This window comes from Blastococcus sp. SYSU D00695, from assembly GCF_054050555.1.
Genome location: NZ_JBJGZP010000014.1, coordinates 1 through 56,847 on the forward strand (window position 1 = coordinate 1; position 56,847 = coordinate 56,847).

General features: G+C 76.2%; 52 protein-coding genes, 2 tRNA genes and 1 other RNA gene (1 of these 55 only partly in view). 37 read left to right on the plus strand and 18 right to left on the minus strand.

Going from position 1 to position 56,847, the window contains the following annotated elements:
* Positions 1-312 precede the first annotated feature (312 nt).
* The 9 genes from ACI781_RS11045 (at position 313) to ACI781_RS11085 (ending at position 9,701) form a co-directional block, all read left to right on the plus strand.
* The gene (locus tag ACI781_RS11045; RefSeq protein ID WP_456566146.1) at positions 313-1,242 is read left to right on the plus strand and encodes a hypothetical protein; all 930 of its coding nucleotides are present in this window, start codon (positions 313-315) and stop codon (positions 1,240-1,242) included.
* 25 nt (positions 1,243-1,267) lie between these two features.
* Complete coding sequence (locus tag ACI781_RS11050; protein WP_456566147.1) at positions 1,268-1,762, plus strand: MarR family winged helix-turn-helix transcriptional regulator; 495 nt, start codon at positions 1,268-1,270, stop codon at positions 1,760-1,762.
* Between the two features lie 154 nt (positions 1,763-1,916).
* Positions 1,917-3,422 (plus strand): HAD-IIIA family hydrolase, encoded by a 1,506-nt coding sequence (locus ACI781_RS11055; protein ID WP_456566148.1) that lies wholly within the window; start codon positions 1,917-1,919, stop codon positions 3,420-3,422.
* Complete coding sequence (locus tag ACI781_RS11060; protein ID WP_456566149.1) at positions 3,419-4,420, plus strand: glycosyltransferase family 9 protein; 1,002 nt, start codon at positions 3,419-3,421, stop codon at positions 4,418-4,420. The genes ACI781_RS11055 and ACI781_RS11060 overlap by 4 nt, the downstream gene beginning before the upstream one ends.
* A complete protein-coding gene (locus ACI781_RS11065) occupies positions 4,417-5,409 on the plus strand; it encodes a glycosyltransferase (RefSeq protein ID WP_456566150.1) in 993 nt (330 codons plus the stop codon). Before ACI781_RS11060 ends, ACI781_RS11065 begins: the two co-directional genes overlap by 4 nt.
* Positions 5,406-6,626, plus strand: a complete 1,221-nt coding sequence (locus ACI781_RS11070) for a glycosyltransferase (RefSeq protein WP_456566151.1) — start codon at positions 5,406-5,408, stop codon at positions 6,624-6,626. The genes ACI781_RS11065 and ACI781_RS11070 overlap by 4 nt, the downstream gene beginning before the upstream one ends.
* Entirely contained in the window at positions 6,623-7,288 is a 666-nt protein-coding gene (locus ACI781_RS11075; RefSeq protein ID WP_456566152.1) for a D-sedoheptulose-7-phosphate isomerase, read from the plus strand. The genes ACI781_RS11070 and ACI781_RS11075 overlap by 4 nt, the downstream gene beginning before the upstream one ends.
* On the plus strand, positions 7,285-8,676 hold the full coding sequence (gene rfaE2 / locus ACI781_RS11080; RefSeq protein ID WP_456566153.1) for a D-glycero-beta-D-manno-heptose 1-phosphate adenylyltransferase: 1,392 nt from the start codon (positions 7,285-7,287) through the stop codon (positions 8,674-8,676). The genes ACI781_RS11075 and rfaE2 overlap by 4 nt, the downstream gene beginning before the upstream one ends.
* 89 nt (positions 8,677-8,765) lie before the next feature.
* Complete coding sequence (locus ACI781_RS11085) at positions 8,766-9,701, plus strand: glycosyltransferase family 9 protein (protein WP_456566154.1); 936 nt, start codon at positions 8,766-8,768, stop codon at positions 9,699-9,701.
* A gap of 19 nt (positions 9,702-9,720) precedes the next feature.
* Here ACI781_RS11085 and ACI781_RS11090 read toward each other — a convergent pair whose 3' ends face one another.
* The 7 genes from ACI781_RS11090 to ACI781_RS11120 form a co-directional block, all read right to left on the minus strand.
* A complete protein-coding gene (locus tag ACI781_RS11090) occupies positions 9,721-11,379 on the minus strand; it encodes a VWA domain-containing protein (RefSeq protein WP_456566155.1) in 1,659 nt (552 codons plus the stop codon).
* A gap of 99 nt (positions 11,380-11,478) precedes the next feature.
* Positions 11,479-12,456, minus strand: a complete 978-nt coding sequence (locus tag ACI781_RS11095) for a UDP-glucuronic acid decarboxylase family protein (protein WP_456566156.1) — start codon at positions 12,454-12,456, stop codon at positions 11,479-11,481.
* 168 nt (positions 12,457-12,624) lie between these two features.
* Positions 12,625-13,989, minus strand: a complete 1,365-nt coding sequence (locus ACI781_RS11100) for an ABC transporter substrate-binding protein (RefSeq protein ID WP_456566157.1) — start codon at positions 13,987-13,989, stop codon at positions 12,625-12,627.
* A gap of 118 nt (positions 13,990-14,107) precedes the next feature.
* Positions 14,108-15,286 (minus strand): branched-chain amino acid ABC transporter permease, encoded by a 1,179-nt coding sequence (locus ACI781_RS11105; RefSeq protein ID WP_456566158.1) that lies wholly within the window; start codon positions 15,284-15,286, stop codon positions 14,108-14,110.
* A gap of 2 nt (positions 15,287-15,288) precedes the next feature.
* Positions 15,289-16,176 carry a branched-chain amino acid ABC transporter permease gene (locus ACI781_RS11110; RefSeq protein WP_456566159.1) on the minus strand — a complete coding sequence of 296 codons (888 nt, stop codon included), beginning with the start codon at positions 16,174-16,176 and terminating at the stop codon, positions 15,289-15,291.
* A gap of 27 nt (positions 16,177-16,203) precedes the next feature.
* Positions 16,204-16,983, minus strand: coding sequence for an ABC transporter ATP-binding protein (locus ACI781_RS11115; RefSeq protein WP_456566160.1), 780 nt, complete (start codon positions 16,981-16,983; stop codon positions 16,204-16,206).
* Positions 16,976-17,794 carry an ABC transporter ATP-binding protein gene (locus tag ACI781_RS11120; protein ID WP_456566161.1) on the minus strand — a complete coding sequence of 273 codons (819 nt, stop codon included), beginning with the start codon at positions 17,792-17,794 and terminating at the stop codon, positions 16,976-16,978. Before ACI781_RS11120 ends, ACI781_RS11115 begins: the two co-directional genes overlap by 8 nt.
* Before the next feature lie 242 nt (positions 17,795-18,036).
* On the opposite strand from ACI781_RS11120, the gene ACI781_RS11125 reads away from it, so the two are divergent.
* Positions 18,037-19,248 carry a PucR family transcriptional regulator gene (locus ACI781_RS11125; protein WP_456566162.1) on the plus strand — a complete coding sequence of 404 codons (1,212 nt, stop codon included), beginning with the start codon at positions 18,037-18,039 and terminating at the stop codon, positions 19,246-19,248.
* 54 nt (positions 19,249-19,302) lie between these two features.
* Here ACI781_RS11125 and ACI781_RS11130 read toward each other — a convergent pair whose 3' ends face one another.
* On the minus strand, positions 19,303-19,536 hold the full coding sequence (locus tag ACI781_RS11130; RefSeq protein WP_456566163.1) for a DUF2630 family protein: 234 nt from the start codon (positions 19,534-19,536) through the stop codon (positions 19,303-19,305).
* A gap of 38 nt (positions 19,537-19,574) precedes the next feature.
* A complete protein-coding gene (locus ACI781_RS11135; RefSeq protein ID WP_456566164.1) occupies positions 19,575-20,501 on the minus strand; it encodes a prephenate dehydrogenase/arogenate dehydrogenase family protein in 927 nt (308 codons plus the stop codon).
* A 55-nt stretch (positions 20,502-20,556) separates the two neighbouring features.
* Between ACI781_RS11135 and ACI781_RS11140 the strand changes: the two genes are divergently transcribed.
* The 5 genes from ACI781_RS11140 (at position 20,557) to ACI781_RS11160 (ending at position 22,955) form a co-directional block, all read left to right on the plus strand.
* Positions 20,557-21,219 (plus strand): O-methyltransferase, encoded by a 663-nt coding sequence (locus ACI781_RS11140; protein ID WP_456566165.1) that lies wholly within the window; start codon positions 20,557-20,559, stop codon positions 21,217-21,219.
* Positions 21,216-21,716 (plus strand): tRNA adenosine deaminase-associated protein, encoded by a 501-nt coding sequence (locus tag ACI781_RS11145; protein ID WP_456566166.1) that lies wholly within the window; start codon positions 21,216-21,218, stop codon positions 21,714-21,716. The genes ACI781_RS11140 and ACI781_RS11145 overlap by 4 nt, the downstream gene beginning before the upstream one ends.
* Positions 21,713-22,369, plus strand: a complete 657-nt coding sequence (locus tag ACI781_RS11150) for an HAD-IA family hydrolase (RefSeq protein ID WP_456566167.1) — start codon at positions 21,713-21,715, stop codon at positions 22,367-22,369. The genes ACI781_RS11145 and ACI781_RS11150 overlap by 4 nt, the downstream gene beginning before the upstream one ends.
* A complete protein-coding gene (locus ACI781_RS11155; protein ID WP_456566168.1) occupies positions 22,366-22,857 on the plus strand; it encodes a nucleoside deaminase in 492 nt (163 codons plus the stop codon). Before ACI781_RS11150 ends, ACI781_RS11155 begins: the two co-directional genes overlap by 4 nt.
* A 10-nt stretch (positions 22,858-22,867) precedes the next feature.
* Positions 22,868-22,955: transfer RNA gene (locus ACI781_RS11160), tRNA-Ser, on the plus strand.
* Between the two features lie 67 nt (positions 22,956-23,022).
* Here the strand turns inward: ACI781_RS11160 and ACI781_RS11165 are convergent.
* The gene (locus ACI781_RS11165; protein WP_456566169.1) at positions 23,023-24,741 is read right to left on the minus strand and encodes a serine/threonine-protein kinase; all 1,719 of its coding nucleotides are present in this window, start codon (positions 24,739-24,741) and stop codon (positions 23,023-23,025) included.
* 37 nt (positions 24,742-24,778) lie between these two features.
* Positions 24,779-25,123, minus strand: coding sequence for a hypothetical protein (locus ACI781_RS11170; protein WP_456566170.1), 345 nt, complete (start codon positions 25,121-25,123; stop codon positions 24,779-24,781).
* Between the two features lie 196 nt (positions 25,124-25,319).
* Between ACI781_RS11170 and ACI781_RS11175 the strand changes: the two genes are divergently transcribed.
* From ACI781_RS11175 to ACI781_RS11215, 9 genes are all read left to right on the plus strand, one after another.
* A tRNA-Ser gene (locus ACI781_RS11175) sits at positions 25,320-25,404 on the plus strand.
* Positions 25,405-25,587: 183 nt separating this feature from the next.
* Positions 25,588-25,683: signal recognition particle sRNA small type (gene ffs, locus ACI781_RS11180), an RNA gene on the plus strand.
* A gap of 188 nt (positions 25,684-25,871) precedes the next feature.
* Positions 25,872-28,325 carry a DNA polymerase III subunit gamma and tau gene (locus tag ACI781_RS11185; RefSeq protein WP_456566171.1) on the plus strand — a complete coding sequence of 818 codons (2,454 nt, stop codon included), beginning with the start codon at positions 25,872-25,874 and terminating at the stop codon, positions 28,323-28,325.
* 83 nt (positions 28,326-28,408) lie between these two features.
* Complete coding sequence (locus tag ACI781_RS11190; protein ID WP_456566172.1) at positions 28,409-28,759, plus strand: YbaB/EbfC family nucleoid-associated protein; 351 nt, start codon at positions 28,409-28,411, stop codon at positions 28,757-28,759.
* A 36-nt stretch (positions 28,760-28,795) separates the two neighbouring features.
* Complete coding sequence (gene recR, locus ACI781_RS11195; protein ID WP_456566173.1) at positions 28,796-29,395, plus strand: recombination mediator RecR; 600 nt, start codon at positions 28,796-28,798, stop codon at positions 29,393-29,395.
* 179 nt (positions 29,396-29,574) lie between these two features.
* Positions 29,575-31,221 (plus strand): ABC transporter substrate-binding protein, encoded by a 1,647-nt coding sequence (locus tag ACI781_RS11200; RefSeq protein ID WP_456566174.1) that lies wholly within the window; start codon positions 29,575-29,577, stop codon positions 31,219-31,221.
* Between the two features lie 100 nt (positions 31,222-31,321).
* Entirely contained in the window at positions 31,322-32,428 is a 1,107-nt protein-coding gene (locus ACI781_RS11205; protein ID WP_456566175.1) for an ABC transporter permease, read from the plus strand.
* Positions 32,428-33,462, plus strand: a complete 1,035-nt coding sequence (locus ACI781_RS11210) for an ABC transporter permease (protein ID WP_456566176.1) — start codon at positions 32,428-32,430, stop codon at positions 33,460-33,462. The genes ACI781_RS11205 and ACI781_RS11210 overlap by 1 nt, the downstream gene beginning before the upstream one ends.
* Positions 33,459-35,159, plus strand: a complete 1,701-nt coding sequence (locus tag ACI781_RS11215) for an ABC transporter ATP-binding protein (RefSeq protein ID WP_456566177.1) — start codon at positions 33,459-33,461, stop codon at positions 35,157-35,159. The genes ACI781_RS11210 and ACI781_RS11215 overlap by 4 nt, the downstream gene beginning before the upstream one ends.
* Positions 35,160-35,269: 110 nt before the next feature.
* On the opposite strand, the gene ACI781_RS11220 is transcribed toward ACI781_RS11215, so the two are convergent.
* Positions 35,270-35,629, minus strand: coding sequence for a Rieske (2Fe-2S) protein (locus ACI781_RS11220; protein ID WP_456566178.1), 360 nt, complete (start codon positions 35,627-35,629; stop codon positions 35,270-35,272).
* 93 nt (positions 35,630-35,722) lie between these two features.
* Here ACI781_RS11220 and ACI781_RS11225 point away from each other — a divergent pair, with 93 nt between their 5' ends.
* Entirely contained in the window at positions 35,723-37,744 is a 2,022-nt protein-coding gene (locus ACI781_RS11225) for a TPM domain-containing protein (RefSeq protein WP_456566179.1), read from the plus strand.
* Between the two features lie 363 nt (positions 37,745-38,107).
* Positions 38,108-38,869 (plus strand): VOC family protein, encoded by a 762-nt coding sequence (locus ACI781_RS11230; protein ID WP_456566180.1) that lies wholly within the window; start codon positions 38,108-38,110, stop codon positions 38,867-38,869.
* A 3-nt stretch (positions 38,870-38,872) separates the two neighbouring features.
* Here ACI781_RS11230 and ACI781_RS11235 read toward each other — a convergent pair whose 3' ends face one another.
* The 3 genes from ACI781_RS11235 to ACI781_RS11245 are packed head-to-tail and all read right to left on the minus strand — an operon-like array spanning position 38,873 to position 41,328.
* Positions 38,873-39,298, minus strand: a complete 426-nt coding sequence (locus ACI781_RS11235) for a PPOX class F420-dependent oxidoreductase (RefSeq protein WP_456566181.1) — start codon at positions 39,296-39,298, stop codon at positions 38,873-38,875.
* Between the two features lie 37 nt (positions 39,299-39,335).
* On the minus strand, positions 39,336-40,304 hold the full coding sequence (locus ACI781_RS11240) for a pirin family protein (RefSeq protein WP_456566182.1): 969 nt from the start codon (positions 40,302-40,304) through the stop codon (positions 39,336-39,338).
* Positions 40,305-40,314: 10 nt separating this feature from the next.
* Positions 40,315-41,328 (minus strand): pirin family protein, encoded by a 1,014-nt coding sequence (locus ACI781_RS11245; RefSeq protein WP_456566183.1) that lies wholly within the window; start codon positions 41,326-41,328, stop codon positions 40,315-40,317.
* Between the two features lie 120 nt (positions 41,329-41,448).
* Between ACI781_RS11245 and ACI781_RS11250 the strand changes: the two genes are divergently transcribed.
* Positions 41,449-42,480: a methylenetetrahydrofolate reductase C-terminal domain-containing protein gene (locus ACI781_RS11250; protein WP_456566184.1), complete on the plus strand. Its 1,032-nt coding sequence runs from the start codon at positions 41,449-41,451 to the stop codon at positions 42,478-42,480.
* A complete protein-coding gene (locus ACI781_RS11255; protein ID WP_456566185.1) occupies positions 42,473-43,237 on the plus strand; it encodes a class I SAM-dependent methyltransferase in 765 nt (254 codons plus the stop codon). The genes ACI781_RS11250 and ACI781_RS11255 overlap by 8 nt, the downstream gene beginning before the upstream one ends.
* Before the next feature lie 19 nt (positions 43,238-43,256).
* Here ACI781_RS11255 and ACI781_RS11260 read toward each other — a convergent pair whose 3' ends face one another.
* Positions 43,257-44,045, minus strand: a complete 789-nt coding sequence (locus ACI781_RS11260; RefSeq protein WP_456566186.1) for a hypothetical protein — start codon at positions 44,043-44,045, stop codon at positions 43,257-43,259.
* Positions 44,046-44,288: 243 nt separating this feature from the next.
* Between ACI781_RS11260 and ACI781_RS11265 the strand changes: the two genes are divergently transcribed.
* Positions 44,289-46,097, plus strand: a complete 1,809-nt coding sequence (locus ACI781_RS11265) for an ABC-F family ATP-binding cassette domain-containing protein (RefSeq protein ID WP_456566187.1) — start codon at positions 44,289-44,291, stop codon at positions 46,095-46,097.
* A 92-nt stretch (positions 46,098-46,189) separates the two neighbouring features.
* Here ACI781_RS11265 and ACI781_RS11270 read toward each other — a convergent pair whose 3' ends face one another.
* Positions 46,190-46,897 carry a hypothetical protein gene (locus ACI781_RS11270; protein ID WP_456566188.1) on the minus strand — a complete coding sequence of 236 codons (708 nt, stop codon included), beginning with the start codon at positions 46,895-46,897 and terminating at the stop codon, positions 46,190-46,192.
* A 146-nt stretch (positions 46,898-47,043) separates the two neighbouring features.
* Here ACI781_RS11270 and ACI781_RS11275 point away from each other — a divergent pair, with 146 nt between their 5' ends.
* The 8 genes from ACI781_RS11275 to mnhG all read left to right on the plus strand — a co-directional run bounded on the left by ACI781_RS11275 (position 47,044) and on the right by mnhG (position 55,442).
* The gene (locus ACI781_RS11275) at positions 47,044-48,225 is read left to right on the plus strand and encodes a sensor histidine kinase (protein WP_456566189.1); all 1,182 of its coding nucleotides are present in this window, start codon (positions 47,044-47,046) and stop codon (positions 48,223-48,225) included.
* Positions 48,222-48,881 (plus strand): response regulator, encoded by a 660-nt coding sequence (locus ACI781_RS11280; RefSeq protein ID WP_456566190.1) that lies wholly within the window; start codon positions 48,222-48,224, stop codon positions 48,879-48,881. The genes ACI781_RS11275 and ACI781_RS11280 overlap by 4 nt, the downstream gene beginning before the upstream one ends.
* A 146-nt stretch (positions 48,882-49,027) precedes the next feature.
* On the plus strand, positions 49,028-51,886 hold the full coding sequence (locus ACI781_RS11285; protein ID WP_456566191.1) for a Na+/H+ antiporter subunit A: 2,859 nt from the start codon (positions 49,028-49,030) through the stop codon (positions 51,884-51,886).
* Positions 51,883-52,410, plus strand: coding sequence for a Na(+)/H(+) antiporter subunit C (locus ACI781_RS11290; protein ID WP_456566192.1), 528 nt, complete (start codon positions 51,883-51,885; stop codon positions 52,408-52,410). The genes ACI781_RS11285 and ACI781_RS11290 overlap by 4 nt, the downstream gene beginning before the upstream one ends.
* Entirely contained in the window at positions 52,407-54,089 is a 1,683-nt protein-coding gene (locus ACI781_RS11295; RefSeq protein WP_456566193.1) for a Na+/H+ antiporter subunit D, read from the plus strand. Before ACI781_RS11290 ends, ACI781_RS11295 begins: the two co-directional genes overlap by 4 nt.
* Positions 54,086-54,643, plus strand: a complete 558-nt coding sequence (locus ACI781_RS11300) for a Na+/H+ antiporter subunit E (protein ID WP_456566194.1) — start codon at positions 54,086-54,088, stop codon at positions 54,641-54,643. Before ACI781_RS11295 ends, ACI781_RS11300 begins: the two co-directional genes overlap by 4 nt.
* A complete protein-coding gene (locus ACI781_RS11305; protein WP_456566195.1) occupies positions 54,640-54,969 on the plus strand; it encodes a monovalent cation/H+ antiporter complex subunit F in 330 nt (109 codons plus the stop codon). The genes ACI781_RS11300 and ACI781_RS11305 overlap by 4 nt, the downstream gene beginning before the upstream one ends.
* Positions 54,966-55,442, plus strand: coding sequence for a monovalent cation/H(+) antiporter subunit G (mnhG, locus tag ACI781_RS11310; protein ID WP_456566196.1), 477 nt, complete (start codon positions 54,966-54,968; stop codon positions 55,440-55,442). Before ACI781_RS11305 ends, mnhG begins: the two co-directional genes overlap by 4 nt.
* 1 nt (position 55,443) lies before the next feature.
* On the opposite strand, the gene leuA is transcribed toward mnhG, so the two are convergent.
* Positions 55,444-56,847, minus strand: the 3' portion of a protein-coding gene (gene leuA, locus ACI781_RS11315; RefSeq protein WP_456566197.1) for a 2-isopropylmalate synthase. 330 nt of this gene lie beyond the right edge of the window; only the last 1,404 of its 1,734 coding nucleotides appear in the window; the start codon falls outside the window, past its right edge — the gene reads right to left on this strand; the stop codon is at positions 55,444-55,446.

The following is a 56,847-nucleotide window of genomic DNA, read 5'->3' on the forward strand; positions in this document are numbered from 1 at the left end:
AGATCGGCGATCTCGGCGGTATGAGCCGCTGATGCCGCCGAGATCGCCGATCTCGGCACGGGTTGCGGGTGCCGGGTGCACGGGGACGGCCGCGCGGAGGGGGGACGGCGGGGTGGCGGGTGGAGAGGGGGTGGCGGGTGGAGAGGGGGCGGCGGGCGGATTTCTCGCGACACGCCGCGCCGACACGCCAGAAGCGTCAGTGACACACCGTCCGGGACGTGTCACAGCGTTCATCATGTGAGGGCCGAGACCGCGCATCCGCGGTCCCCGGCAGCACACTGCTCGAGGGGGAACTGCGTGCCGTCCGGTGCGTTGCCGCGAGTCGCCCGCTCGTCCGCCGTCCTCGGCGCACTCGCGGCCGGCCTCGCCTCGTGGGGGATCGCGGTCGCCGCCCCCGCCCAGGCCATCGACGACCCCACGCGCCCCGAGGCGCGGGTCACCCACGGCCCGAGCTGCCGGCCCGGCGGGGTCGCCGTCGAGGTGACCGCGGGCACGGTGGCCTACGAGGTCGTCCTGGCCTCCACCCGCCGCCCGGCCGGCGAGGACCAGGCGCGCCTGGACCCGGGGCAGACGGTCGAGCTGCGCACCGGCGACGTCGACTGGGGCGAGACCATCGACACGCGGCTGCTGTTCACCGCCCTCGACGACTCGGGCACCGCCTACGTCGACGAGCTGAGCGGCTTCGAGTTCACCCGCCCGGCACAAGAGGACTGCGCGGCGATCGCGCCCCCGACCGCCGAGGCGACGGTGCCGCCGATGTCCGGGTCGGCGGGCACCGACGACCTGCCGGCGGACGGCGGCCCCGTGCCGGCCGGGGACCTGCCGGGGCCCACGGCCGCGCTGACCGCCGCCAGCGGGCCGGCGTCGGTGGTCGCCGCGGGGGACGTCGTCACCCTCACCGCCTCCGGCTTCGCGGCGGGCGAGACGGTGGCGGTGCTCCTCGAGGACGGCACGCAGATCGCCACCTCGGTCGCCGACGTGACCGGGTTGGTGGCGGCCGACGTGCGGATCCCCGCCGCCGCCCCGACGGGCGCGACCACGCTCGTCGTGGTGGGGGGCGTCACCTCGACCACCGTCGCCGTCGACCTGCGGATCGCCGCGGCCGAGAGCCCGGCGGGGGCCGGCGACGGCGCCGTCTGGCCGCTGGTGCTGGCCGGCGCGGCGCTGTCGGTGGCGGCCGGCGGTCTCGGCGTGGCGGCCCTCCGCGGTCGCGCCGCGCGCCGCCCGTCCGGGAGCGCCTGAGGCGGAGTCAGGGGACCATGGACGGGTGCTCCCGGACCGCGCCGTGGCGTCCGCCGTCCCCGACGTCGCCGACCTCTCCGGGGCCGCGCCGCGGCCGGAGGAGACGTGGCTGCGCATCGTGCAGGTGCACGACCGCATCACCCGCCGCGTGGACTCCGCGCTCCACCGGCAGCACGGCATCTCGCTGACCGGCTTCGAGGCGCTGCGCCGGATCGCGGAGGCCCCGGGACAGCGGGCCAGCATGGGCGAGGTCGCCGAGGCGCTCGGCCTGTCCCGCGGCGGCGTCACCAGCACCGTCACCCGGCTGGTCACCGAGGGCCTCGTCGTCCGCGAGCGCGCCGCCGACGACCGCCGGCTGCTGCACGCCCGGCTCACCGACGCCGGCCGGGCCAAGCTCCGCGAGGCGGCCCCGACGCACGACGACCTGGTCGCGCACCTGCTCGCGCGCCTGGGCAACGACGTCGCGGTGGTGACCGACGCCCTCGCCCGGGTCTCCGCTGCCGCCCGGTCCCGTCGCTGACCGCCTGACCAGCACCGGAGCCGCCCCTCCCCGCCCGGCCGGACCCCAAAGACAGCCCCGCGTGCCGCCGACGGCACGGGCCGGTCACCCGCGGCCGGCAGAAACTTCAAGCCCGTAGTGTTTCGTTCCGGATCGGTCGGGCACGACGCATCTCGTGCCAGGGGTGCTCGCGCAGGTCACCGTCGTCGTGCCGACCATCGGCCGACCGTCGCTGGACGCCCTGCTCGACGCCCTCGCCGCGGCGCCCGGGGACCGGCCCGCCGAGCTCGTGCTCGTCGACGACCGCCCCACCGGCGAGCCGCTGCGCCCCGAGCGACCCGGGCTGCCCCCGGTGCGCGTCGTCCGCACCGGCGGGGGCGGCCCCGCGCGGGCGCGCAACCTCGGCTGGCGGGTCGCCCGCACGGGGTGGATCGCCTTCCTCGACGACGACGTCGTCCCCGACGCCGACTGGTACCGGCGGCTGGCCGCCGACCTCGCCGACCTCCCCGCCGACGTGGCCGGCAGCCAGGGCCGGGTGCGGGTGCCGCTGCCCGGGCACCGCCGCCCGACCGACTGGGAGCGCGGCACCGCGGGGCTCGCCACCAGCGCGTGGATCACCGCCGACCTCGCCTACCGCCGCGCCGCCCTGGCGGCGGTCGGCGGCTTCGACGAGCGCTTCCCCCGCGCGTTCCGCGAGGACTCCGACCTCGCGCTGCGGGTGCTGGACACCGGCGCCCGGCTGGTCCGCGGGGAGCGGTGGATCACCCACCCGGTGCGGCCGACCGACCGCTGGGTCAGCGTCCGGGTGCAGGCGGGCAACGCCGACGACGTCCTGATGCGCCGGCTGCACGGGCCCGGCTGGCGGGCGGCGGACCGCGCCGACGCCCCGCTGGGCCGCCGCCCCCGGCACCTGGCAGTCACCGCCGCCGCGGTCGCCGCGCTCGGTCTCGCCGCCGCCCGCCGCCCCCGCGCCGCCGCGGCCGCCGCCCTCGCCTGGGCCGCCGGCACCGCCGAGTTCGCCTGGGCGCGCATCGCCCCCGGTCCGCGCGACCGCGCCGAGGTGGCGACGATGCTGGCCACCAGCGCGGTCATCCCGCCGCTGGCCACCTGGCACTTCCTGCGCGGCGCCGTCGCGCACCGGCGGGTGACCCGCTGGCGGGGGCTGCCCGACCTGGTGCTGTTCGACCGCGACGGGACGCTCGTCCGCGACTACCCCTACAACGGCGACCCCGCGCTCGTGCGGCCCGTGCCCGGCGCCCGCGAGGCCGTCGACGCGCTGCGCGCCCGCGGCGTGCGGGTCGGCGTGGTGAGCAACCAGTCCGGCGTCGCCCGCGGCCTGATCACCACCGCCCAGGTCGACGCCTGCATGGCCCGGCTGGCGGAGCTGCTCGGCCCCTTCGACACGGTCCAGTACTGCCCGCACGGCCCCGACGACGGCTGCGCCTGCCGCAAGCCGGCCCCCGGCATGGTGAAGACCGCCTGCGCCGAGCTGGGCGTCGACCCCGCCCGCTGCGTGGTGATCGGCGACATCGCCGCCGACGTCGAGGCCGCCGCCGCGGCCGGCGCCACCGGGATCATGGTCCCGACGCCGGTCACCCGGCGGTCCGAGGTTGCGGCCGCGCCGCACGTCGCGCAGACCCTGACCGGCGCGGTGGACGACGTCCTGGCCGGTGCCTGGTGACCCGGACGGTCCTGGTGGCCCGGCTGGACAACGCCGGGGACGTGCTCCTGCAGGGCCCGCTGGTGCGCGCCGTCGCGCACGGCGCCGACCGGGTCGTGTTCCTCGCCGGGCCGGCCGGGGCGGCGGCCGCCGCGCTGCTGCCCGGCGTCGACGAGGTGTGGACCTGGGCCTGCCCGTGGATCCTCGGCGACCCGCCGCCGGTCGACGCCGCCGACCTGGCCGCGCTCACCGAGCGGGTCCGCGCGCTGGCGCCCGACGAGGCCGTCGTCTCCACGTCGTTCCACCAGTCGCCGCTGCCGCTGGCGCTGCTGCTCCGGGCGGCCGGCGTCGGGCGGATCTCGGCGACCAGCGTCGACTACCCGGGCTCGCTGCTCGACGTCCGGCACCGCGTCGAGGACGACCTGCCCGAGCCCGAGCGCGCCCTGTCGCTGGCCCGCGCGGCCGGCTTCGCGCTGCCCCCGGGCGACGACGGCCGGCTCGCCGTCCGCCGTCCCCTGCCGGCGACCGGGCGCGAGCCCGGCTACGTCGTGCTGCACCCGGGCGCGAGCGTGCCCGCCCGCGCCTGGCCGGCCGGCCGGTGCGCCGAGGCGGTCGAGGCCCTGGCCGACGCCGGCCACCGCGTGCTGGTCACCGGGGGGCCGGGGGAGCGGGCGCTCACCGCCGCGGTCGCCGGCACCCGCGGCGAGGACCTCGGCGGCGCCACCAGCCTGGCGGAGGTGGCCGCGCTGCTGGACGGCGCCGCGGCCGTCGTCGTCGGCAACACCGGCCCGGCGCACCTGGCCGCCGCCGTCGGCACCCCGGTCGTCTCGCTGTTCGCCCCGGTCGTGCCCGCCGCCCGCTGGGCGCCCTACGGCGTGCCGACCGTGCTGCTGGGCGACCAGGACGCCCCCTGCCGCGACACGCGGGCCCGCGTGTGCCCCGTGCCCGGCCACCCCTGCCTGACCTCGGTGACCGCCGCCGACGTCGTCGCCGCCGTCGAGAAGGTGATCGCCGCATGAGGGTGCTGGTCTGGCACGTGCACGGCTCCTGGACGACGGCGTTCGTCGAGGGCGCCCACGAGTACCTGGTCCCGGTCACGCCCGGCCGCGACGCCGACGGGCTGGGCCGCGCCCGCACCTGGGACTGGCCGGCCTCGGTCCGCGAGGTGACCCCGGAGGAGCTGCGGGCGCTCAGCGACGCCGGCGGCATCGACGTCGTCGTCCTCCAGCGCACCCGCGACCTGGAGCTGTGCCGGCAGTGGCTGGGCCGCGAACCCGGCCGCGACCTGCCCGCGGTCTTCCTCGAGCACAACGCGCCCGGCCTGGACGACGGAGCCGCACCGGTACCGCTCACGCGGCACCCGCTGGCCGACCGTGACGACGTCCCGATCGCGCACGTCACCCACTTCAACCGGCTCTTCTACGACAACGGCCGGGCGCCGACGACGGTGATCGAGCACGGGATCGTCGACCCGGGGGAGCGCTGGACCGGCGAGCTCGCCCGGGCCGCCGTGGTCAGCAACGAACCGGTCCGCCGCGGCCGCACCGTCGGCGCCGACCTGCTGCCGGGGCTGGCGGCGGTCGCGCCCGTCGACGTCTTCGGCATGGGCCTGGCCGGCCTGCACGAGCGGTACGGGCTGGACCCCGACCGGGTCACGCTGTTCGACGACCCGCCGCAGGCGGCGATGCACGCCGAGCTGGCCCGCCGCCGCGTCTACGTGCACCCGGTGCGCTGGACCTCGCTGGGCCTGTCGCTGCTGGAGGCCATGCACCTGGGCATGCCCGTGGTCGCGCTGGCCACCACCGAGGTGGTGGAGGCGGTCCCGGCCGAGGCGGGCGTCGTCTCGACCCGGCCCGAGCGGCTGTGGGCGGCCGTCCGGGGCCTCCTCGACGACCCCGACGCCGCCCGGCTCGCCGGCAAGGCCGCCCGCGCGGCCGCGCTCGAGCGGTACGGCCTGGCCCGCTTCCTGGCGGACTGGGACGAGCTCCTGGAGGAGGTCACCCGATGAGGATCTCGTTGGTGAGCGAGCACGCCTCGCCGCTGGCCGCGATCGGCGGCGTCGACGCCGGCGGGCAGAACGTGCACGTCGCGGCGCTGGCGGCCGGCCTGGCCGCCCGCGGCCACGACGTCACCGTGCACACCCGCCGCGACGACGTCGCCCTGCCCGACGAGGTGGTCACCCAGGACGGCTACCGGGTCCGGCACGTGACGGCCGGCCCCGAGCGGGCCCTGCCCAAGGACGACCTGCTGCGGCACATGCCCGAGTTCTCCCGCGGCCTGCGCCGCGAGTGGGCCGCCGACCGCCCCGACCTCGTGCACGCCCACTTCTGGATGAGCGGGCTGGCCAGCGTCGCCGCAGCCGGCGACCTCCCGGTGCTGCAGACCTTCCACGCCCTCGGCTCGGTCAAGCGCCGCCACCAGGGCGCCGCGGACACCTCCCCGCCGCAGCGCGTGGACCTGGAGCGGTCGCTGTGCCGCACCACGCGCCACGTCGTGGCCACCTGCTCCGACGAGGTGTTCGAGCTGCGCCGGCTGGGCCTGCCGCGGGAGAAGGTGTCGGTCGTCCCGTGCGGGGTGGACACCGCCGTCTTCACCCCGCGGGGGCCGGTCGCGCCCCGCTCGGGCCGGCCGCGGCTGCTGGTGCTCGGCCGGCTGGTCGAGCGGAAGGGGCAGGACGACGCCGTCCGCGCCCTGGCCGCCGTCCCCGACGCCGAGCTCGTCGTCGTCGGCGGCCCGCCGGCCGACGAGCTGGACCGCGACCCCGAGGTGCGGCGGCTGCGGGCCGTGGCCGCCGAGGCCGGTGTCGCCGACCGGCTCGTGTTCACCGGCGCGGTCGCCCGCGCCGCCGTCCCCGCCTGGGTGCGCTCGGCCGACGTCGTGCTGGCCGTGCCCTGGTACGAGCCGTTCGGCATCACCCCGCTGGAGGCCATGGCCTGCGGCCGGGCCGTCGTGGCCACCGCCGTCGGGGGGCTCGTCGACAGCGTCGTCGACGGGGTCACCGGCGACCTCGTCCCGCCCCGTGACCCCGGGCGGCTCGGCGAGGCCCTGGCCGCGCTGCTCGCCGACGACGAGCGCCGCGCGGCCTACGGCGCCGCCGGCGTGCGCCGGGTCCGCTCCCGCTACCGGTGGGCCCGCGTCGTGGCCGACACCGAGGCCGTCTACCGCCAGGTCCTGGCCATCCCGTCCCAGGCCAGCCCGACCCGACCCGTGGAGGTCGTCCGATGACCGTCGCCCCGCACTCGGCCGGCGAGGTCGTCTCGCCCGACTCGTGCACGCACCTGACCGGCCACGACCACGTCGCCTCGCTGACCGCGGCGCTGCGGGACGTGAGCGGGCACGTGGAGACCCTCGACCGGTGGGGGCGGCTGCTGGCCGACGTCCTGTGCGGGCAGTCGCGCGGGCGGCTGCTGGCCGCGGGCAACGGTGGCAGCGCGGCGCAGGCCCAGCACCTCACCGCGGAGCTGGTCGGCCGCTACCGCGCCGACCGGTCGCCGTTCTCGGCAATCTGCCTGACCGCCGAGACCTCGTCGCTGACCGCGATCGCCAACGACTACCCGGCCGACGAGCTGTTCGCCCGGCAGGTCGAGGCGCACGGCCGCGCCGGCGACGTCGTCGTCCTGCTCTCCACCAGCGGCCGCTCGCCGAACGCCGTCGCCGCCGCCCGCCGCGCCCGCGAGTGCGGCATGACCGTGCTGGCGATGACCGGACCGGCGCCCAACCCGCTGGCCGCCGAGGCCGACGAGGCCGTCGCCATCGACTCCCCGTGGACCGCGACCGTGCAGGAGTGCCACCTGGTCGCGCTGCACCTGCTGTGCGCGGCGTTCGACGCGGCGGTGCTGGCCGAGCCGGCCCGCGTGCCCACCACCCGCCTGGGCGTCGCGCGATGACCGACGAGCGGCCGCTGGTCGTCGTCGGCGACGCGCTGCTGGACGTCGACCTGGTCGGGACGGCGTCCCGGCTCACCCCGGACGCCCCGGTGCCCGTCGTCGAGGACGTCGAGACCCGCCAGCGCCCCGGCGGCGCGGCGCTGGCCGCCGTCATCGCCGCGGCGCAGACCTCCCGCCCCGTCGTGCTGGTCACCCCCATGGCCGACGACGAGGGCGCCGACCGGCTGCGGGCGCTGCTGGCCGGCCGCGTCCGGCTGGTCGAGGTCCCCGCCACCGGCGGCACCGCCGTCAAGCAGCGCGTCCGGGTGGGCGACCACTCCGTGGTGCGCATCGACAGCGGCGACCCCGTCGCCCGCCTCGGCGCCCTGCCCGAGGAGGCCCGTGCGGTGCTGCGCGAGGCGGCCGCGGTGCTGGTCGCCGACTACGGCCGGGGGACGACGGCGTCCGCCGCCGTCCGCGAGGCGCTGGCCGCCGCCGGCGGGCCGATCGTCTGGGACCCGCACCCGCGCGGCGCCGACCCGGTGCCGGCGACCCGGCTGGTGACCCCCAACGGCGCGGAGGCCGCCCGCGTGGCCGCGGCCTCCGGCGTGGCGCCCGAGGGTGACGGGCTGGCCGCCGTCGGCGCCCGCGCCGAGGCGCTGATCCGGTACTGGGGCGTGGGCGCGGTGGCGGTGACGCTCGGGTCCCGCGGCGCGCTGCTCTCCTACGGCCAGGGCGCGCCGATGGTCGTGCCGGCGGTGCCGGTGACCGGCGGCGACCCCTGCGGTGCCGGCGACTCCTTCGCCGCGGCCGCCGCGCTGCTGCTCGCCGAGGGCACCGTCACCGGGGAGGCGGTGGCCGGCGCGGTCGCGTCGGCGTCGGCGTTCGTCGGCCGCGGGGGCGCCGCGCACTGGGACGGCGGCCGCCGCGACGCGCCGGCGCCCAACGTCATCGCCGAGCCGGGCGTGGACTCCGTGATCGCCCGGGTGCGCGCCGCCGGCGGCACGGTGGTGGCGACCGGCGGCTGCTTCGACCTCGTCCACCCCGGGCACGTCGCCACGCTCCGCGCAGCCCGCGGGCTGGGCGACTGCCTGGTGGTGTGCATCAACTCCGACGACTCGGTGCGCCGGCTCAAGGGGCCGTCGCGGCCGCTGGTGACCGCCGCCGACCGGGCGCGGGTGCTGGAGGCGCTGGAGTTCGTCGACGCGGTCGTCGTCTTCGACGAGGACACCCCGGCGCAGGTGCTGGACCGGCTGCGGCCCGACGTGTGGGCCAAGGGCGGGGACTACGCCGGCGCGGACCTGCCCGAGGCCGCGGTGCTGCGGACCTGGGGTGGGCAGGCCGTCGTCCTGCCCTACCTGGACGGCCACTCCACGACCGCGCTGGTCGAGCGCTCCCGCGTGTGGTGAAGGACCCCGCTGCCCCCCACGCCTCGCAGGCTCGGCGCGGGCCCCTGCAGCGGGGCCGTTCCAGGCGTGAGCCGGACCAGGACGTCGCGGTGGTGCTGCGGCCGCTGGGGCTGGGGGACCTGCTGACCGGGGTGCCCGCGCTCCGGGCGGTCCGGGCGGCGGCGCCCGGCCACCGGCTGGTGCTGGCCACCACGGCCGCGCTGGCGCCGCTGGCCGGGCTGGTCGACGTGGTCGACGAGGTGCTGCCCGCCCGCGAGCTGGAGCCGCTGGACTGGGCCGGCCCGCCGCCGGACCTCGCCGTCGACCTGCACGGCAAGGGCCCGCTGTCGCACGCGGTCGTCGCCGCCCTGCACCCGCGGCGGCTGCTGACCTTCGACAGCCCCGGCTACCCCGGCCCCCGGTGGCGCCCCGACGAGCACGAGGTGCGGCGCTGGTGCCGCCTGGTCGCCGAGGGCCTGGGCGTGCCCGCCGACCCCGACGCGCTGGACCTCGCGGTACCCGACGTGCCCCCGCCGGTGCGCGGGGCGGCGCTGGTGCACCCCGGCGCGGCCTTCCCCGGGCGCCGCTGGCCGGCCGACCGGTTCGCCGCCGTCGCCCGCCACCTGGCCGGGGCCGGGCACGACGTGCGGGTCACCGGCGGCCCCGCCGAGGTCGCGCTCGCGCGCGAGGTCGCCGCCGCCGCCGGCCTGGGGGAGGACGCCGTCCTCGCCGGGACGACGACCGCGCTGGAACTGGCCGCGCTCGTGGCCGACGCCCGGGTGGTGGTCAGCGGCGACACCGGGACGGCACACCTGGCCACGGCCTACCGGCGGCCCTCGGTGGTGCTGTTCGGGCCGGTGTCCCCGGCGCTGTGGGGTCCGCCGCCGCGTACGGCGCCGGGCGGCGGCCCGCTGCACGCCGTCCTCTGGCACGGCGACGGCACGGGCGACCCCTGGGGGACCGCGCTCGACCCGGCGCTGGCCCGGATCACGGTGGACGAGGTGGTCGGCGCGCTGGACGGGGTGCTCGCCGCGGCGCCCGTGTGACGGCGTCGCGGCCCCGCGCTCAGCGGCGGCGGATCGCGTCGAACAGCACCGCCTGCAGGTCCGCGGGGTCCTGGGCGTCGTAGGCGCGGCCGTCGGTGGCCTCGGCCATCTGCTGCAGCGCCGCCAGGTCCGCCTCCGGGCCCAGCGCGACGCCGATGAGCTGCACCGGCCGGTCGGGGTCGGCCTCCGCGCGCAGCGTGTCCACCAGGCCCTGCAGCGAGATGCCGCTGGCGTCGTCGTCGTTGGTGCCGTCGGTCAGCAGGACGACGCTGGACACCGCGCCCTCCTGGTACTCCTCGCGGGCGGCGCGGACGGCGGCCAGCGCCGTGTCGTACAGCCCGGTCCCGCCCGAGGACAGGGACCCCGGGAGCGTCTCCAGCGCCGCGGCCAGCGCCGCCCGCTGCGAGGCCCCGTCGACGTCGGCGTCGAGGGCGCGCAGCGGCACCTGCTCGACGTGGTCGTCACTGCCGTCCACCTGGTAGGCGAAGGTCCACAGGCCGACCGAGAACTCGTCCGGCAGCAGGGTCAGCGCGGTCCGCGCCGCGTCGACGGCCAGCTCGATGCGGCTGCCGGAGCCCGCAGCGGCCTCCATCGAGGTGGACGTGTCGATCACCGCCAGCAGCCGCGAGGGCGCCAGCACCCGGTTGGCCTGCTCGATCGCCGCCTGCGCCGCGTCGGGCTCCATCGGCAGCCGCTCGGGTGCCGCCTCCTGCGTGCCGGTGTCGGGACCAGCCGCGTCCGGGGCGGCGCCGTCGGCGTCGCGGAAGCCCGCGGCGCGCACCGCCTCGGCCGCCGCGCCGGAGGTCAGCCGGGCCACGACCGCGTCGACGGCCTCCCGGCGGTCCCCGCCCGGGTCACCGGCCCGCACCACCGGGTAGTCCAGGGAGGGTGAGCCACCCGCGGGGTAGAGGGCGACGAGCTCGGAGTCCCCGGCCAGGTGGCTGGCGAGCACGTCCTGCTCGGTCGCGGCGAACAGCCCCGCGTCGGCGTCGCCGCGCACGGCGGCGTCGCGGACCTCCTCGAGGGTCGCGCCGGCCTCCGACAGCGCGAGCGAGGCCTGCAGCTCCGCGTCGGACGTCTCGCCGTCGCCGCCGCCGGTCTCGTCGACGGCCAGCGAGACGCCGATCTGCCGCGCCTGCCCGGTGAGGTCGGCCGACGGCACCGACCGCCCGGCGCCCAGCGCCGCGACGACCAGGTCCAGCCACGGCGGGGTGTCCCCGCCGGGGACGAGGGCCTCGGCCGACGCCCGGCTGGTCGCCAGCACCACCGGCGAGGTCGCCATCGACCCGGCCGGGTCCAGCTGCGCGCCCTCGACCTGCGCGGGCCAGATGGAGGAGTCGGGCACCCACACGTCGGGCAGCCCCGTGTCGGCGCCGGCGGTCAGTGCGGCCGTGGTCTGCAGCGGGTCCTCGCCGGTGACCTCCGCGCCGCCGCAGTCGCCCAGCGCGTCGCCGGCCAGCAGGTCCTGCACGACCGGGACCAGCTCCGGCGCGACGGTCACGCGGACCGTCTGCGGCTCCCCGCAGGAGGCGGCGGCGTCGTCGTCCCCGGAGCCGGCCAGCCACCACACCAGCCCCCCGGCGACGAGGACGACGACGGCCAGCGCCGCCACCAGGACGGCCGGCGGTGGCGGCCAGCCGCGGCGGCCGCCCGAGGCAGGACTGGCATGCCGACCCATCGATGCGCTCCGTCGTCGTCCGGACACTCGTGGCGACCCCCCTCGCCGGACCCAGCGTAAGGGGCCGGGCCCGGTCCGCGCGGCCGCGAGCGGAGCCGGTCAGCCGGCGGCGCGGCCGGCCAGCCGGACCTGCCCGGCGAACCAGTCGACGGTCCGGCGCAGGCCCTCCTCCGACGGCACCCGCGGCCGCCAGCCGAGCAGCTGCTCGGCCCGCGTGGTGTCGGGACGGCGGACCTTCGGGTCGTCGACCGGGAGGTCGATGAACTCCACCGGGGAGCTCGAGCCGGTCATCCGCACGATCCGCTGTGCCAACTCCAGCATCGACAGCTCGTCGGGGTTGCCGATGTTGACCGGCCCCGCGTGCCCGGAGAACGCCATGGCGAGGATCCCGCGCACCGTGTCGTCCACGAAGCAGATCGAGCGGGTCTGCGAGCCGTCCCCGGCGACGGTCAGTGGCCGGCCGCTCAGGGCCTGGCCGACGAAGGCGGGGATGGCACGACCGTCGTCGGGGCGCATGCGCGGGCCGTAGGTGTTGAAGATGCGCACGATGCCGGTGTCGGTGCCCTTCGACGTCCGGTAGGCCGTCGTCATCGCCTCGCTGAACCGCTTCGCCTCGTCGTACACCCCGCGCGGGCCGACCGGGTTGACGTTGCCCCAGTACTCCTCGGTCTGCGGGTGCTGCAGCGGGTCGCCGTACACCTCGGAGGTGGAGGCCAGCACGTAGCGGGCGCCCTTCTCGTGGGCCAGCCCGAGGGTGTGCAGCGTGCCGAGGCTGCCCACCTTGAGGGTCTCGATCGGCATCTTCAGGTAGTCGATGGGGCTGGCCGGGGAGGCGAAGTGCAGGACCAGGTCCACTCGCCCCGGCACGTGCACGAAGTCGGTCACGTCGCAGCGCACCAGCCGGAACCCGGGGTGCTCCAGCAGGTGGACGACGTTCTGCGGCGAGCCGGTGAGGAAGTTGTCCAGGCAGACCACCTCGACGCCGCGGTCGAGCAGGTGCTCGCACAGGTGCGAGCCGAGGAAGCCCGCGCCCCCGGTCACCACCGCGCGCCGGATCTCCCGCGTCGCGTGCACCATCGCCGTCCTCCTCGCACCGGGGCACGGACGCGCGGGGCGCACGTCCGGGGCGCTCCTACCCCGGGCCCGGCCGGCCACACACTTAGAGACCTGAGTGTCGCGGGCGCGTCCTGCGCGCGACGGCCGCCGGCCCCGAGGGGGACCGGCGGCCGCCGAGCAGCCCTGCGGCTAGTTCACGGCCTCCTCGTCCGGGATGCCGCTCTCCGGCGGTGCGATGGGCTCGCCGTCGTACTCCTCGATCTCCGCGTCGCCGACGTCGGTCACCAGCAGCGGCGTCAGCGGCTGGCCGACACCCTGGTCGTCGAACTGCACCACGGACATCCCGTTGACGCCGGCGTGCCGGTCCGCGGAGTAGCGGAACTCCGTGAACAACGGCCCCCGCCAGTCACCACCGGCCTCCTCCACCGCGGCGACCAGGTCGTCACCGGTGGGGTTGCGGCCGGCCGCCTGCAGCGCCTGCACGGTCGTGTAGGCCAGCGCCATGCCGTAGACGCGGGTGTTGGTGAGCACGCCCTCCTGGCCGGACTCGTCCCAGATGCGCTGGAACAGCTGGATCCAGGGGTCGTCGACCTGGTCCACCGTCGGGATGTAGGCGGTCGTGTAGATGTTCGCCAGGGCCGAGGCGCCGCTCACCGCACCCTGGGAGAAGGCCCCGAGCAGCGAGCCGACGAGATCCGGGGCGGATCCGATGTTCGAGTACCACCACTGCGGCGTGTAGTTCAGGTTCCGGGCGGCCAACTGCGTCAGTGCGGTGTACGCCGGGACGTTGAACCCGAGCACGAAGTCGGCCCCGGAGCCCTGCAGCGCCGCCATCTGCGGCCCCACGTCGACGTTGCCCGGCGTGTAGGTCTGCACCTCGACGATCTGGTCGTCGTCGAGGTACTGCCGGACGCCCCGCTCGCCGTCCTCGCCCAGGTCGTCGTCCTGGAGGAACAGTCCGACCCTCGCATCCGGGAAGTTCTCGGCGATGTACTGGCCGATGATCTTCCCCTCGCTCTCGTAGTCGGTCTGCCAGCCGAACGTGTACGGGAGGTTCTCCGGGTCGTCCCACAGCGAGGAGCCCGAGGCGACGAAGAGGTCGGGGATCTCCTCGGTGTTGAGGAAGTCGAGGACCGCGTTGTGCGTGGGCGTGCCGAGGCCGCCCACGATGGCGAAGACCTCCTCCTCCAGCACCAGCTCGCGCACCACGGTGCTGGTGTTGGTGGGGTTGTAGGCGTCGTCGCGGTAGACCCACTCGATCTGCCGGTCGTACACGCCGCCGTTGGCGTTGACGTAGTCGAAGTACGCCTGCATGCCGGTCGGGATCTCGCTGTAGCCCGGCGCGGCGCGGCCGGTCAGCGGGAAGTGCCCGCCGAGGGTGATCGTGTCCTCGGTCATGCCCGGGCCGGTGGCCTCGTTGTCCGCGGCGGTGCCGCCACCGCCACCGCCGCCACCGCCGCCACCGTCGTCGTCGTCGCCGCCACAGGCGGCCATGGTGGTGGCGATCGTCGCCGCGGCCAGGACGCCCACGAGGCGTCGGGAGGTTCGCGTCAAGGGTGCTCCTTGGGGTTGCCCGGGCCGCTCTGCCCGGGGGTCGGGAGGGTGCGCCGTACTTGGCAGGCGACGGGTGGCGGATCGCCCGTCACCGAGGCCGGTGGTCTCGTCGCGTCGCTCACCCCCCGCCGGGGCGGCCGAGCGCGCGCGCGGCCCGCCGCCGCAGCAGCGCCAGGCGGATGGTCCCCACCAGGCCGGCGGGGGCGAACAGCATCGTCACCACCAGCAGCAGGCCGTAGACGACGAAGGAGGACTGCGAGGCCTGGGCCTCCTCCATGTCGAACACGTCCCGGCCGATGTCGATGAGCCACGGGGGGAGGAAGACCAGCAGCGCCGAGCCGAGCAGTGCGCCGAAGAGGCTGCCGAGGCCGCCGATCACGATGGCCGTGAGCAGGGACAGCGACAGGACCGGGAGGAACGACCCCGGGGCGGCCAGCTGGACCACGATGGCCAGCACGGCCCCCGCCAGGCCCGCGGCGGCGGCGCTCACCACGAAGGCGAGCACTCGCCAGCCGCCGAGCGAGATGCCGGCGAGCTCCGCGGCGACCTCCTGGTCGCGCACCGCGCGCCAGGTCCGGCCCATCCGGCTGCGCATCAGGTTGGCGAGGAAGAAGTAGGAGATCAGCAGGCAGACGACGGCGATGTAGGCGACCCACTTGTCGTTGAGGCCGCGCCCCGCCGCACCGGACAGCTGCTCGATCGTCTGGTCGAACCACTCCGGCCGCTCCGGCGGCCGGACGGTCAGGCCCTGCTCGCCGCCCAGGGTGTCGCCGAAGTACAGCGCCAGCCCGGGGAGTCCGACGGCGAGCGCCAGGGTCGCGCCGGCCAGGTACGGACCGTGCAGCCGGGCGGCGGCGACTCCGACCAGGGCCCCGACGAGCGTCGTCGCGGCGACGGCGACCAGGAGGACCAGGGCCAGGGCGGGCGGCTCGTCGCCCCGCTCGACGTCGAGCATCAGGGCCGTCGTGTACGCGCCGACGGCCATCAGCGCCCCGTGCCCCAGCGAGATCTGCCCGGACAGGCCGGTCAGCAGGGTCAGCCCCCCGGCGGCGACGGCGAGGTAGGCGACGTTGCCCAGCTTAATGTTGGTGTTGAGCTCGGTGCTCTCGAGCAGCAGCACCGCCAGGGCGGCGCCGGCCACCAGCACCACCAGGTGTCGCAGGAGGGTGCTGCGGGGGAGCAGGGACCGGCGCCCGCTGCCGCGGGCCGACGAGGCGTTCGCCCCCGCGGTGGCGGTGGTGGGCGCGCGGTCGGACGCCGCGCCCGGCTCCCCGGTGGGGGTCTGTGTCTCGCTCACGGTCACGCCCTCCGCGCTGCGGTGGTGGAGAAGAGCCCGCCGGGGCGGACCAGCAGGACCACGACGAGGATCACCAGCGCGGCCATGCCGAGCAGGGAGTCGTCGAGGTAGCCCCGCACGTAGTTGAGTGCCAGGCCCAGCAGCAGGCCGCCGACCACGGCGCCGATCGGTGAGTCCAGGCCGCCCAGCACCGCGGCGACGAAGCCGAAGACGATCAGGGTGTCCATGAAGGTGGGCCCGACGAAGGAGACGTCACCGGCGATCAGCATGCCCGCCAGGGCGCCGACCACCGCGGCCAGCGCCCAGCCCAGCGTCAGCATCCGGCCGACCCGGACGCCCAGGAGCCGGGCGACCTCCTGGCCGAAGGCCGACGCCCGCATCGCCAGCCCCAGCCGGGTGAAGCGGAACAGGGCGATCAGCGCCAGCATGGTGACCAGGACGGCGCCGACGGTCCAGATCGAGTTGGGCGACAGCGAGAGCAGGGTGAAGCCCTCGCGCACCTCGTACCCGACCTTGCTGAACGGCGGGACGAACGCCCGCTCGTCGACGCCGGCGACGAGGGCGACGAGGGCCTGGATGGCGACGAACAGGCCGAGCGTGACGATGACGGCGTTGAGCTCGGGACCGCCCTCGACGGGCCGGACGACGACGCGCTCGACGAGCGCGCCCATGACCAGGCCGGCCAGCAGGGCGACGACCAGCCCGAGCCAGTAGGACCCGCCGGCGTCGATGACCGCGACGGCGATGAAGGTGGTGGCCGCAGCCATCGAGCCCTGCGCGAAGTTGACGATCCGGGTGGACCGCCAGATCAGCACGAGCGCCAGGGCGAACGCGGCGTAGACCGAGCCGTTGACCACCCCGCCGAGGGTGAGGCTGAGGAACTGCTCCACGAGGGACTGCCTCCTGAGGCCGAGGGGTCAGAAGCCGAGGTAGGCGTGCCGCAGGTCCTCGTCGGCGGCGAGGGTGCGGGCGTCGTCGGTGACGACGACGCGGCCGAGGTTGAGCACGACGCCGGTGTCGGCCACCGACAGGGCGCTGCGGGCGTTCTGCTCGACGAGCAGCACCGAGAGCCCCTCGGCGTCGACCAGCTGCCGCACCAGCCCGAAGATCTGCGCGACGATCCGCGGGGCCAGGCCCAGCGAGGGCTCGTCGAGCAGCAGGAGCCGCGGGCGGGCGAGCAGCGCCCGGCCGATGACGAGCATCTGCCGCTCGCCGCCGGAGAGCGTGTGCGCGGGGTTGTCCCGCCGCTCGGCGATCCGCGGGAACAGCTCGTACACCCGGTCGAACTCCTCGCGCCCCACCTTGCCGCGGAACAGCGAGCCGACGCGGAGGTTCTCGTCGACGGTGAGCTCGGCGATGACGCCGCGGCCCTCGGGCACGTGCGCCATGCCCTTGTGCACCATCGCCTCGACCGGCGCCCGGGTGATGTCCTGCCCGTCGAGCAGGACCCGGCCGGCGGTCGGGCGGACCAGCCCGCTGATGGAGCGCAGCAGCGTCGTCTTCCCGGCGCCGTTGGCCCCGAGGACGGCGGTGATCCGGCCGGTCTCGGCGCGCAGGCTCACCCCGTCGAGCGCGCGGACCGGGCCGTAGGACGTCGTCAGGCCCTCGACCTCCAGGAGCCCGGTGGCGGTGGCGGTCCCCCCGGGGGTGGCCGGGCCGCCCTGCCCGGACGCGGTGCTGCCGTGCGGCTCAGCCACGGGGGGCCTCCTCGGTGCTGGGGGCGCCGTGCCGGCCGGTGCCGAGCTCGGCCGCGTCGGCGGCGACGTCGACGTCGTCGCCGAGGTAGGCCTCGGTGACGGCGGGGTCGGCGCGGATCTCCTCGGGGGTGCCGACGGCGATCTGCCGGCCCGAGTCCAGGACGGTGATGCGGTCGCAGACCCGCATGACCAGGTCCATGTGGTGCTCGACCAGCAGCACGCTCATCCGCGACGAGACGGAGCCGATCAGCTCGCCGAGCTCGTACATCTCGTCCTCGGACAGGCCGCTGGCGGGCTCGTCGAGCAGCAGCAGCTCCGGCTCGGACACCAGCGCGCGGGCCAGCGCGACCCGCTTCTGCACCGGGTACGGGAGGCTGCCGGGGTAGCGCTCCGCGTAGCCGGTGGCGTCGAGCTCGGCGAGGGCGTCCAGCGCGCGGCGGCGCAACCGCTCCTCGTCGCGGTCGGCGGTGGGGACGGCGAACAGCGCCGAGAGGAAGCCGGCCCGGGCGTGCCGGTGCGCGCCGACCATCACGTTCTCCAGGACCGTCATGCCCGGGAACAGGCCGACGCCCTGCAGGGTGCGGGCGATGCCCAGCCCGGTCAGCTGCGCCGGCCGCAACCGGCGCAGCTCGCCGCCGCGCCAGGTGATCCGGCCCGCCGTGGGCCGGACGAGGCCGCAGGCGACGTTGAACATCGTCGTCTTGCCGGCGCCGTTGGGCCCGATCAGGCCGTGCACGTGGCCGGGCTCGACGGTCAGCGAGACGTCCTCGAGGGCCGTCACGCCGCCGAAGGCGACGCTGATGCCGGTCATCTCCAGCCGTGCGGTGGGGGACCGGTCCGGTCCCGGGGTCTCTCGGTGGTGCGGCGGGTGCGCCACGGGCCCACGTCTCCTCGTGCGGTAGGAGGTCCCCCGACCGGGTTGCGGCGGACGACGATTGGGTCACGGCTACGTCCCGATGAGGTTGCTCCACGGTGAGCCCGGTCACAATGGGCGCGACGCACAGTGATCGACGGTCCGGATTGGGCGCAGCGCAGCGCGGGTGGAGGTGGGCGGTGACCGTGTACCCGTCGGACGTGGCCGCCCGGCTGGGCGAGGTCGCGCCGCGGCTGTTCGACGAGATCGACGCGATGGTCGACCGCATGGTCGACGTGCTGATGCGCACCGAGCCGACCTACCGCGAGCTGGACCTCGTGGAGCTGCGCCGCTCGACCCGGGCGGGGCTGGCCGGCGGCATCCGCAGCCTGGTGGCGGTCGCCGGCGGCACCCGGCAGGTGCAGACCGTCGAGGCCCGCGAGGTGGGGCGGCGGCGCGCCGCCCAGGGCATCCCGCTGGAGGCGGTGCTGCGGGCCTACCGCCTGGGCGGGCAGATCACCTGGGAGACGCTGCTGGTCGTCGCGCGGGGGGCCGGCGGGTCCAACGACACCCTCCTGGTCGACATCGCCGGTTCGGTCTGGCGGACCAACGACGTCGAGTGCGGCGCGGTCGCCGAGGGCTACCGCGAGGAGCAGCGGCGGCTGGAGTCGGTGGACGACGCCGCGCGGCGGCAGGTGCTGGACGGCCTGCTCGACGGCCGCGGCGGGGACCCGACGTTCCTGCGCTCGGCGTCGGAGCTGCTCGGCATGCCGCTGGAGGGCCGGCTGCTCGCCGTCGTCGCCGTCCCCGACGAGGAGGGGCGACCCGGCCTGACCGACCCGGCCGCCGGGCTGCTGCGGCGCGGCGTCCGCTCGGTGTGGGGCGAGCGGTCCGGGGCGCAGGTGGGCGTGGTCGCCCTCGGTCCGCGCCGGTCCACCGACGTCCTGGGCTGGCTGCGCGCGATGGCGGCCGGCCCGGTGGGGGTCTCGGCCGAGGTGGAGGGCGGCGCCGGGGTCGCGACGGCTTACCGGCTGGCCGAGACGGCGGCCCGCACCCTGCCCGTCGGCACGAGCCAGGTCGTCACCATCGACGACCGGCTGCCCGAGGCCCTGCTGAGCAACTCCCCGGAGATCCGCTCACGGCTGGTCGGCCAGTCCCTGGGCGGGCTGCTGGAGCTGCCCGAGGACGAGCAGTCGGTGCTGCTGGACACCCTCGCCGCGTTTCTCGCCGCCGACGGGTCGCCGACCCGCGCCGCCGACGAGCTCTACTGCCACCGGAACACGGTCATGCACCGGCTGCGGCGGATCGAGTCGGTGACCGGGCGCAAGGTCACCGACCCGCGGGCCCGGCTGCTGTGGCAGCTGGCCCTGCTGGGGGCGCCGCAGCTGCGCCCGGCCCACCCCGCCGCCTGAGGGACGGCCCCCGTGCCCCCGCACGGGGGCCGGAGGACGGGGAGCTGCGCTCCCTCACTGCAGGTAGCCCTCGACCTCGGTGGCCGGGCGGACCTCGGCCTGGTCGGGGTCCTCGTCGTACTGCCGCTTGGCGCGCCGCTGCCGGAGGAGGTCCCAGCACTGGTCCAGCTGGGTCTCCAGCTCCTGCATGCGCGACCGCTGCTCGTCGGTGTGCTCGCCGCCCTCGCGGAGCGCGTGCTCCTCGTCGACCAGCGCGTGGATGCGGCTCAGCAGGTCCTTCTCGTCCATGGCCGCCGTCCTGCCCGCCGGCCCCGCCGGGGAAACGGTCACGCCGGGTCGGGCACCCAGCCCTCGACGAAGGCGGCCAGCCGCCGGGTGACCGCCCCGCCGGCGCGGCCCAGGGCCAGCAGCGCCGAGCGGTCCAGCGGCACCCGGACCCCCCGCCGCCCCGCGGGGACCGCGCCCCGCACGGCGTGCCCGGCGGCCACCAGCTCCGGCCACGGCCGCGCCAGCTGCTCCAGCACGCGGGCCAGCGCGGCGGCGGTCGGGCCGGCGTTGCCCTCGACCATCGCCGTCACCAGCGCCGGGTCGCTGCCGGCGACCCGGGTGCCGTCGCGGAAGCTGCCGGCGGCCAGGGAGAGCGCGAGCGGGCCGGCCTGGGCCGCCGCGGCCGACAGCGCCGCGGCCAGCAGGTGCGGCACGTGGCTGATCGCGGCGACGGCGTCGTCGTGCTCGGCGGCCGTCACGGGCACCACCTCGGCGCCGGCGTCCAGCGCCACCTCCGCCACCCGCAGCCACCGGGGCAGCTCGGTGCCGCGCTCCAGGCCCACCGCCCAGCGCGCCCCGCGGAACAGCTCCGGGTCGGTGGCCTCGTGCCCCGACCGCTCGGTGCCGCACATCGGGTGACCGCCGACGAAGCGGGACCCGAACGCGGCGCCGACGGTCTCCAGGACCGGCAGCTTCACCGACCCGACGTCGGTGACCGTGGCCGCGGGGTCGATCGCCAGCCCGTCCAGCGCGGCGGTCATCGCCGGCAGGGGCACGGCGAGGACGACGACGCCGGTCAGCTCGGTCCCGATGCGGACGCCGCGCCCCTCGGCAGCGGCGCGGGCGGCCGGGTCGACGTCCCAGCCGGTGACCTCCCGCCCGGCGGCGACGAGCGCCGCGGCCAGGGACCCTCCCAGCTGGCCGAGCCCGACCACCCCCACCGGGGGTGCGGGCATCGTGGGCACCGGGAACGCGGCGTCGGCCATGATCAGAGGCTATGACCCACCCGCTGACCCACCCGCTCCTCCACCCCCGCGTGCCGTGACCCCGCGTTCCTTCCTCCTGAGCCCGCAGCTGGCCGACTACGTCCGCGCCGGCAGCGAGGCCCCGGACGACGTCGTCAGCGACCTCGTCGCCGAGACCGCGGCGATGGCCGAGCGCGGCGAGGCGTCGCCCACCCTGCAGATCGGCGTCGACCAGGCCGCGTTCATGCAGCTGCTCACCCGGGCCCTCGGGGCGCGGGACGCGGTGGAGATCGGCACCTTCACCGGGCTCTCCGCGCTCGCCATCGCCCGCGGACTGCCCGAGGAGGGGCGGCTGCTGTGCCTGGACGTGAGCGCGGACTGGACGGCCGTCGCCCGGCGCTACTGGGACCGTGCGGGCGTCGGCGACCGCGTCGAGCTCCGCCTGGGCCCGGCGCTGGACAGCCTGCGCGCGCTCCCGGCCGAGCCGGCGTTCGACCTCGCCTTCGTCGACGCCGACAAGACCGGGTACGCGGCCTACGTCGAGGAACTGCACCCGCGGATGCGGGAGAACGGGGTGGTCCTGCTGGACAACACGCTGCGCGGCGGCCGGGTGCTGGAGCCCGCCACCGACGACGACCGCGCCATCGCGGAGCTGAACGCGGCGCTGGCCGCCGACGCCCGCTGGGAGACCGTGCTGCTGCCGCTGGCCGACGGCCTGACGATGCTGCGCCGCCGGTGAGCGCCACCCCGGAGTACACCGGCCCGATGAGCTTCGCCGTCCGGGTGGGCCGGGCGGACGGCCGGTGGCAGGTGCAGCTGCTGGCCGCGGACGCCGGCGACGAGCTGCCCGTGCTCGAGCGCGCCCTCGGCGACCCGGGGGAGTGGCCGGGGCCGTTCGTGGTGGTCGTGGACTCGCGCCTGTACTTCGTCGTCCTGCGGCACGGCCCGGGCGGCATGGTCCGGGCGTTCATCTCCGACGCGACGATGCAGGAGTGGCTGCTGGCCAGCGAGGTCGTCGAGCGCTACGGAATCGCGGTCGACACCGACGGCGCCTTCGACGACGACGAGACCGGCTGGCCGGCCGGCGACCTCGACGTCCTGGCCGACTTCGGGCTGCCGGCCGACGAGCTGCGGCCGATCGTCACCGCCGACGACCTGTGGGCCGACGAGATGGTCGACCGCATCGCCGGCCGGCTGGGCTTCGCCGACGAGCTGGCCGCGGCGGTGCGGTCGTGAGCCCCCGCGCGACCGCCGTCGTGTTCGACCTCGGCGGCGTCCTCACCGAGAGCCCGATGACCGCCTTCGCCGCGTACGAGGCGGAGATCGGGGTGCCCGACGGGCTGATCCGGCAGCTGAACAGCACCGATCCCGACCGCAACGCCTGGGCCCGCTACGAGCGCGGCGAGCTGGACACCGACGGGTTCTGCGCGGTGTTCGAGGCCGAGGCGCTGGCCGCCGGGCACCGCCTGGACGCCCGCCGGGTGCTGGCGGCGCTCGCCGGGGAGCTCCGGCCGGCGATGCTGGCGGCCCTGGCCACGCTGCGGGAGGCGGGGCTGCCGCTGGCGATGGTGTCCAACAACGTCGCGCCGATGGAGCGCACCGGCCGGCTCGGGGACGTGCTCGGCTACTTCGACGCGATCGTGGAGTCCTCGGTCGAGGGGGTGCGCAAGCCCGAGCCCGAGATCTACCGGCGCACGCTGGACCGGCTGTCGGAGGCGATCGGCCGCCCGGTCGCCGCGGACGACTGCGCCTACCTCGACGACCTGGGCATCAACCTCAAGCCCGCCCGGGCCCTGGGCATGCACACGATCAAGGTCGTCGACCCGGCCGTGGCGCTGCGCGAGCTGTCCGACCTGGTCGGGCTGGACCTGACCGGCCCGGCGCGGTGACCGGGGCCGGCGGCGGGGTCCTCGGCGCGGACGTGCTCGACGCCGCCATGGGCCGCGCCCTCGAGCTGGCCGCCGCGGCGGTCGGGTGGGGGGACACGCCCATCGGCGCCGTCGTCCTCGGGCCGGACGGCGCGGTCCTCGCCGAGGCGGCCAACGAGCGGGAGAAGCGCGGCGACCCGACCGCGCACGCCGAGGTGCTCGCGCTGCGGGCCGCGGCGCCGGTCGTCGGCGACGGCTGGCGGCTGACCGGCGCGACCCTGGTGGTGACCCTCGAGCCGTGCACGATGTGCGCCGGCGCGGCCGTCCTGGCACGGGTCGCCGCCGTCGCCTACGGGGCCGAGGACCCCAAGGCCGGCGCCGCCGGGTCGCTCTGGGACGTGCTGCGCGACCGGCGGCTCAACCACCGGCCGCTGGTCACCGGAGGGATCCGGGCCCAGGAGTCCGCCACGCTGCTACGCGCGTTCTTCCGCGCCCGGAGGGCCCTGTAGTCTCTTCGGCGGTGGCGTGTCCGAGCGGCCGAAGGGTCCCGCCTCGAAAGCGGGTGAGGTGCAAGCCTCCGTGGGTTCAAATCCCACCGCCACCGCCAGCGGTGCCGACGGCGGCGCCCACCCGGGTCAGGTCCCGGGCGGGCGCCGCCGTCGCCGTTGCTGGGCTCAGGCCGCCACGTCCAGGTCGACCAGCAGCCCGCCGTCCCCGCCGCGCACGAACGTCACCGCGTGCGTCTCGACCTGCTGCTCCCCGGGCCGGGTGAACCGCACCTCGGTGGTCGCGGTGACCCGGTCGCCGTCCACGGTGACGTCCCGGACGTCGAGCAGGCCCACCTCCGACCAGGTGCCGAAGAACCCGGCGTACGAGTCGTAGGAGACCTGCGCGCGCAGCGACGGGCCGGTCATCGCGTAGGCGGCCTCGGTGTCGCGGGGCAGCAGGTCGTAGTAGCGGCCGAGCGTCTCCCGGACCTCGACGTCGGCGTCCGCTGCCGGCGGCTGCGCCGTCGGCGGCGGCTCGTCCGTCGACGGGGACCCCTCCTCCGGCGGGCTCGGTTCCGCCCCCGTGCTGCCGGCCCCGGTGCTGCCGGTCGCCGGGGTCTCCGCGGTCGGGTCCGCCGACGAGGACGGCGCGGGGGCGGAGGTGCTGGGCCCGGCGGCGTCGTCGCCGTCCCCGCCGGAGGTGGCGGCCAGCCAGGCGACCCCTCCGCCGACGAGCAGCAGCAGGACCAGGCCGGCGAGCAGCAGCGGCAGGCGCCGACGCCGGGTGGGGACGACGCGGGGCAGGCCCGGCCGCGGGGTGTCCGGGGGCCGTGGCGGGCCCGCCGGCTCGGTGTCCCGCCTCGACTCCGGTCCCGGAGCCGGAGCCGGAGCCGGGGCCGGGCTCGGGTCCGGGGCCGCGGCCGGGGGCGGTGGCGTCGGGGAGGCCGGCGCCGGGACCGGCGGGGTGACCGGCGCGCCGCCGGCGGGCAGGGACTCCGTGCGCGCACGACCGGGTGCCGGCCGCAGGTCGGTGCGGGCCAGCAGCACCGTCGTCGGGTCGCCGTCGCGGCCGGCGGCGAGGCGGGCCAGGCGGTCCCGCACCTGCGGCATCGTCGGTCGCGCGGCCGGGTCGTCGGCCAGCATCGCGACCAGCGGCGCCGACAGGGAGCCCGCCCGCGAGGGCGGCCGCGCGCCCCCGCCGGCGACACGGTGCAGCAGGCGCAGGGCGTTGTCGTCCATGCCGAACGGCGGCTCGCCCTCCAGGCACGTGTAGAGCGTGGCGCCGAGGGAGAAGACGTCGCTGGCCTCGCTCATCTCCGCGCCCTGCGCGACCTCCGGCGCGAGGAACGCCGGCGTGCCGGTGATCTGGCCGGTCTGGGTGAGCGTGACGTCGCCGCTGGCGTGCGAGATGCCGAAGTCGGTGATCTTGACCAGGCCCTCGACGTCGCCGCCCCGGCCGACCAGCACGTTGGCCGGCTTGACGTCGCGGTGCACGATCCCCGCCGCGTGCGTGGCGGCCAGCGCGTCGGCCACCTGGGCGCCGATCTGCGCGACCGGCTCGGGGCCGAGCGGGCCGTCCTCGTGCAGCACCTGGGCGAGGCTGCGGGAGGGCAGGTACTCCATCACCAGCCACGGCTGCCCGCCGTCGGTCGCGACGTCGTACACCGAGATGGCGTGCGGGTGGCTCAGCCGGGCGGCGATCCGGCCCTCGCGCAGCGCCCGCTGGCGCTGCTGGTCGACCAGTTCCTGGTCGGCGCCCGGCGGCGGCACGACCTGCTTCACCGCGACCGTCCGGCCCAGCAGCTCGTCGTGGGCGCGCCAGACCGTGCCCATGCCCCCGCCGGCGATCTGCCCGAGCAGCCGGTAGCGCCCCGCGACGAGGTGTCCGGCCCCGATCACCTCCACCGCTGGCCCCTGCCCGGCCCCACTCCGGTCGCCGGGGTCAGACGGTGCTGGGCACGCCGAACCGGCGGGCGTACTCCTCCTGGGCCCCGGCGGGCAGGGCGTCGTAGAGCGTGCCCAGCTCCTCCACCGCGTCGGGCGCCAGGTCGTCGAAGAGCGTCGCCCAGGTGGGCGGCTCGTCGTAGCTGCGGGTCAGCAGCAGCTCCCACGCCTGGGTCTGCCGGTCCCGCTTGCTGCGCTCGGCGGCGAACTCGGTGAGGTAGCGGTCCTTGGCCGCCGCCTTCTCCTCCGCCGTCGCGCCCGCCGGCAGGCTCGCCGGGTCGGCGCCCTTGAGCACCGCGACGATCGCGTCGACGACCTCCGGCCGTGGCTCCGCTGCGCTCATCCCGCGCGCCTCCCCTTCTCCGGCTGTCCGCTCCGGGAGGGCCGCCGTCCGGCCCCTCCGGCCTCCCATGCCCACGCGCCCGGTGCTCAACCGTCGCCCGGAGCGCAGCGGAGAGCCTGCCATGCGACCGTTCCGCGACGGCTGCGGAGAGCCGCGGCTGACCACCGCGGGCGGGCCCGGTAGTCTGGAGGCGCCTGGAGGATTCGCCTAGTGGCCTATGGCGCTCGCTTGGAAAGCGGGTTGGGGGCAACCCCTCGGGAGTTCGAATCTCCCATCCTCCGCGCTCACGACAGGGTCCCCGGCACGAAGCCGGGGGCCCTGTCGCCGTCTCGGGGCCCGGCGCGCGCGCCGGCCCGACCGGGCAGCGGCTCAGGGCTCAGGGCCGCGCGGCGCGCCGGGCCGGGAGCGTCGTGCCGGCGGGCGTGGGGGGCGCGGCGGCCGCGCCGGCGTCCACTACAGTGGGTCCCGACCCCTCGTGTGGCGTCATCCTGTGAACCTCCCCAGGGCCGGAAGGCAGCAAGGATAAGCGGGCTCTGGCGGGTGCGCGGGGGGTCCCTGCTTTCCCGGGTCCCGCGGTCCCCGGCGGCCCGGTCTGCGGGCGCCCTCCCCACGGTCCGGGCGGGATCGCGGCCGCACCGCGGTGGACCCCCCCCGCGGAGCGGGCCCGCTGGCCGCCCGTCCCCGGCCCGGCACGGCGGCCGCCCGGCGAGCCGCACGGGTCGTCGGTGCCGCCACGTAACCTCGCCGCGTGGCTCTGGCGCTCTACCGGAAGTACCGCCCGGCGACCTTCGCCGAGGTGGTCGGGCAGGAGCACGTCACCGCCCCGCTGGTGAACGCGGTGGAGGCGGGCCGGATCAACCACGCCTACCTCTTCAGCGGGCCGCGCGGCTGCGGGAAGACCTCGTCGGCGCGGATCCTGGCCCGGTCGCTGAACTGTGAGCAGGGCCCCACCGCGACGCCGTGCGGCGTGTGCGGCTCCTGCGTCGCCCTGGCGCCCGACGGCCCCGGCTCGCTCGACGTCATCGAGATCGACGCGGCCAGCCACGGCGGTGTCGACGACGCCCGCGACCTGCGGGAACGCGCGTTCTTCGCGCCGGTGAGCAGCCGCTTCAAGGTCTACATCATCGACGAGGCGCACATGGTCACCTCGCAGGGCTTCAACGCCCTGCTCAAGGTGGTCGAGGAGCCGCCGGAGTTCCTCGTCTTCGTCTTCGCCACGACCGAGCCGGACAAGGTGCTGCCCACCATCCGCTCGCGCACCCACCACTACCCGTTCCGGCTCGTGCCGCCGTCGACGCTGCGCGGGCTGCTCGAGAAGACGTGCGCGGCCGAGGGGGTCACGGTCGAGCCGACCGTGTTCCCGCTGGTGGTGCGGGCCGGCGGCGGGTCGGTCCGCGACTCGCTGTCGATCCTCGACCAGTTGCTGGCCGGCGCCGGCCCCGAGGGCGTCACCTACGCCTCGGCGGTGGGCCTGCTCGGCGTCACCGACGACGCGCTGCTCGACGAGACGATCGACGCCCTCGCCGCCTCCGACGCCCCCGGTGTCTTCCGCGCCGTCGACCGGGTGGTGGAGGCGGGGCACGACCCGCGGCGGTTCGCCACCGACCTGCTCGACCGGCTGCGCGACCTCATCGTGCTCGACGCGGTGCCCGACGCCGGCGGCAACGGCCTGCTCGACTGCCCGCCCGACCGGCTGGACCTGATGACCTCCCAGGCCCGGGCGCTGGGCTCGGCGACGCTGTCGCGGATGGCCGACACGGTGCACGCCGGCCTCACCGAGATGCGCGGGACGACGGCGCCCCGCCTGCTGCTCGAGCTCGTCTGCGCCCGCATGCTGCTGCCCGGCACCGACGACGCGGCCGCCGCGACCCTCCAGCGCCTGGAGCGCCTCGAGCGGCGGATGTCGATCGCGGGCGAGCACGCCGGCCGCCCCGCGGGCGAGGCAGTGCGGGAGGCCCCTCCCCGCGAGACCCCCGTCCGCGAGGCCCCGGTGCGCGAGACCCCGGTGCGCGAGACCCCTGCCCGGCCGGCCGCCGAGGCGCCGCGGGAGCAGGCCCCGGCCGCCGCCGCGACGCCGTCCGGGCCCCGGCGGGAGTTCGTCCGCCCCTCGCAGGCAGGGGCGGCCTCCCCGGCTCCCGCTGCGCCCGCCCCGGCTCCCGCCGCGCCCGCCCCGGCTCCCGCTGCGCCCGCCCCGGCTCCCGCTGCGCCCGCCCCGGCTCCCGCCGTGCCCGCCCCGGCTCCCGCCGCGGCCCCCGCGACTCCGCCGAGCCGCCCCGCGGCCGAGGTGACCGAGCCCGCTGCCCCGGCGAGCACCCCCGCCTCCGCGGCCGACGACGACTGGCCGGAGACGGTGCAGCCCGGCTCGGGGGCCCGCACGCCCGCGGCCGCGCCCGCCCCCGCCGCGCCGACCCCACCCGCGGCGGCCCCCGCGACCACCCCGAGCCCGGCGGCCCCCGAGCCGGAGGCGCGGCGGCCGCGGGTGGCCACCGGTGAGCCGGACATCCCGCTGCCGCCCGAGCCGACCGACGACGAGGACTGGCCGCACCCCGCGGAGCCGGCCGCCGCCCGGGCCGCGGCCGCGCGGGTGGGCGCACCCCGCGAGGAGGCGCCGGCCCGCGCCGCCGCGGAGTCCACGCCCGCGCCGCGCGGCGGGGAGCCCACCCCGCTGGTGTCGGCCAACCCGGAGGGGAGCCCGTCCGGCACGGGCGGCGGGGCCGACGCCGCCGACGGCGACCTCACCACCGCCGACGTCCGGCGGGTCTGGCCGGAGCTGCTGGCCGTCGTCCGCAAGCACAAGCGCACGACGGAGGCGCTGCTCAAGTCGGCCCAGGTGCACGAGCTGTCCGGCGGCACCCTGCACCTGGCGATGACCTCGCCGGCGCTGGCCAAGATGCTGGGCGACGACCTCAACCAGGAGGTCGTCCGCACGGCGCTCCACGAGCTGCTCGGCGTGCGGTGGAAGGTCCAGGCGGTCGTGGAGGGGGCGGCGCGCCCTGCCGGCGGCGGCCGGTCCGCCGGGCCCGACCGGGAGGCCGCACAGGAGGCGCAGCGCGCCGCCGAGGCCGCCGAGGCGCGCGAGCTCATGGCCGAGCGCGCCGCCGAGGCCTCCAGCGACCGCCCACCGGAGCCCGTCGTGGACCCGGAGCAGGCGGCGCTGCAGCTGCTGCGCTCCCAGCTCGGCGCCCGGCCCATCGACGAGTGACCGCCGTCGCCGCCGGGCGGACGGGCGGCGCGCGTCCGGCGCAGCGCCCCGCGTCCGTCCCCGGGCGGGCCTAGGCTCGGGGCATGTTCCCCGGAGGCGCCCCCGACCTGCAGCAGCTCATGCAGCAGGCCCAGCAGATGCAGCAGCAGCTGGTCGCTGCGCAGGAGCAGCTCGCCCGCGAGGAGGTCACCGGCTCGGCCGGGGGCGGCCTGGTCACCGCCACGATGACCGGCAGCGGTGAGCTGACCGGCGTCACGATCGCGCCCGCCGCCGTCGACCCCGACGACCTGGAGACCCTGCAGGACCTGGTCGTCGCCGCCGTCCGCGACGCCGGCCGCGCCGCCAACGAGCTGGCCGCCAGCCGGATGGGCCCCCTCGCCGGGGGCCTCGGCGGCGGGGGTCTCGGTGGCGGGCTGGGGCTGCCCGGCGCCTGAGCCGGCAGCCCGTACAGGACGACAGGGGAGTCACCCGTGTACGAGGGGGCCGTCCAGGACCTCATCGACGAGCTCGGCCGCCTGCCCGGCGTCGGGCCCAAGAGCGCGCAGCGCATCGCCTTCCACCTGCTGGCGGCCGAGTCCGCCGACGTCGGCCGGCTGGTCGCCGCGCTCCAGCGGGTCCAGGCGGAGGTCCGGTTCTGCGTGACCTGCTTCAACGTCGCCGAGGGTGAGCAGTGCCGGATCTGCCGCGACCCGCGGCGGACCGAGGACGTCATCTGCGTCGTCGAGGAGCCCAAGGACGTCGTCGCCATCGAGCGCACCCGGGAGTTCCGCGGCCGCTACCACGTGCTGGGCGGCGCGATCAGCCCCATCGAGGGCGTCGGGCCCGACGACCTGCGGGTCAAGGAGCTGATGACCCGGCTGATGAACGGCCAGGTCACCGAGCTGATCATCGCCACCGACCCCAACCTCGAGGGCGAGGCGACCGCCGCCTACCTGGCCCGGCTGGTGGCGCCCATGGGGCTCGCGGTCTCCCGGCTGGCCAGCGGCCTGCCGGTCGGCGGCGACCTGGAGTACGCCGACGAGGTCACCCTCGGCCGCGCCTTCGAGGGCCGCCGCCGCATCGACGCCTAGGACGCGGCCCGCCGCCCCGCCGGCGTCAGCTCGCGCGCGAGACACGGTCGGGTAACCATGTGGGGCGCACTCTTCCCAGGGAGTGGGACGGGTGTGCTACTCATCAGTAGGTACTGTTTCCGTGGCGTTCGCCTGGCGTTCCCCGCAGCGAGCGACCGCTTCTGAGATCGAGGTAGTGGATGACCCCCCTGGGACGCAGTGGCCGGCGCGCGCACGTGGCCACGGCAGGCATCGCGGTGACCGCGCTCGCCCTCGCCGCCTGCGGCGGCGGCAGCGATGACAGCGGCTCCGGTGGCGGTGGCGGTGGCGGCGACGCGCTGATCATCGGCACGACCGACAAGATCACCACGATCGACCCGGCCGGTTCGTACGACAACGGCTCCTTCGCCGTGATGAACCAGGTCTACCCGTTCCTGCTCAACACCCCGCTGGGCAGCCCCGACGTCGAGCCGGACATCGCCGAGTCGGCCGAGTTCACCTCGCCGACCGAGTACACCGTGACGCTGAAGTCGGGCCTGACGTTCGCCAACGGCCACGAGCTGACCTCCTCGGACGTCAAGTTCACGTTCGACCGCCAGGTCGCCATCGCCGACCCGAACGGCCCCGCCTCGCTGCTGGCCAACCTCGACAGCATCGCCACGCCGGACGACACCACCGTCGTGTTCACGCTGAAGCAGCCCGACGACCAGACGTTCCCGCAGGTGCTGTCGAGCCCCGTGGGCCCGATCGTCGACGAGGAGGTCTTCTCGGCCGACTCGCTGACCCCCGACGACGAGATCGTGTCCGGCAACGCCTTCGCCGGCCCGTACGTCATCACCAGCTACGAGATCAACGACCTGATCTCGTACGAGGCCAACCCCGACTACCAGGGGCTGCTCGGCGCGCCGAAGACCGGTTCGATCAACGTCCGCTACTACGCGGAGTCCCCGAACCTCAAGCTGGACATCGAGTCCGGTGACGTGGACGTCGCCTACCGCAGCCTGACCGCGACCGACGTCGAGGACCTGCGCGGCAACGACGACGTCGAGGTCGTCGACGGGCCCGGCGGCGAGATCCGCTACATCGTCTTCAACTTCAACACCCAGCCCTTCGGCGCGACCACGTCCGACGCCGACCCGGCCAAGGCCCTCGCCGTCCGGCAGGCCATGGCCCACCTGATCGACCGCCAGGAGATCGCCGACCAGGTCTACAAGGGCACCTACACCCCGCTGTACTCCTACGTCGCCGACGGGCTCACCGGCGCCACCGAGTCCCTGAAGGGCCTCTACGGCGACGGCCAGGGCGGGCCGGACGCGGACCGCGCCGCGCAGGTCCTGCAGGAGGCCGGCGTGCAGACCCCGGTGCAGCTGTCGCTGCAGTACTCCAACGACCACTACGGCCCGTCCTCGGGTGACGAGTACGCGCTGATCAAGGACCAGCTGGAGTCGACCGGGCTGTTCACCGTCGACCTGCAGACCACGGAGTGGACGCAGTACTCCGAGCAGCGGGTCGCCGACACCTACCCCGCCTACCAGCTGGGCTGGTTCCCGGACTACTCCGACGCCGACAACTACCTGACGCCGTTCTTCCTCACGGAGAACTTCCTCAGCAACCACTACGACAACCAGCAGGTCAACGACATGATCCTGCAGCAGCTGGCCACGCCGGACGAGGCGCAGCGGACGGCCATGATCGAGCAGGTCCAGGACCTGGTCGCCGCCGACCTCTCCACCCTGCCCTACCTGCAGGGTGCGCAGATCGCCGTCGTCCGCACCGGCGTGACGGGTGCCGGAGACACCCTCGACCCCTCGTTCAAGTTCCGCTACGGGGCACTCGAGCGGTCCTGACGGCAGGCAGTGGTACCCGGCCCCGGGTGGTCCTCCTCGTGGAGGTCACCCGGGGCCTCCCCATGTGCGGCCCCGCCGCACCCGTGGACGAGCAGGAGACATGACCACCACGACTCCCGAGCTGGCCGGCGAGCCGGCCGCCGCCCCCGAGGCCGCTCCACCGACGCGCCGGCGGCGCGCCGGTGGCGGGCTGGGCAGCTACATCGCGGTCCGCTTCCTGCTGATCTTCCCGACCGTCTTCATCCTGGTGACGACGGTCTTCTTCCTCATGCGGACGACCGGTGACCCCATCACCGCCGCACTGGGCGGCCGCCTCGGTCCCGAGGAGCTGGCCCGGCGCGTGCGCGAGGCCGGCTACGACCGGCCGCTGTTCACCCAGTACCTGGAGTACCTGGGCGACCTGGTGCGCCTGGACTTCGGGACGACGTCGTCGACCAACCAGCCGGTCACCACGGTGCTCGCCGACTACGGCGCCGCCACCCTCGAGCTCGCGTTCTACGCGCTGCTCGTCGCGTTCGTCGTCGGCATCCCGCTGGGCCGCCTCGCCGCCTACGCGCGCGACCGCTGGCCCGACGCCGTCCTGCGCGTCTTCGCGATCCTCTGCTACGCGACCCCGGTGTTCTTCGCCGGGATGATCCTCAAGCTGGTCTTCTCCAGCGGGCTGGGCTGGCTGCCGGCGAACGGCCGCGCCTCCACCCGCAGCGAGATCCTCATGCAGACCTCGCTGGACTCCCCGACGGGGATCTACCTGATCGACGCGATCCGGACGGGCAACGGCGAGGTCGTCCGCGACGTGCTCGAGCACGCCGTCCTCCCCGGCATCGCCCTGGGGCTGCTGACCGCCGGGGTGTTCCTGCGCCTGGTGCGCACCAACGTCATCGGCACGCTGGGCATGGGCTACGTCGAGGCGGCGCGCTCGCGCGGCGTCAGCGAGCGGCGGCTGCTGCGCAAGCACGCCTACCGGCCGGCGCTCATCCCGATCGTCACCGTCATCGGGCTGCAGATCGCCGTGCTGCTCGGCGGCGCGGTGCTCACCGAGACCACCTTCGAGTGGCGCGGGCTGGGCTTCCAGCTGTCGGAGTTCCTGCAGGCCCGCGACTTCGTCGCCGTCCAGGGCATGGTGGTGCTGCTCGCGGTCGTCGTCGCGGTGACCAACTTCGTCGTGGACGTCATCGCCGCCCTGATCGACCCCCGGGTGAGGTACTGATGACCGGCTCCGGAGCCACCGCGGCGACCCCGGTCCGCCGCCGCCGCGGCCTGCCCGTGGTCCGCCAGCTCACGCAGTCCGTCGGGCTGCAGCGCGGCATGCTCGTCGCCGGGCTCGTGCTGACCGGCCTGTTCCTGCTGACGGCGGCGCTGGCGGACCTGCTCGCGCCCTACGGCTACGACCAGCTGCGCGACGCCGACGGCCCGTTCGGCGCGCAGCAGTCCCTGTCGGGGGAGCACTGGCTGGGCACCACGGTGGGCGGCTACGACGTGCTGTCGCGCGTCATCTACGGCACCCGGACGGCGCTGGGCGTGATCGTCGTCGGCATCGTGCTGTCGATATTCGTCGGCGTGCTGCTGGGCCTGGTCTCGGGCTACTTCGGCGGCTGGCTGGACCGGGTGCTCGTCGTCGTCTCCGACGCGGTGTACGCCTTCCCCCCGCTGCTGCTGGCCATCGTCACCGCGATCGTGATCAGCGGCGGCCAGTCCAGCCTGTGGGGCGGGATCATGGCGGCGGCGATCGCCATCACCGTCATCTACATCCCGCAGTACTTCCGGGTCGTGCGCGCCGAGGCGGTGCGGATCAAGGCCGAGGCCTACGTCGAGTCGGCCAAGGTCATCGGCGCCGGGCACTGGCGGATCATGACCCGCCACGTGCTGCGCAACGCCACCCGCACGCTGCCGCTGATCCTCACGCTGAACGCCTCCGAGGCGATCCTCACGCTGGCCGGCCTGGGCTTCCTCGGCTTCGGCATCGAGCCGACCTCGGGCGCCGAGTGGGGCTTCGACCTCAACCGGGCGCTGTCGGACGTCACCAGCGGCATCTGGTGGACGTCGATCTTCCCGGGCCTGGCGATCGTGCTCGTCGTGCTCGGCCTGACGCTGGTCGGCGAGAGCCTCAACGACCTGGCCGACCCGCGGCTGCGCAGCCGTCGCGCCGCCGAGGCCGGGGAGACCGGCGAGGTGACGGTGGTGCCGGGCGGCACGCTCGGCGCGGGTCCGGGCGGACTGGCGGGGATCGAGGAGACGCGATGAGCGAGAGCACCCAGGCGACCGGTCCGGTCGTGGACATCCGGGACCTGTCGGTCACCTTCGCCACCGACGCCGGCCGCGTGGTCGCCGTCCAGGACGTGTCCCTGGAGGTCGGCGCCGGCGAGGTGCTGGCCATCGTCGGGGAGAGCGGCAGCGGAAAGACCGTGACCGCCCGCAGCATCCTCGGCCTGCTGCCGGAGACGGCCACCACGCGCGGGGCGGTGCTGCTCACCCGCAAGGACGGCAGCAGCAGCCACGACGTCGTCACCCTGAAGCGGTCCGACCTCGGCGACGTGCGGGGTCGCGACGCGGCGATGGTGTTCCAGGAGCCGTCGACCTCGCTCAACCCGGTCTACAAGGTCGGCTGGCAGATCATCGAGGGCCTGCGGGCGCACGGCGGCTACTCCCGCGCGGAGGCCCGGGAGAAGGCGATCGACGTCCTGCGGCGGGTCGGCATCCCCGAGCCGGAGACGCGGATCGACCACTACCCGCACCAGTTCTCCGGCGGGCAGAAGCAGCGCATCGTCATCGCCCAGGCGCTCGTCCTCGACCCCGGCGTGATCATCGCCGACGAGCCGACGACGGCCCTCGACGTCACCGTGCAGGCCGAGATCCTCGACCTGCTGCGCCGCTGCCGCGACGAGTTCGGCGCCGCGATCGTGCTCATCACCCACAACATGGGCGTCGTCGCCGACCTCGCCGACCGGGTGGCGGTCATGTACCAGGGGCAGCTGGTCGAGCAGGCAGACGTCCGGACGTTGTTCTCCGCGCCGCGCGAGGAGTACACGAAGCAGCTGCTGGGGTCGGTGCCGCGGCTGGGGCAGGGCCGGGCCCGCACCGCCGAGCGCGCCGCCGCCCGGCCGGAGGGCTGGGCGTCGGGCGCCCCGGTGGTCGAGGCGCGGGACCTGCGGATCGTCTACCCCGGGCGCCTGCGCAAGCCGGACTTCACCGCGGTGGACGGCGTCAGCTTCGCCATCCGGCCCGGCGAGGTGCTCGGCCTGGTCGGCGAGAGCGGCAGCGGCAAGACGACGATCGGGCGGGCCATCGCCGGCCTGACCAAGGTCACCGGCGGCTCGCTGTCGGTGCTGGGCACCGAGATGAACGGGGTGAGGGAGAAGCGGTTCCGCCCGGTGCGCGAGCGGATCGGCTTCGTCTTCCAGGACCCGGCGTCGAGCTTCAACCCGCTGCTCACCATCGCCCAGGCGGTGGCCGAGCCGCTGGTCGTGCACGGCCGGTCCGGCGACGCCGACGCCGCCCGCGGCCGGGTGGACGAGCTGCTGGAGGCCGTCCAGCTGCCGCGGTCGTTCGGGGACCGGTTCCCGCACGAGCTCTCCGGAGGTCAGCGCCAGCGCGCCAGCCTCGCCCGGGCGCTGGCGCTCGGCCCGGAGCTGCTCATCGCCGACGAGCCGACGTCCGCCCTCGACGTGTCGGTGCAGGCCCGCGTGCTCGACCTGTTCGACGAGCTGCAGCGGGAGCTCGGCTTCGCCTGCCTGTTCATCAGCCACGACCTCGCCGTCGTCGACCTGCTGGCCGACCGGATCGCGGTGCTCTACCGGGGGAAGCTGGTCGAGGAGGGCACCGGCGAGCAGGTGCTCGGGGCCCCGCAGCACCCGTACACGCAGCGGCTGCTGGCCTCGCTGCCGGTGCCCGATCCCGACGAGCAGGCGACCCGCCGGGAGACGTGGCGGTCGCTGGCCTGAGCCCGGCCGGCTCCCTGAGGCATCCGCCCCTGAGGCAGCCGCCCCTGAGGTATGGGAAGCCATCCCCACGTGTCGCGCGCGCCGACGTGGGGATGGCTTCCCATACCTGGCTACTCCAGGACGACGTCGTCGCCGCGGCGCAGGGCCCGGCGGACGCGCAGCTTGAGGTGCTTCGCGTAGCCCCGGACGAACTGGGTGTAGCCCGGGGTGGGGCCGTGGTAGCCGAGGAAGCCCCGCGGCCCGCTCACCATCTCCCCGGTGCGGACGTCGTAGCGGGACTGGTGCCAGGGGCAGACCAGGCAGCCCTCGGCGTCGACCGACCCCTGCGACAGGTCGGCCAGCTGGTGGCGGCAGCGGCGGGAGACGGCGAAGTAGGCGACGCCGCGGTTGCCCACCGCCCAGTCGCCCGCGCGCCGCACCGCACCGGAGGGCAGGTCGGCGGCGGGGATGCGGTCGGGCGCGTCAGACATGTCGTCTCCAACTCGGTCGTGTACCGGACGGTGGGTGCGCCCCTACCCGCTCGTGGCCGTCCCAGACCGCCCGCCGTCGGTAGGGTCGACGGCGTGCTGCTCCGCCGGTTCTCCGCCGTCCTCGCCGTCACCGGGGCGGTGGTCCTGACCGGGCCGGCCGCGCTCGCCGAGCCGCCGGTCGACGTCGTCGGGCAGGTCGACGACCGCGCCGGGGTCCTCTCCGACTCCGGCGAGGCCGACGTCCAGGAGGCGGTCGACCGGCTGGAGACCGACGAGGGCGTCGAGCTCCGGGTGGTGTTCGTCGACACCTGGGACGGCCTCACCCGGCAGCAGTGGGCCGACCAGACCGCGGCGCGATCGGGCCTCGACGACACCGACGTGCTGTTCGCCGTCGCCGTCGACGAGCGCGAGTTCGGCTACGCGCTCGGCGACAGCGTGGACGTCACCGTCGACGAGGTGGAGGACTTCGCCGCATCGGACGTGAAGCCGGAGTTCCGCGACGGTGACTGGGCGGCCGGGGCGGTCGCCTTCGCCGACGGGCTCCGCGACGCCGTCGGCGGCGGAGGGGGCGGCGGCCTGGGCGCGCTGGCGGTCGTCGGGAGCCTGGCGGTCCTCGGTGGCGGCGCCTACCTCGTCCTGCGCTCGCGCCGGCGCGGGGCGGCGGCCCCGCCGGTGAAGCGGCTGGAGCGCCACGACCCGCACGCCGGCGTGCCGACCGAGCAGCTGCAGGCGCAGGCCAGCACCGCGCTGCTGGAGCTCGACGAGGCGGTCAAGACCTCGCAGCTGGACCTCGACTTCGCCCGCCTGCAGTACGGCGAGGACGCCGTCACCGGTTTCGCCGAGGCCCTCGCGCAGTCCCGGCAGGAGCTCACCCGGGCGTTCACGCTGCGGCAGCAGCTCGACGACGAGATCCCGGAGGACGAGCCCACCACCCGGGCCATGCTCGCCGAGATGCTGCAGCTGACCGCGGCCGCCGACGCCCGCCTCGACGCGCAGGCCGAGGCCTTCGACCAACTGCGGGACCTGGAGAAGAACGCCCCGCAGGCGCTGGAGGCGCTCGCCCCGCGGATCACCGCGCTGCACGGTCGGCTGCCCGCCGACGCGCAGCGGATGGCCGAGCTGCAGCGGCGGTACAGCCCCGCCGCTCTCGCGCCCGTGGCCGACAACCTGGAGCAGGCCCGCGCCCGGCTCGCCGCGGCGGAGAAGGAGGTCGCCGAGGCGCGCACGGCGCTGGACTCCGGCGCCACCGGCGCGGCGGTCGGTGACCTGCGGGCCGCCGAGGACGCCGCGGTGCAGACCGGTCAGCTGCTCGACGCCATCGGGCGGCTCGCCGCCGACCTCGAGGCGGCGGTGCAGCGCATCCCTGCCGTCCGCGCCGACACCGAGCAGGACCTCGCCGAGGCCCGTGCGCTCGTCGCGTCCGGCGACCGCAGCGGGCTGCAGCCGCAGATCGCCCGGGCCGAGGCGGCGCTCGCGGCGGCGGACGAGGCCGGGGGTGCGCTGCCCGACCCGTTCACCGCGCTGCGCCGGCTGGAGGAGGCCGACGTCGCCCTGGAGCAGGCCCTCGGGGTCGCCCGGGACGCCCAGACCCGCGCGCGCCGGGCCGCCGCGTCGCTGGACCAGGCGCTGCTCAACGCCAGGTCCACGATCGCCGCGGCCGGGGACTTCATCGCCACCCGCCGCGGCGCCGTCGGGCCCGAGGCCCGTACCCGGTTGGCGGAGGCCGAGCGGCACCTGGACGCCGCGGCCCGGCTGGGGCGCACCGACCCTGTCGGCGCCCTGCAGGAGGCGCAGCAGGCCGACGCGATGGCCGACCAGGCGCTGCAGCGGGCGCAGGCGGACGTGTCCTCCTGGAACTCCGGCTACGGCGGTGGCTTCGGCGGTGGCGGCTACGGAGGACCGGGCTACGGCGGGGGCTTCGGAGGCGGCGGCTTCGCCGGGCCCGGCTACGGACGCGGACCGGACATCGGCAGCCTGGTGCTCGGCGGCATCCTCTTCGGAGGGGGCGGTGGCGGTGGGTACCGCCGCGGCGGCTCCTTCGGCGGCTCGGGGCGCCGCTCCGGCGGCGGGTCCGGTGGCGGGGGCGGTCGGCGGACCGGCGGCGGCAGCTTCTAGTCCGCGGTCCCACACGCCGCCTGCGTCGTCCGCCGCGCCACCGTCCGCCGCCCGCCGTCACCCCGCGCGCGGGCGGTGCCGCGGTACGGGGGCGACTGCCGCGCCGCAGCGCGGCGGTCGCCCCGACGACGCGGCAGTCGCAGGTGCTTCGGGGCATCGGGCGGGAGGACGGCGCGGTGGCGTCCCCGCGGCTCGGGGGCAGTGCCGGAGTACGGGGGTGACTGCCGCGCTGTAGCGCGGCGGTCGCCCCGACAGACCGGCGGTCGCCGGCCACGCGTCGCCGACCATGCGCGGACGGCCTGCCCCCTGGAAACCGTCGCAGCCCCCTGCCATCGTGACCTCCCCCACACCAGAGGAGGAGCGATGCCCACTCGGAACACCGCCTGGCCGGCCGGGACCCCGTGCTGGCTCGACTACGGCGCCCGGGACGTCGACGAGGCCCGGGAGTTCTACGGGTCCCTGTTCGGCTGGACCTGGTCCGGTGGGGACCCGGAGTACGGCGGGTACCTGAACGCCCACCGCAACGGGGCCCCGGCGGCCGGGATGGCACCGCTGGGCAACGACGTCGACCCGCCGAGCTGGACGGTCTACTTCGCCACCGACGACGCGGCGGCCACGGCCGCGGCGATCCGGGAGGCGGGCGGCACGGTCGTCGTCGAGCCCATGGAGGTCGGGCCGCTGGGCACCATGGCCATCGCGCTCGACCCGCAGGGGCACGGCTTCGGGCTGTGGCGGTCCGGCGAGCACACCGGCGTGCGGGTGTTCAACGAGCACGGGTCGCTCACCTGGGAGGAGGCGGCCGTCGAGGACCTCGCCGCGGCGCAGGGCTTCTACTCCCGGGTCTTCGGCTTCCGCTTCGACGAGATCCCGGAGATGGGCGGCTACGCCACGTTCGCGACCGGTGAGCGGCCGCTCGGCGGGCTGGGGCCCGTCCAGCCCGGCCTGCCCACCGGCTGGACGGTCTGCTTCGCCGTCGACTCCACCGACGCGGCGGTCGCCACGGTGCAGGCCGGAGGCGGCTCCGTGCTGCGCCCCGCGGAGGACACCGAGTTCGGCCGGTTCGCCGTCGTCGCCGACCCGTGGGGGGCGGCGTTCTCGGTGATGGAGGTGGCGCCCGAGGAGTGAGTCCTAGCCGACCTGGCCGTAGGCGTGCTCGGGGCGGAAGCGGACGACGAGCCGGCGGTCGCGCACCATCGCGGCGCGGTAGTCGTCCCAGTCCTCGTGCTCACCGCTGATCCCGCGGTAGTAGGCGACGAGCTCCTCGACGGTGGCGTCGTGCGGGTCGGTGGCGACCGGGGTCAGCTCGGCGGTGCCCTCGAGCGCCGCCCAGGTCCAGAAGTCGTCGGAGGAGACGTGCAGCGTGACCCGCGGATCGCGCTCGAGGTTGCGGGTCTTGGCACGGTCCGCGGTCACCGACACCCGGACCAGCTGCTGCGCCGGGTCGTAGGCGTAGCCGACGTTGGACAGCTGCGGGCGGCCGTCGCGCTTGACGGTGGCCAGCACGCCCCACCGCCGGCCGGCGACGAACTCGAGGAACCGGGGGTCGACGGTCATGCCGTGCTCCTTCGGGTCGGGCGGGGGAGGGGAGGCCTCAGCGTTCCCGGCCGCGCGGGCGCAGGGGCACCGGCGGCAGCGACGGGGCGAGCAGCCGGTCGCCGTCGTAGCCCACCACGGTGCCGAACCGGCCGTCGTCGGCGTTCCACTGCTCGGCGAAGGTGGTGATCTCCTCGCCCGTGCGGCCGACGAAGTTCCACCACATGACCAGCTGCTCCTCGAACGGCTCCCCGCCGAGCAGCAGCAGCCGCACCGGCCGCTCGGCGCGGATCCGGACGCTCTGCCGGCCGGTGCCCAGGTAGAGCATCTGCCCGTGGCCCAGCGGCGCGCCCTCGACGTCCGCCCCGCCGGAGGCGCCGAGCACGGCGTGCTCGAAGTCCGGTTCCAGCGGGAGCTCGACGTCGGCACCGGCGGCCAGGTCCAGGTCGACGCCGAGCAGCGGGCTGTGCGCGGTGCCCGGCGAGGTCGCCCCGCCGACCGAGCCCATCAGCACGGTCGCCGTCAGCCCGTCGGAGGTGAACCCGGGCAGGGTCGCGTGGTGCTCGAAGGCGGGCGCGGTGTCCCGGGCGGCGTCGGGCAGGGCGACCCACAGCTGGGCGCCGTGCAGGTACCGCGGGTGCTGCACGGGTGACTGCTCGGAGTGGGAGATCCCGTGGCCGGCGGTCATCAGCGCGAGCTCGCCCGGCCCGAACTCGACGTCGCTGCCGAGCGAGTCGCGGTGGTGCACCCGCCCCTGCAGCAGCCACGACACCGTCTGCAGCCCGGTGTGCGGGTGCGGGGCGACCTGCATGCCCGGTCCACCGGCGACGTCGTCCGGGCCGTAGTGGTCCACGAACGCCCACGCGCCGACCATCCGCCGGCCGAGGGTGGGCAGCAGCCGGCGCACCCGGGTGCTCTCGCCCAGCAGCACCTCCTTGGCCGGCAGGAGCTCGAGCACCGGTCCGGCGGGGGTCGCCGCCCGCCCGCCCAGTTCCCGGGCGGGCGGACGGCGGTCGGTGTTGCTCATGGCGCCAGTCCTACTCCTGCTGGCCGGTCTCGCCCACCACGTCGGCGTGCGGGACGCGCTGCGCGGGGATCGAGCCCAGCCGGCCGGCCTGGAAGTCGGTGAAGGCGTCCATGACCTCCTGCCGGGTGTTCATCACGAACGGCCCGTACATCGCGATCGGCTCCCGGATCGGCAGCCCGCCCAGGACGACGACGTCGAGCGCCGGCGTGCGCGACTCCTGCTGCTGGGCGCCGCTGACGGTGATCGTGTCGCCGGGCCCGAAGACGGCGAGCTGGCCGGTGCGGACCGGCTGCCCGTCGGGCCCGACCGACCCGGCACCCGAGAGCACGTAGACCAGCGCGTTGAAGTCCGGCCGCCACGGCAGCTCGAGCGTCGCCCCGGGCGCGATCGTCGCGTGCACCATCGCCATCGGGCTGTACGTCGACCCGGGGCCCTCGTAGACCACGGAGCGGCTGGCGTCCGAGATCTCTCCCGCGATGACCCGGAGGAAGGCGCCGGCGTCCGGGCTGGCCAGCAGCACCGACTCGTCGGCCCGCAGGTCCTGGTAGCGCGGCTCGACCCACTTCTGCGCCCGCGGCAGGTTCACCCACAGCTGCAGGCCGTGGAACAGGCCGCCGCTGACGACCAGGTGCTCCGGGGGCTTCTCGATGTGCAGGACGCCGCCGCCGGCGGTCATCCACTGGGTGTCGCCGTTGCTGATCGTGCCGCCCCCGCCGTGGGAGTCGGCGTGCTCGAAGGTGCCGTCGATGATGTAGGTGACGGTCTCGAAGCCGCGGTGCGGGTGCCAGGCGGTGCCCTTCGGCTCGCCCGGCGCGTACTCGACCTCGCCCATCTGGTCCATGTGGATGAACGGGTCCAGGTCCTTCAGGTCCACCCCGGCGAACGCCCGGCGGACCGGGAAGCCCTCGCCCTCGAAGCCGGACGGCGCGGTGGTCACCGAGCGGACGCGGCGGCGCACCGTCCCGGGGGCGGGCGCGGGGACGCGGGGCAGGACAGTGGTGTCCTCGACGGTGATGGCGGGCATCTCGGTCTCCTTGAGTTGAGAACTCAACTACCTGTGGGCACCCTAGCGCCTCCGATGCCCCGGATGTTCCCGGAGCCCCTCCGCGCGCGGAAGTGCCGCGGGATCAGCAGGCTGGGGGGCGTGCCGCTCGCCGACCTGCCGCCCCGCCCGGGCTGCCCGAAGCGCATGGTGTTCGGCCCCTGCGGCGGGGTGCGGCAGGACGAGCGCTGCGAGGTCGCCGAGCACCGCTGCGTCTTCGCCGGGCAGCCGCTGGTGACCTGGCCGGCCCCGCCGCCGCCCGTGCACCCGCCGCGCCCGGGCAGCCTCCTCGACGCCGCCCGCACCCGCCCGGTCGTGCTCACCGACCTCACCGTCGTCCCCTACGACGCGGGGTCGCTGCGCCGGGTGGTCGGCGTCGTCGGCCCCGTCTCCGACGGGCTCCTGGTCGGCGAGCACGCCAACCGGCCCGACCTCCCGCCCACGCTGTTCGCCGCCGAGGTGCACGCCGCCGGCGGCCGGGTCTGGACGACGCTGGCCTGCCGTGACCGCAACCGGGTGGTGCTCGAGCAGGAGGTCGCCGGCCTGGCCGCGCTCGGGGTGGACGGCGTCCTGTGCGTCACCGGCGACGCCCGCGGGCCCGGCGTCCGCCCCGGCGCCACCCAGGTCTTCGACGTCGACGGGCCCCGGCTGGCCGCGCTCGCCGCCGAGGCCGGGCTGACCGTCGCCGTCCCGGAGTCGCCGGCCGCGCCGCCGGTGGACCTGCGCCCCCCGCGGGTGGCGCAGAAGCAGCGGGCCGGCGCGCGGCTGTGCGTGCTCAACCACGTGCGCGCGCCCGCCGGCGTCGCCCGGTTCGTCGCCGCCGCCCGCGCCGCCGGCGCCACGCTGCCGTTCGTCGCCGCGGTCGCCGTCTACACCGACGAGCGCTCGGCCCGGGTGCTGCAGCGCTTCCCCGGGCTGCACCTGGACGACGCCGTGGTCGAGGAGGTGCTGGCCGCGCCCGACCCGCGGGAGGCGGGCATCGCCGCCGCGGTCGCCGAGGCGCGGGCGCTGCTGGCGATCGACGGGGTGGTCGGGGTGAACCTGTCCGGGCTGGCGTCGGCGGCCGGGGAGGACGACGGGGCGGCGGTCAAGGCCGAGGTCGCGGCCCGGATCAGGGAGGAGTGCGGTGGCTGAGCTGGCCGACGAGGCGATGGAGGCGGAGTTCGGCACGGTCGCCGGCTGGACCGAGGAGGCGGTGCGGGCGCTGGGGCCGGAGCACGCCGTCCCGGCCGGGTGTCGGGGCAGCGGCAGCGAGGGTGCGCTGCGGTGGCTGGCCGACGGGCTGGCGCTGCACCCGGGCAGCCGCGTGCTGGACGACGGGGCCGGTGTCGGCGGCCCGGCCGGCTGGCTGGCCGCCGAGCGCGGCGTGCGGCCGGTCTGCGCCGAGCCGATGGCCGAGGCGGCCCGGGCGTCGCGGCGGCTGTTCGGGCTCCCGTCGCTCGTGGCGCCCGCGCAGGCGCTGCCCTTCGCCGACGCCGCGTTCGACGCCGCCTGGTGCCTGGGGGTGCTGTGCACGACGCCGGACAAGGCCGCCGCCCTCGCCGAGCTGCGCCGGGTGGTGACCGACGGCGGCCGGGTGGGCCTGCTGGTCTTCGTGGCCGCCCGCCCGCTGCCGCCGCCGCTGCCGGAGGGGAACGTGTTCCCGTCCGAGGAGGAGCTCACCGGCCTGCTGGCCGGCGCCGGCCTGCGGCTGGAGCGCACCGGCCGGGCCGACCTCTCCGACAGCCCGCCGGAGTGGTCGCAGCGGGCCGACGCCGTCGACGCGGAGGTCGAACGCCGGCACGGGGACGACCCGGCGTGGGCCGAGGCGCAGGAGCAGTCGGGCCGGGTGGGCCGGCTGCTCTCCGACGGCGCGCTGGTCCCCTGGCTCGGCATCGCCGTCGCCGGCTGACGCCCGCGGGCGGGACCCGCTAGGCGTAGTCCTTCAGGAGGCGGGCGACCCCGGTCGGGCCGGCCGGCAGGTCCTCGTCGGGCAGCACCTCGACGCGCTCGGCCAGCCGCGACCGCCAGGCCGGCGGGGCGGCGTCCAGCCAGGCGGCACCGGCGTCGGTGAGCCGGCCGTCGCTGCGCAGCGGCGCCCAGCCGCGCAGCACCCGGAGCGCCTCCGCCGCGGTGACCAGCACCGACGCCACCCCGCGGCGGCGGACGGCGGGGGTCACGGACACGCTGTCGACGACGCCCGAGCGGGTGTACCAGCGGATCTCGGCGACCCGGTCGGTCATCCGCACGCCGGCCGCCGCGACCTCCCGCGGGGTCACCACGGTGCCGGGGCGGAACGCGTCGCCGGTGAAGGCCAGCAGCGACGAGGCCGGGATGTCGCTGGTCGCGTGGTGCAGCTCCGCGAACCACATCGGCGGGCACAGGCCGGCCAGCGCCTCGCTGGTCTCGATGGCCAGCACGGTGCCGTCGGTGGCGCGGTAGCGGAGGTCGACCAGCCAGCCGGCCGGGCGGCGCCCGCGCGACTCGAGGGCGCTCATGTCCACCGGCGTGCCGTCGGCGAAGCGCTCGGAGTTGACGGCGACCAGCGAGTGCTCGCGGGAGGCCGGCCCGCGGTCGGCGACCCGCGCCCACCACACCGACGCCGGCGGCGCCTGCGGGGGAGCGACCGCGACCAGGTGCGGACGGGCGGACGCCCGCCGCCGCGGCAGGGCGACGGGGAGCGTGCGCTCGTCGAGCGCGGTGGCGGTGGCGGGGGCCATGTCGTCCTCCTGGTGCTGGGTGGTGCCGGATGCGGTGCCGGGTGGTGCGGGGTGGTGCGCTGTCGGGGGCCGGTCCTGGGAGCCGGTGCTCCTCGAGCCTCCGGGCGGCGCTTGCGCGCTCCTTGCGACCGACTGGTGGACCGCCCGGGACCCCGCGGTCACCCTCCGTGGCGGGGTGTCCCGGGGGACAGGGGCAGCCGTCCCCCGGCGGCCGGGACGCGGGGGCCGGGGATACTGGCGGCGATGAGCGCACCCCTCAACCTGGTCAACCTCGAGCGGGTGTCCAAGGCCCACGGCACGACCGTGCTGCTGGACGACGTCTCCCTCGGCATCGCCGCCGGCGAGCGGATCGGGGTCGTCGGCCGCAACGGCGGCGGGAAGACGACGCTGCTGGAGGTCCTCACCGGCGTCGAGGAGCCCGACTCCGGCCGGGTCACCCGCCGCGGCGACCTGGCGATGGGGGTGCTCGACCAGTCCGGCACCCTCCCGGAGGGGACGACGGTGCGCGACGTCGTCCTGCCAGCGTCGCGGTTCGCCTCCGAGCACGAGTGGGCCGCCGACCCCGCGGTGCGCAGCGTGCTGGCCGGGCTGGAACTCGACCGGCTCGGCCTGGACAGCCCGGTCGCCCCGATGTCCGGCGGCGAGCGGCGCCGGGTGGCGCTGGCCGCGCAGCTGATCCGCCCGCTGGACCTGCTGGTGCTCGACGAGCCGACCAACCACCTCGACGTCGAGGGGGTCGCGTGGCTCGCCGACTACGTGAAGCGGCGCAGCGGCGGCCTGCTCGTCGTCACCCACGACCGGTGGTTCCTCGACGAGGTCTGCACGACCACGTGGGAGGTCGCCGACGGGAACGTGCACGCCTACGACGGCGGCTACTCGGCGTACACGCTGGCGCGGGCCGAGCGGGCGCGGATCGCGGCGGTCACCGAGGAGCGCCGACTCAACCTGGTCCGCAAGGAGCTGGCCTGGCTGCGCCGCGGCCCGCCGGCGCGCACCAGCAAGCCGCGGTTCCGCATCGAGGCCGCCGAGGCGCTGATCGCCGACGAGCCGCCGCCGCGCGAGACCATGGCCCTGAAGGGCTTCGCCGCCCGCCGGCTCGGCAAGACGGTGTTCGACGTCGAGGACGTCGGCTACGCGGTCCGGACCCCGGCCGGCCCGCGGACGTTGTTCCGCGACCTCACCTGGCACGTCGGTCCCGGCGACCGGATCGGCGTCGTCGGCGTCAACGGCGCAGGGAAGACGACGCTGCTGCGGATGCTGCTCGGCGAGGTCGCGCCCGACTCCGGCCGGGTCGTGCAGGGGCAGACCGTCGCGCCGGCCTACCTGTCCCAGCACGTCGCCGAGCTGCCGCCGAAGCTGCGGGTGCTCGAGGCGGTGCAGGAGGTCGCGCGCCTGGCCCGGATCGGCAACACCGAGATCTCGGCGTCCTCGCTGGCCGAGCGCTTCGGCTTCGCCGCGTCGCGCCAGTGGACGCCGGTGGGCGACCTCTCCGGCGGCGAGCGCCGCCGGCTGCAGCTGCTGCGGCTGCTCATGGGCGAGCCGAACGTGCTGGTCCTCGACGAGCCGACCAACGACCTGGACATCGACACCCTCACCGCGCTGGAGGACCTGCTCGACTCCTTCGCCGGGACGGTGCTGGTGGTCAGCCACGACCGGTACTTCGTCGACCGGGTGTGCGACTCCGTGGTGGCGCTGATGGGCGACGGCACGATCGCCGCGCTGCCCGGCGGGGTGGAGGAGTACCTCGCGCGGCGGGCGGCCGGCGAGGCGGTGCTGTCGGGCGGCCACGCGGGGACCGGGACGCCGGCCCCGGCCGCCGCCCCGGCGGTGTCGGCGGCCGACGCGCGGGCGGCGAAGAAGGAGGCCGCGCGCCTGGAGCGGCGGCTGGCCAAGCTCGACGCCGACGAGAGGAAGCTGCACGAGCAGCTGGCCGCCGCGGCCACCGACTACGGCCGGGCCGCCGAGCTCGACGCGCAGCTGCGCGCCGTGCTCGCCGAGAAGGAGCAGATCGAGACCGACTGGCTGGCGGCCGCGGAGCTCGCCGAGGGCTGAGCGACCCGCGCGCGGCTCCGCCCCTGCCCACCGTGGTGGGCAGGGGCGGAGGCCGGGGGACACGAGGCGGCGGCGGATCGGGGCGGCCGGGATCAGGCCGCGGTCGCGGCCTCGGCGCGGCGGCGCTGGAGCATCCGCAGCCCGACCGCGACCGTGGCGGCGCCGGAGACGGCGGCGAACGCGGCGTGCGGCAGCGGGGCGAACACCAGCGCGGCCGAGGCCGCGGTGCCGGCCACGGGCGCGGCCAGCAGCCACCAGCTCACGACCCCCGCCCGGGCCAGCCCGGCGACGGTCACGATCGGCCCCAGGATGCCGAACAGGGTCACGATCCCGACGACGGCGACGCCCGGGTTGGCCTGCACGATGCCGAACAGGTCCTCGGCCTGGCCGGCGGGCAGCTCCCGGCCGACCGCGGCGGTCCAGTGGTCGTAGAGGACGAACCCGGCGACGGTGACCAGGCCGAGGGCCGCGAGCAGGGCGCCGGCGATCGTCGGCACCCGGCCGCGGCGGCCGCGGACCAGCGCCGGGGCGGCGAGCCAGGCCAGGCCGGTGAGCAGGTTGCCGTAGTGCAGCAGGACCGCCGAGAGGGTGGTCTGCCCCTCGTCGCGGGCCAGCGAGGCGATGTAGTCGGCGTCGGAGGGCGAGTCCCACGGCGGGGAGGTCGCCATCCCCGCCACGTACAGCAGCGTGCCGGCGATCAGCGCGCCGCCGGCGATCGTCAGCATGAGCGAGCCGGCGCTGCGGCCGGCCCGCTCGGCGGGGACGGTGGCGGGGGCGGGGGTCAGCAGGTTCGAGGTCATGCAGGGAAAGCTAGGAACGCGGCCCTGACCTGCGCGTCCGCCGCGACGACCCGATCCGGTTCCGCCGCACGGCGGATGGCGAGGGGCCGGCGCGTCCGTCGCGAGGGGGATGCCGGCGCCACCGCCCGGCCCCTAGCGTGCTGGCCATGCCCCGCTGGTCCGCCGTGCCGCCCGGCCTCGCCCGCCTGCTGTGGCCCGCGGTCGGCCTGCTGCTGGCCACCCTGTCGGTGGTCGAGACGGCGATCGAGCGGACCTTCGCCTACCCCCTGGTCACCTGCCTGCCCGGTGTCGCCGTCGGGGTCGTCGTCGCCGCCTGCGCGCGGTGGCCGGAGGCCGCGGCGGTGGCTGGCGCGCTGACCGTGCTCGGCAACTACGCCCTGGGCACCCCGGGCCCGGGCGGCGCCCAGCTGGTGGGCATGGCGCTGCTGGTGGGGCACGCCGCCGCCGTCCTGCCGGTGCGCCGGGGGCTGGCCGCCGCGGTCGCGGCGACGCTGGTGGTGGTCGTCGCGGGGGTCACGGTCGGCCCCTCCACCTGGGAGGCCGTGTTCTACCTGCTGGTCACCGGTGTGGCCTGGGGTGTCGGGGTGCTGGTCCGCCAGTCGCGGGAGCGCTCGCGGGAGCTGCAGGTGCTGGCCGCCCGGCTGGCCGGGCAGCAGGAGGCGGTCGCGTCGGCGGCCGCCGTGGCCGAGCGGGCCCGCATCGCCCGGGAGGTGCACGACTCGGTGGCGCACTCGGTGAGCGTGATGGTGCTGCAGATGGGCGGGCTGCGGCGGCTCCTGCCCGACCGGCCCGACGCCCAGGAGGTGCTCCGCGGCCTGGAGCGGCTGGGCCGCGAGTCGGTCGACGAGATGCGCCGGGTCGTCGGCATCCTCCGGGAGCGCGCGGACGGCGACCCCGCGCCGCAGCCGTCGCTGTCCCGGCTGGACGACGTCCTGGACGAGCTGCGCCGCACCGGCATGCCGGTCGAGCTGGCCGTCAGCGGGGAGCCGGCGGAGCTGCCGCAGCTGGTCGACGTCTCCGCCGTGCGGGTGGTGCAGGAGGCGCTGTCCAACGTCGTCCGGCACGCCGGCGCGGCCGCCACCCGCGTCGAGGTGGCCTGGGCGGCCGACCGGGTCGCCGTCACCGTCACCGACGACGGGCGCGCCCGCCTGCCGGTGGCCGTCCCCGGCGACGGACCGGGCGGGCACGGCCAGCTGCACATGCGCGAGCGGGTCGCCGTCGCCGGCGGCCGGCTCGAGGTCGGGCCCGTCCGGGGCGGGGGCTACCGGGTCCGCGCGGTGTTCCCGGTGCCGGCGCCCGCGGCCGCCCCGGCGGGGGTGCCGGCGTGACGATCAGCGTGGTCCTGGTCGACGACCAGTCGATGATCCGCACCGGCCTGCGCATGGTGCTGGCCGCCGAACCCGACATCGAGGTCGTCGGGGAGGCCGCCGACGGGGCGGAGGGCGTCGCGGTGGTGACGCGGCTGCGCCCCGACGTCGTCCTCCTCGACGTCCGCATGCCCGGCGTGGACGGGCTGGAGGCCGCCCGCCGCATCATCGGTGCCGGGCTGCCCACCCGGGTCGTCGTGCTCACCACCTTCGACGAGGACGAGTACGTCGCCGCGGCGCTGCGGGCCGGGGTGAGCGGGTTCCTGCTGAAGGTGGCGCCGCCGGAGGACCTCGTGGCCGCCGTGCGGACCGTCGCCGCCGGGCAGGGGCTGCTCGACCCGGCGGTCACGCTGCGCGTCATCGAGTCCTTCGCCGCCGCCCCGGCGCCCGACCCCGCGCGGGCCGCGGCCCTGGCCGCGCTGACCGAGCGCGAGGGCGAGGTGCTGGCGCTCGTGGCCGCCGGGCTGACCAACGCCGAGATCGCCGCGCGGCTCTATCTCGGCGAGGCCACCGTGAAGACCCATGTGAGCCGGCTGCTGCTCAAGCTCGGCCTGCGCGACCGGGTGCAGGCGGTGGCCTTCGCCTACGAGAGCGGCCTGGTGCGCCCCGGCCGGTGACGGCGGCCTCCCCGGCCCCGGCTGTGGCCGAGGTCTCGCTCGGCCGGGGAACCGGCGGCGGCTCCGGCTAGACTGGCGGACACCGCCGGCCGTCGACCGACCGACGTTCTGTGGTCCCCGAGCCGCCATCGACTCCCGGGAGACCCGTGCTCGTCCTGCTCCTCCTCCACCTGCTGGCGGCCGTGCTCGCGCCGGCGCTCGTCCGGTGGTGGGGCCGGCAGGCCTTCCTCGCCCTCGCCCTCGTGCCGGCCGTCGCGTTCGGCTGGGTGCTGGCCCGGGTGCCCGCGGTGCTCGACGGGCGCGAGGTCCGGGAGACCGTGGAGTGGATCCCCGCGCTGGACCTGCAGGTGGCGCTGCGGCTGGACGCGCTGGCGCTGCTGTTCGCCGGGCTGGTCACCGGCGTGGGGGCGCTGGTCCTCCTCTACTGCGCCCGCTACTTCGGGCCCGGGGACGAGGGGACCGGCCGCTTCGCCGGCACGCTGACCGCCTTCGCCGGCGCCATGCTCGGCCTCGTCGTCGCCGACGACCTCCTGCTGCTGTACGTGTTCTGGGAGCTCACGACCGTCTTCTCGTTCCTGCTGATCGGCGGGTCCGGGCAGCGGCTGGCCGCCCGCCGCGCGGCCACCCAGGCGCTGGTGCTCACCACCGCCGGCGGCCTGGCGATGCTGGTCGGGCTGGTGCTCGTCGGGCAGGCCAGCGGCTCGTTCCTGCTGTCGCAGGTCGTCGCCGCCCCGGGCAGCGGCACGGCGATGACGGTGGGGACCGTGCTCGTGCTGCTGGGCGCGGTCACCAAGTCGGCGATGGTGCCGTTCCACTTCTGGCTGCCGGCGGCGATGGAGGCCCCCACGCCGGTCAGCGCCTACCTGCACGCCGCGGCCATGGTCAAGGCCGGCGTCTACCTCGTGGCGCGGCTGGCCCCGGGCCTGGCCGACGTCCCCGGCTGGCGGCCGCTGGTGCTCGGCCTGGGCGTCGCCACGATGCTGGTCGGCGGCTACCGGGCCCTGCGCCAGACCGACCTCAAGCTGCTGCTGGCCTTCGGCACGGTCAGCCAGCTGGGCTTCCTCCTGGCGCTGGTGGGCGGCGGCAGCCGGGAGCTCGCGGCCGCCGGCCTGGCGATGACGCTGGCCCACGCCCTCTTCAAGTCCACGCTGTTCCTCACCGTCGGGGTCGTCGACCACGCCACGGGGACCCGCGACCTGCGCGAGCTGTCGGGCCTGGGCCGGCGGCTGCCGGTGCTCGCCGGGGTCGCCGTCCTCGCCGGGGCGTCGATGGCCGGGCTCCCCCCGCTGCTCGGGTTCGTCGGGAAGGAGGCGGCGTTCACCGCGCTGCTGGACGGCGGCCTGCCCTCGCGCGCCGTCGCCGCCCTCGAGCTCACCGGGCTGGTGGCCGGGTCGGTCCTGACCGCCGCGTACTCCCTCCGGTTCCTGTGGGGCGCCCTCGCCCGCAAGCCCGGCGTCGCCGACACCGAGGTCGCGCACGCGCCGGGCCCGCTGTTCCTCGCCGCGCCCGTCGTCCTCTCCCTCGCCGGGCTGGCCGCCGGGCCGCTCAGCGTGCTCCTCGGACCGCTGGTGGAGGTGTACGCCGAGACCCTGCCGCTGCTCGCGCCGGAGCACGAGGAGCTGGCGCTGTGGCACGGGCTGCAGCCGGCGCTGGCGCTCTCGGGGCTCACCATCGCCGGCGGCACCGCGCTGTTCGTCGCGCGGGACGGGGTCGAGCGGCTCCAGCGCCGGCTGGCCGTCGGCGCGTCGGCCGACGAGGGCTACTGGAACGTGATCCAGGGCCTGGACCGGCTGTCGGTGCTGGTCACCGGCACGACCCAGCGGGGCTCGCTGCCGGCCTACCTCGGCACGATCCTCGTCGTCCTGCTCGCGCTCCCGGGGACGCTGCTGCTCACCCGGGCGCCGTGGCCGGGGGAGTGGCGGGCCTGGGACACCCCGGTGCAGGCCGCCGTCGGCGTCGTCGTCGTCACCGCCGCGGCGCTGAGCCTGCGCATCCGGCAGCGACTGTCGGCGGTGCTCGTCGTCGGGGTCACCGGCTACGGCACCGCCCTCCTCTTCGCGCTGCAGGGCGCCCCGGACCTCGCGCTCACCCAGTTCCTGGTCGAGACGCTCACCCTCGTCGTCTTCGTGCTGGTGCTGCGCAAGCTGCCCAAGGACATCGGCGAGCGGCACCGGCCGCGGGAGCGGGCCGGCCGCGGGGTGCTCGCCGTCGCCGTGGGCGCCTTCATGGCCCTGGTCGGCGCGGTCGTCATGAGCACCCGGACGGCGACGCCGGTGTCGGCGGACTACCCCGAGGCGGCCTACGACTTCGGCGGCGGCAAGAACATCGTCAACGTCACGCTGGTCGACATCCGCGCCTGGGACACCCTCGGCGAGATCTCCCTGCTGGTCGTCGCCGCCACCGGCGTCGCCAGCCTGGTGTTCCTGCGCCGCCGGACCGGGGGCGTCGAGCGCGCCGACCGCCGCGACCTCGCCGACGGCGGTCGCCGCCCCCGTCTGCTGGCCGCCAGCGCCACCCTCGACCCGGCCCGGCGGTCGGTGGTGCTCGAGGTCGTCACCCGGGTGCTGTTCCACACGATCATGGTGTTCTCGGTCTACCTGCTGTTCTCCGGCCACAACGACCCCGGCGGCGGGTTCGCCGGTGGGCTGGTCGCCGGGCTGGCGCTCGTGCTGCGCTACCTCGCCGGCGGCCGCTACGAGCTGGGCGAGGCGGCGCCGGTCGCCCCCGGGGTGCTCCTGGGCACCGGCCTGCTGTTCGCCGGGGGCACCGCCGTGGGCGGCCTGCTGCTGGGCGCCGAGGCGCTGCAGACGGCGATCCTCGAGACCACGCTGCCCGTCCTCGGCGACGTCAAGCTCGTGACGTCGCTGTTCTTCGACATGGGCGTCTACCTGATCGTCGTCGGGCTGGTGCTCGACGTGCTGCGCAGCCTCGGTGCGGAGCTGGACCGCCAGGAGGACGAGGACGACCCGATCGAGCTGTCCGAGGGGGAGGTGGTCGCGCGATGACCCCCACCGTCGTCCTGCCGGTGATCATCGGCGGCCTCTACGCCGTGGGCGTGTACCTCCTGCTCGACCGCAGCCTCACCCGCGTGCTGCTCGGGTTCCTGCTGCTGGGCAACGCCACCAACCTGCTGCTGCTGTCGGCCGGCGGTCCCGCCGGGCAGGCCCCGATCCTGGGCGTCTCCGACCCCGAGGACATGAACGACCCCCTCCCGCAGGCGCTGGTGCTCACCGCCATCGTCATCACCTTCGGCGTCTCGGCGTTCGTGCTGGCGATGATCCACCGCTCGTGGCGCCTGGTCCGCCAGGAGGTGGTGGGCACCGACGAGGAGGACCGGCGGGTCGCCGCGCGGACGGCCACCGACGCCGACGAGCTCGACCCCGACGACCTCGCGCCGGACGACCGGCCGGCCGGGCACGCCGACACGCTGCCCGCGCGCCGGGACGGGGACGGCGCCGGGGACGGGGACGGCGCCGGGGACGGGGACCTCCCGGCCGACGACGTCGACCTGCCGGCGGGTGCCCGGTGACCAGCGTCCTGACCCCTCTGCCGGTCCTGCTGCCGCTGCTCGGCGCGGCCGGCGCGCTGCTGCTGGCCTCCCGCCCGCGGGCGCAGCGCACGCTGAGCCTGCTGGTCCTCGGCGCCGTCGTCGCGGTGTCGGTGGCGCTGCTGATGACGGCGGACGCGCACGGGGCGAGCGCCGTTGCCGTCGGCGGCTGGCCGGTCCCGCTGGGCATCGTGCTGGTGGTCGACCGGCTGTCGGCGCTGATGCTCGTCGTCGCGTCGACGGTCGCGCTGGGGGTGCTCGTGTTCGCCGTCGGCCAGGGCTCGGCCGACAGCGACGAGGAGACCCCGCTGTCGATCTTCCACCCGACGTTCCTCGTGCTGGTCGCGGGCGTGAGCAACGCGTTCCTGGCCGGGGACCTGTTCAACCTCTACGTCGGCTTCGAGATCCTGCTGATGGCCAGCTACGTGCTGCTCACCCTCGGCGGCACGGCCCCGCGCATCCGCGGCGGCATCACCTACGTGATCGTCAGCCTGACCAGCTCGCTGCTGTTCCTCGCCGCCATCGGGCTGGTCTACGCCGCGACCGGCACCGTCAACATGGCCGACCTGGCGCTGCGCCTCGGGGACCTGCCCGAGGGCACGCAGGTGCTGCTGCAGTCGATGCTGCTCATCGCCTTCGGCATCAAGGCCGCGGTGTTCCCCCTGTCGGCGTGGCTGCCCGACAGCTACCCGACCGCCCCGGCGCCGGTGACCGCGGTCTTCGCCGGGCTGCTCACCAAGGTCGGCGTGTACGCGATCATCCGCACCCAGACGCTGCTGTTCCCCGGCGGCGCGCTCGACGAGCTGCTCATGTGGGCCGCGCTGGCCACCATGCTGGTCGGCATCCTCGGCGCGGTCGCCCAGACCGACCTGCGCCGCCTGCTGTCGTTCACGCTGGTCAGCCACATCGGCTACATGGTGTTCGGCATCGCGCTGGGGACGGTGGCCGGCCTGGGCGGCGCGATCTTCTACGTGGCCCACCACATCGCCATCCAGACGACGCTGTTCCTCGTCGCCGGCCTGGTCGAGCGCCAGGGCGGGACGACGTCGATCGACCGGCTCGGCGGCCTGGCCCGGCGCTCCCCGCTGCTTGCGGTGCTGTTCTTCGTGCCGGCCATGAACCTGGCGGGCATCCCGCCGCTGTCGGGGTTCATCGGCAAGCTCGGGCTGCTGCAGGCCGGGGTGGCCGACGGCGGCACCCTGGCCTACGTGCTCGTCGGCGGCAGCGTCGTGACCAGCCTGCTCACCCTCGTGGCCATCGCCCGGGTGTGGACCCGCGCCTTCTGGCGGCCGCCGACGCAGGAGCCGGCCGGGGACACCGCCGCCGCGGCCGCCGCGGACGCCGGCGAGCCGGGGAGCGGGGGAGCGGAGGGCGCCGGCGGCACACCCACCGCCCGCGAGGTCGCCTGGCGCCGGCACACCGCGGTCGCGACCGCCGCCGACCCGGACATCGCGCCGGCCGCGGGCGCGGTCCGGGCGCTGCGCCCCCTGCCGCGGACCATGGTGGCCGCGGCCGGTGCCCTGGTCGCGCTCACGGTGTCGCTCACCGGGATCGCCGGCTTCCTGTACGGGCTGGCCGACCGGGCCGCCGCTGACCTGGTCGAGCGCACCTCCTACGTCGAGGCCGTGTTCGACGCCCCGGCCGCGGAGGGCGCGCAGTGACCGCGCGGGTGCGCTCCCAGCTGCCGGTGCTGGTCTGGCTGGTGCTGGTCTGGATCCTGCTGTGGGGCACGTGGTCGTGGGCCAACCTGGTGTCCGGCACGGTCGTGGCGCTGCTGGTGACCACACTGCTGCCGCTGCCCAGCGTCGTCGGCGGCACCCGGGTGCGCCCCGGGCCGCTGCTGTCCTTCCTCGGCCACTTCGTCGTCGACCTCGTCGTCTCCGGCGCCCAGGTGGCCGGGCTGGCCCTGGGCCCCCGCGGGCGCCAGCGGTCGGCGATCGTGCAGGTGCAGTTGCGCACCGACTCCGACCTGCTGCTCACGATGGTCGCCGAGTCGCTGTCGCTCGTGCCCGGCTCGTTGGTGCTGGACCTGGACCGGGAGCGGCGGCGGATCACCGTGCACCTGCTGCACGTCCGCGACCGCGCGCAGGTGGAGCGGGAGCGGGCCGCCGTCCTGGTGGTGGAGGAGCGGCTGGTGCGGGCCTTCGGGTCGGCCGAGGAGGTCGCCGCGCTGGACCGCTCGCCGGGCCGCGTGGTGGAGGGGGCGGCGTCGTGACCGTGGCCGGCTACGTCCTCTACGCGCTGATCGGCGGTGGCGCGCTGCTGGCGCTCGTGCGGCTGGCGCTCGGCCCGTCGCTGCTGGACCGCGTGGTCGCCACGGACACCCTGCTGGTGATCATCTCGGCGGGGCTGGCGGTGTACGCGGCGCTGGAGCGCGACCCCACGGTGGTGCCGGTCCTCGTCGTCGTCTCCCTGCTGGCCTTCGTCGGCTCGGTCTCCATCGCCCGCTACGTCGGCGGGATGCTCGTCCGGTCGGCCACCGGGGACGGGCAGGACCTGGGGCTGCCGCGGGCTGCCGAGGAACGGGAGGGGAGCCGGTGAGCGCCGTCGTCGACGGGATCGCCGTCGCCTGCCTGCTGGCCGGGGCCTTCCTGTGCCTGACCGCGGGGCTGGGCCTGGTCCGCTTCCCCGACGTGCTGTCCCGGATGCACGCCGGCACCAAGCCGCAGGTCCTCGGGGTGCTGCTGGTGATGGTGGGCGCGGCGCTGCGGCTGCACGGCTGGTCGGCGGGGTGGATGCTGCTGCTGGTCGCCGCCTTCCAGCTGATCACCGCGCCGGTGAGCGCGCACCTGATCAGCCGGGTGGCCTACCGGCGGCGGCACGTGCGCCGCGACCTGCTGCTGGTCGACGAGTTCGCCGCCGTCGAGGACCGGCGCGAGCGGATGTACGTGGGCGACGAGCCGGGCGACGCCCCGCCGGAGGACCCGGCGGCCGCCCGCGCGGCGGCCGACCGGGAGGGCCAGGAGGCCGCCGGGCGGGAGACGGCGGACCGGCCGCCGCCCCCCGCCCGCTGACTCAGCGCTGGGCGCGGTTGACCGCGGATACGACTGCCCGCAGCGAGGCGCTGACGATGTTGGGGTCGATGCCGACGCCCCACAGCACCCGGTCGCCCACGGCGCACTCCACGTACGCGGCCGCCCGGGCGTCGCCGCCGGCCGACAGCGCGTGCTCGGTGTAGTCCAGCACCCGGACGTCGACGTCCACGCTGCGCAGCGCGTCGACGAACGCGGCGATCGGGCCGTTGCCGCGGCCGGTGATGGTCACCGGGACCCCACCGTCGACGATCTCCACGACCATCTCGTCCAGCTGGTCGCCGTGCGCGGTGTGCCGGTGTCCGGCCAGGGCGAACCGGCCCCACGGCGCGTCCGGGTCGGGCAGGTACTCGCTGCTGAAGGCCGCCCACATCTGCTGGGCGGTCACCTCGCCGCCCTCGTCGTCGGTGTGCCGCTGGATGACGCCGCTGAACTCGATCTGCAGGCGCCGGGGCAGGTCCAGCTGGTGCTCGGTCTTCATCACGTAGGCGACGCCGCCCTTGCCGGACTGGCTGTTCACCCGGATGACGGCCTCGTAGCTGCGGCCGACGTCCTTGGGGTCGATCGGCAGGTACGGGACCGCCCAGGGCATGTCCTCGACCGGCCGGCCGGCGGCCTCGGCGTCGGCGGTCAGGGCCTTGAAGCCCTTGTTGATGGCGTCCTGGTGGGAGCCGGAGAACGCGGTGTAGACCAGGTCGCCGCCGTAGGGGTGCCGCTCGTGCACGCCCAGCTGGTTGCAGTACTCGACGGTCCGGCGGATCTCGTCGATGTCGGAGAAGTCGATCTGCGGGTCGATGCCCTGGCTGAACAGGTTCAGGCCCAGGGTGACCAGGCAGACGTTGCCGGTGCGCTCGCCGTTGCCGAACAGGCAGCCCTCGATGCGGTCGGCGCCGGCCCGGTAGCCCAGCTCCGCGGCGGCCACGGCGGTGCCGCGGTCGTTGTGCGGGTGCAGGCTCAGGACGACGGCCTCGCGCCGGCCCAGGTTGCGGTGCATCCACTCGATCTGGTCGGCGTACACCGTGGGCTCGGCCATCTCGACGGTGGCCGGCAGGTTCAGGATCGTCGGCCGGTCGACGGTGGGCTCCCACACGTCGGTGACGGCGTTGCAGATCTCGACGGCGAACTCGAGCTCGGTCCCGGTGAAGGACTCCGGTGAGTACTCGAAGCGGATCTCGGTGTCGCGCATCTGCTCGGCCAGCTTGCGGACCAGCTGCGCCCCGTGGACGGCGATGTCGACGATGCCGGCGCGGTCGGAGCCGAACACGACCCGGCGCTGCAGGGTGCTGGTGGAGTTGTACAGGTGCACGATCGCCTGCTTGGCGCCGCGCAGGGACTCGTAGGTGCGCTCGATCAGCTCGTCGCGGGCCTGGGTCAGCACCTGGATGGT

Coding starts and splice junctions, on each gene's coding strand:
- ACI781_RS11210 (WP_456566176.1), top strand. CDS start 32,428: ATGACCGGCTCCGGAGCCACCGCGGCGACCCCGGTCCGCCGCCGCCGC.
- rfaE2 (WP_456566153.1), top strand. CDS start 7,285: ATGACCGACGAGCGGCCGCTGGTCGTCGTCGGCGACGCGCTGCTGGAC.
- ACI781_RS11230 (WP_456566180.1), top strand. CDS start 38,108: ATGCCCACTCGGAACACCGCCTGGCCGGCCGGGACCCCGTGCTGGCTC.
- ACI781_RS11260 (WP_456566186.1), bottom strand. CDS start 44,045: ATGGCCCCCGCCACCGCCACCGCGCTCGACGAGCGCACGCTCCCCGTC.
- ACI781_RS11075 (WP_456566152.1), top strand. CDS start 6,623: ATGACCGTCGCCCCGCACTCGGCCGGCGAGGTCGTCTCGCCCGACTCG.
- ACI781_RS11070 (WP_456566151.1), top strand. CDS start 5,406: ATGAGGATCTCGTTGGTGAGCGAGCACGCCTCGCCGCTGGCCGCGATC.
- ACI781_RS11245 (WP_456566183.1), bottom strand. CDS start 41,328: ATGCCCGCCATCACCGTCGAGGACACCACTGTCCTGCCCCGCGTCCCC.
- ACI781_RS11215 (WP_456566177.1), top strand. CDS start 33,459: ATGAGCGAGAGCACCCAGGCGACCGGTCCGGTCGTGGACATCCGGGAC.
- ACI781_RS11290 (WP_456566192.1), top strand. CDS start 51,883: ATGACCCCCACCGTCGTCCTGCCGGTGATCATCGGCGGCCTCTACGCC.
- ACI781_RS11205 (WP_456566175.1), top strand. CDS start 31,322: ATGACCACCACGACTCCCGAGCTGGCCGGCGAGCCGGCCGCCGCCCCC.
- ACI781_RS11265 (WP_456566187.1), top strand. CDS start 44,289: ATGAGCGCACCCCTCAACCTGGTCAACCTCGAGCGGGTGTCCAAGGCC.
- ACI781_RS11090 (WP_456566155.1), bottom strand. CDS start 11,379: ATGGGTCGGCATGCCAGTCCTGCCTCGGGCGGCCGCCGCGGCTGGCCG.
- ACI781_RS11275 (WP_456566189.1), top strand. CDS start 47,044: ATGCCCCGCTGGTCCGCCGTGCCGCCCGGCCTCGCCCGCCTGCTGTGG.
- ACI781_RS11120 (WP_456566161.1), bottom strand. CDS start 17,794: ATGACCGGCATCAGCGTCGCCTTCGGCGGCGTGACGGCCCTCGAGGAC.
- ACI781_RS11135 (WP_456566164.1), bottom strand. CDS start 20,501: ATGGCCGACGCCGCGTTCCCGGTGCCCACGATGCCCGCACCCCCGGTG.
- ACI781_RS11240 (WP_456566182.1), bottom strand. CDS start 40,304: ATGAGCAACACCGACCGCCGTCCGCCCGCCCGGGAACTGGGCGGGCGG.
- ACI781_RS11065 (WP_456566150.1), top strand. CDS start 4,417: ATGAGGGTGCTGGTCTGGCACGTGCACGGCTCCTGGACGACGGCGTTC.
- ACI781_RS11170 (WP_456566170.1), bottom strand. CDS start 25,123: ATGAGCGCAGCGGAGCCACGGCCGGAGGTCGTCGACGCGATCGTCGCG.
- ACI781_RS11200 (WP_456566174.1), top strand. CDS start 29,575: ATGACCCCCCTGGGACGCAGTGGCCGGCGCGCGCACGTGGCCACGGCA.
- ACI781_RS11130 (WP_456566163.1), bottom strand. CDS start 19,536: ATGGACGAGAAGGACCTGCTGAGCCGCATCCACGCGCTGGTCGACGAG.
- ACI781_RS11095 (WP_456566156.1), bottom strand. CDS start 12,456: ATGGTGCACGCGACGCGGGAGATCCGGCGCGCGGTGGTGACCGGGGGC.
- ACI781_RS11190 (WP_456566172.1), top strand. CDS start 28,409: ATGTTCCCCGGAGGCGCCCCCGACCTGCAGCAGCTCATGCAGCAGGCC.
- ACI781_RS11235 (WP_456566181.1), bottom strand. CDS start 39,298: ATGACCGTCGACCCCCGGTTCCTCGAGTTCGTCGCCGGCCGGCGGTGG.
- ACI781_RS11220 (WP_456566178.1), bottom strand. CDS start 35,629: ATGTCTGACGCGCCCGACCGCATCCCCGCCGCCGACCTGCCCTCCGGT.
- ACI781_RS11270 (WP_456566188.1), bottom strand. CDS start 46,897: ATGACCTCGAACCTGCTGACCCCCGCCCCCGCCACCGTCCCCGCCGAG.